This is a genomic window from Saccharibacillus sp. CPCC 101409 (assembly GCF_030518235.1).
Taxonomy (GTDB): Bacteria; Bacillota; Bacilli; order Paenibacillales; family Paenibacillaceae; genus Saccharibacillus.
In genome coordinates this window covers 1-57,671 of sequence record NZ_JAULSA010000013.1, presented here as the reverse complement: position 1 = coordinate 57,671, position 57,671 = coordinate 1, and the positions used below count along the sequence as shown (strand labels likewise).

The following is a 57,671-nucleotide window of genomic DNA, read 5'->3' as shown; positions in this document are numbered from 1 at the left end:
CGTACATGCCCATAAATACGATAAACAGCAGCAGCACGTTGACGACCAGGTCGGAAGCCGAGCTCAGACGGCGCACGTTGCGGATCGTAAAGCGGCGCGCGGTCAGCAGGAACATGCCGATCAGCGTCATGGCCCCGAACACGCCCCCGATGTAGACGGCGCCGATATGGTAGATGTGCTCGCTGACGCCCATCGCGGTCATCCACGATTTCGGAATCAGCAGTCCGGCGACGTGGCCGCCCGCGACTGGGATGATCCCGAGGTGGAACAGCAGGCTGCCGAACATCAGCTGCTTTTTCTCGATAAATTCACTCGATTTCGCCGTCCAGTTGAACTGGTCGGTGCGATAGCGGAAGATATGCCCGACGACAAAAACCATCATGCAGGCGTACGGGAAGATTACCCATAGAAATTGATCGAACATAGTCATGGATTCACGGTCTCCTGTTCTATGCAGGCTCTGAGAGTCCGGCGCAGTCCCTGCACCAGATAACGGTAAGGACTGTTCATCTTCTCGAGCGCCGCAAGCAAATGATACGTGCCGTCTTCGAAAACGCCGAAGAGCAGGCGGAAATTCTCCGGGGCTTTGCGTTCCTTCATCCATTCGGCGGCATAAAGGAATTCGCACATCAGCGGCAGATAATCCGGCAGCTCGCCTTCCGGCATTTCCAGACCGAACATCTCATACAGGATTTTCAGCCGCAGCAGCATCTGGCCGCGTTCTTTGGCGTCTTCGAATTTGAAGTACGTCATGTAGAGCGCGCAATCTTTTTGAAAATCGAACGTCTCGGTGTACATCTCCCGAATCTCGTCCAGGCTTCGCTCGTGCATGTCCGCCCAGTAAGCCCGAACGTCGCTCAGCGCCGGATGATCTTCGGTAAACGATTCTTCCAGGAACAGCGGATGAAAATTCAGCTTGTCCGGGTACAGCAGCTGATTGGCGAAGAACCCGAAAGAATTCTTGTAATCGTAGAGCTTCGCAATATCAATCACGCCAGATCCCTCCGTAGAAGTTTTCTTCGTAAGCTTCTTTCCCGGTCTTGGCCGGCATCTCCGCGCCCATCATGGTCGCCGGTCCGCAGCCGTCGCAGCCGCCGTCGGTTCCCATATTGCCCAGAATGTCGCCGAAGCCCGCGGAACCCTGGGCCCGGTACGGATTCACATAACCTTCGCGGTGCGAGGTCGGAATCACGAAGCGGTCTTCGTACTTGGCGATCGCAAGCAGACGGTACATGCTTTCCGTCTGGCGCGGCGTCAGGCCGACGCGCTCCAGGCGGCTGTTGTCGAATTCTTTACCCGTCGTTTTGGCTCTCATGTATGAACGCATCATCGCCATGCGCTGAAGCGCTTCTTTGACGGTTACGGTATCGCCGGCCGTGAGCATGTTCGCCAGGTACTGGATCGGCGTGCGCATTTCTTCGATCGCCGGGAAGATCATATCCGGGTTCTCGATCGAGTCGCGGCCTTCGAAATAGTTCATGATCGGGCTGAGCGGCGGCACGTACCAGACCATCGGCAGCGTCCGGTATTCCGGATGCAGCGGGAACGCCAGCTTGTGCTCGATCGCCAGTTTGTACACCGGCGAGTTCTGCGCGCCTTCGATCCAGTCTTCGGAAATGCCGTCTTTGCGGGCCTGCGCGATCACCGCCGGATCGTTCGGGTCCAGAAACAGATCGCACTGCGCTTTATACAGGTCTTTCTCGTCCGGCGTGGAAGCCGCTTCGTATACGCGGTCCGCGTCGTAGAGCAGCACGCCGAGATAACGGATACGGCCCGTGCACGTTTCGGAGCAGACGGTCGGAAGACCGGCTTCGATCCGTGGGAAACAGAACGTGCATTTCTCGGCTTTGTTGGTCTGCCAGTTGAAGTACACTTTCTTGTACGGGCAGCCGGTCATGCAGTAGCGCCAGCCGCGGCAGGCTTCCTGGTCGACCAGCACGATGCCGTCTTCTTCGCGCTTGTACATCGCGCCCGACGGGCACGACGCGACGCAGCTCGGATTGAGACAGTGCTCGCACAGCCGCGGCAGATAGATCATAAACGCTTGTTCGAAGTTGAATTTGATCTCTTCCTCGATCTTCTGGATATTCGGGTCGAGCGGGCCGGTAACGTGCGCGCCGGCCAGATCGTCCTCCCAGTTCGGACCCCATTCGAGATCCATTTTTTCGCCGGTGACCGCGGAATGAGCGCGGGCGACCGGGGAATGCTCCTGATCTTTGGCGTTGGTCAAGTTCTCGTAGTTGTACGTCCACGGCTCGTAGTAATCTTTCATTTCCGGCATGTCCGGGTTGTAGAAAATCTTGCCGAGCGCGATCTTGGACAGCTTGTTGCCGGATTTCAGCTCCAGCTTGCCTTTGCGCAGCTGCCAGCCGCCTTTATACAGTTCCTGGTCTTCCCAGCGCTTCGGATATCCGATGCCCGGCTTCGTCTCGACGTTGTTGAACCACATGTACTCCGCGCCTTTGCGGTTGGTCCAGGTGGTCTTGCACGTTACGCTGCACGTATGACAGCCGATACATTTGTCGAGGTTCATGACCATTGCGATTTGCGCTTTAATTTTCAAGCCAGTTAACCTCCTTCATCTTGCGGACCGCCACGTAAACGTCGCGTTGGTTCCCGATCGGCCCGTAGTAGTTGAAGCCGTAGCTGAGCTGTGCATAGCCGCCGACCATCTGCGTCGGCTTCAGGTGAATCCGCGTCGGCGCGTTGTGGCTGCCGCCGCGCGTATCGGTAATCTCGGAGCCCGGCACTTGAATATGCTTGTCCTGGGCGTGGTACATAAACATCGTGCCCCGCGGCATCCGGTGGCTGACAACAGCCCGAGCCGTCACGACGCCGTTGCGGTTGTACACTTCGAGCCAGTCGTTGTCGTTGATATCGTGCGCCAGCGCGTCTTCGTTGTTGATCCATACCGTGGGACCGCCGCGGAACAGCGTCAGCATGTGCTGATTATCCTGGTAAGTCGAGTGAATATTCCATTTGCCGTGCGGCGTCAGGTAGCGCAGCACCAGCGTATCCATGCCGCCTTTCACTTCGCGGTCGCGCGGTCCGAACACCATCGGCGGCAGCGTCGGCTTGTACACCGGCAGCGCTTCGCCGTACTGCATAAAGATCTCGTGGTCGAGATAGAAATGCTGGCGTCCCGTCAGCGTCCGGAACGGAACGAGACGTTCGATATTCGTCGTAAACGGCGAGTAGCGGCGGCCTTTCTTGTTCGAGCCGCTGAATACCGGCGTCGGGATGACTTCGCGCGGCTGCGACGTGATGCTCTGGAACGTGATGCGTTCCGCGGCGCGGTCGGCCGAGATGTCTTTCAGTTCGACGCCGTGATCGTGTTCGGCGGATTCGTAGGCTTTCTGCGAGACGCGGCCGTTGGTCGCCGACGACAGATGCAGGATCGCGTCCGCCGCGTGGCGGGCGGAATCGAGCTTCGGCAGTCCGTCCTTGATCGATTCGTCGTAGTACACGCCGTTGAGCTGCTTGAGTTCTTCATATTCTTCGGCGACGGAGAAGCTTACGCCGTGCGCGCCGGTCTTGCCGATCGCAAGATTAGGGCCGAGCGACGTGTATTTGTCGAAAATCTTGGTATAATCGCGCTCCACGATGCTGAAGTTCGGCATCGTCTTGCCCGGAACCGCTTCGACCTCGCCTTTGGACCAGTCTTTGACCAGTCCCATCGGCTGGGAGATTTCGCCCACGGAATCGTGGCCGAGCGGCGCGGTTACCAGGTCCTTGTATACGCCCGGCAGATAATCTTTCGCCATGTCGGAGAACACTTCCGACAAACGGCGGTAGATATCCCAGTCCGAACGCGATTCCCACAGCGGGTTGACCGCAGGGTTGAACGGATGCACGAACGGGTGCATATCGGTCGAAGACAGGTCGGTCTTCTCGTACCAGGTCGCGGCGGGCAGTACGATATCCGCGAACAGCGGAGTCGTCGTCATCCGGAAATCGAGCGCGACCATCAAGTCGAGCTTGCCTTCGACGTCTTCGCGCCATACGATCTCTTCCGGCTTCTGTTCTTCGTTCGGCTTGGCGAGCAGCGCGTCGGACGCGCCGAGCAGATGCTTCATGAAGTATTCCTGGCCTTTGGCCGAACTGGAGATCAGGTTCGAACGCCAGATAAACAGTGAACGCGGGAAGTTCTCGGGAGCGCCCGGATCTTCGACGGCGAAGCGGGTTTCGCCGCTGCGCACTTCGTCGACCGCGCGCTTGACGATCTCTTCGTTCGTTTTCTTGCCTTCGCGGCCCGCTTCTTCGGCGAACAGCAGACTGTTCTTGTTGAACTGCGGATACGACGGCAGCCAGCCCAGACGGGCGGCCAGTACGTTGTAGTCCGCCGGATGGCGGTAAGTCACGTCGCCGCCGGTCGGCGATTTCAGCGAATCGGTGCCGCTTTCTTCATAGCGCCATTGTTCGGTCGCGAAGTAGAAGAACGACGTCGCGTTTTGCAGCCGCGCCGGTCCCTGCCAGTCTTTGGCGAACGCGAGTGTCGACCAGCCTTCGATCGGACGGCATTTCTCCTGGCCGACATAGTGCGCCCAGCCGCCGCCGTTGACGCCCTGCGACGCCGTCAGCACGACGAGGTTCAGGATCGAACGGTAGATCGTGTCGCTGTTGAACCAGTGGTTGATGCCGGCGCCCATGATAATCATGGAGCGGCCGCCGGTGTCGAGCGAGTTCTGCGCGAATTCGCGCGCGATCTGCGTGACGACCGAAGCTTTGACGCTGGTGACTTTCTCCTGCCAGGCCGGCGTGTAAAACGATTCCGCGTCGTCGTAGCCTTTGGCGTTATACGGGCTGTCCGTGCGGACGACGCCGTACTGGCTCATCATCAAATCGTAAACGGTCGAGGCGTATCTTACGGTACCGTCGGCCAACTGGATCTTTTTGGCCGGAATAACGCGTTTGAACGTGCCGTTGCCGCCGTTGTCGAAGAACGGGAATGCGATCTCCAGCCATTCTTCGCCCTGGCCTTCCACGGACAAAGCCGGTTCGACTTTGGTGCCGTCTTCGCGTTCCAGGATCAGGTTCCATTTCTTGCCCTGTTCCCAGCGCTGGCCGAGCGTGCCGTTCGGCACGAGCATTTCGTTCGCCGCTTCGTCGTAGATGACCGGTTTCCAGTCGGAATGCTCGTCGGCGGCGCCGAGATCGCTCGAACGCAGGAAGCGTCCGCCTTTCCATACGTCTTCGTGCGGATCGAGCAGGATCATAAACGGCATATCCGTATACTGCTTGGCATAATCGAGGAACATCGGTTCCCGGCGCTGCTGATAGAACTCGTCCAGGATGACGTGCGTCATCGCCTGCGCAACCGCGGCGTCGGTGCCTGGATGCGGCGCGAGCCAGTTGTCGGCGAACTTGACGTTCTCGGCAAGGTCAGGCGCGACGGATACGACTTTGGTGCCTTTGTAACGCACTTCGGTCATAAAGTGGGCGTCCGGCGTCCGCGTCAGCGGCACGTTGGAACCCCACATCATCAGGTAGCCGGCGTTGTACCAGTCGGAAGACTCCGGCACGTCCGTCTGCTCGCCCCAGATCTGCGGCGAAGCCGGCGGAAGATCGGCGTACCAGTCGTAGAAGCTCAGCATTTGTCCGCCCAGCAGCGAGATAAAGCGCGCGCCGGAAGCGTAGCTGACCATCGACATGGCCGGGATCGGCGTAAAGCCGGCGATGCGGTCCGGTCCGTATTTGCGGATGGTGTAAATGAGCTGGGCCGCGATCAAACGCAGCGCGTCGTCCCAGCCTACGCGGATATGGCCGCCTTTGCCGCGCGCTTTCTTGTACTGGTCGGCTTTGGCCGGATTCTCCACGATGCTCGCCCAGGCTTCGATTGGGTCGCCGTGCTCGTTCAGGGCCGCTTCCCACAACCGCCAGAGTTTGCCCCGCATATACGGATATTTCACGCGCAGAGGACTGTATTCGTACCAGGAGAACGTCGCGCCCCGCGGACAGCCGCGCGGTTCGAATTCCGGCATGTCGGCTCCGCAGGACGGATAGTCGATCTGCTGGTTCTCCCAGGTGATGATGCCGTTCTTGACGAAGACTTTCCAGCTGCAGGAGCCGGTGCAGTTTACGCCGTGCGTCGTGCGTACGACTTTATCGTGGGACCACCGTTGACGGTAGACGTTTTCCCACTCTCTATTTTTTTCTTCGAGGACCGACCAATTATCGGAATAGCTCTCGACGGGTTTGAAAAAGTTCAGGCTGAACTTGCGCTGCAGCGTGCTTTTTTTCATTGGATGATCCACACTCCTTTTCGATTACTTTTTATTATGAAAGATCGCGGAAGGGGTTCCCATTAGGGAATGTCCTAAAGGTTGTGGGGAAATCCCTGAAAGGGGAAAAGCCCTTCTGCAAAGAAGGGCTTGGGGTGTCGAGAAGTTCCTGTTCGTAGGGAAGCCTTAAAGGCTGCGGGAGAAATTCGTTTCGGTCGCGTGTTGAAATCGGGAAGAAGGATTAGACTTATATGGTGTCTTCCCGATTTCAAAGGCGAACGCTATCGCTCCTACACTGAATTTCTCCCTCCGCTAAACGGCTACTTTACTGACAGGACTTTCTCGACACAAAAAGCCCTTCGATATCGAAGGGCTGGGTGGAAGAGCGGTGGCAAGAAAGGCCGAGCCGCCTTTCTTAAATGTTAAATGCGTAATTCCCTTTTATAGCTGCTCCCTGTTGTAATCGAAATTGTTGACGTTAAGGCAGCATTTATCGAAAAAATCCGGAAAACGAGCTAAATTGTTGACTCTATGCGCACATTTTGGCGCGGAAATCGGCAAAAACAACGATTTGGCCGTCAAATTCGTTCCAAAAGTCAACATTCAGCCGTCAAGCTTCTTTTTTCGCCGAAAATGTTGACCAAATGCATACAATCAGCGGTTCGATTCGGCGTTGTAGAGCTTCGAGGCGAATTGCAAACGGTCTGCCTCGGTTACTTGGATTTCCGACTGTTCCATTTTTCTGAAGAATGCAATCTTGTCGTCGATCTTGTTCAAGGATTCCTGCAGCTCCTTCATCTGCTCCAGCACTTTTTCGCGGTAGTTCTCCATAAATTCGCGGCGCGCGGCGGCGCTGGAGCCTTTGCCGTCTTTGGGGATATTGAACTGTTTGATCTCGCGGACCGGGAGGCCGATCCGCCGGAAGTATTTGATGACATGGAACCAGACGACGTCGGACGCCGAATAGACGCGGTATCCGTTCTCGTCGCGCTGGATGCCGTCGATCAATCCTTCCTGTTCGTAATAACGCAGGGTGTGCACGCTGAGTCCGGTTTCTTCCGACACTTGTTTGCTCGAAAATTGATTGTCCATAACCGGATCATACCACGAAATATTTCCGCTTGCCATAGAGTGCGCTCTATAGTCTATTCTAGGGTTGTGAATCTCAATCAAACCGAAATTATCGGGCCTGGAGGAAACAATATGCGAGTATTCGTTACGGGAGCAACAGGATTTATCGGTTCGGCGGTTGTGCGCGAACTGCTGGAAGCGGGACATCGGGTGGTCGGTCTGGCCCGCTCGGACAGCGGCGCGCAGGCTTTGACGGACGCGGGCGCCGAGGTGCGCCGGGGATCGCTGGAAGACCTGGAAAGCCTGCGGCAGGGAGCCGAGGAAGCGGACGGCGTGATCCATCTGGCTTATATCCACGACTTCTCGGATATGCAGGCGGCCACCCGGGCCGACCGGCTGGCGACGGAGGCGATCGGAGCCGCGCTGGAAGGAACGAACAAACCGTTCGTGCTGACTTCCGGGCTGCTTATGCTTGCGACGGGACGTCTCGCTACGGAAGACGATCTGGCTGTCGGCTCGGGCCGTTACGCCGAGACGGCCGTGGACGAACTGGCCGGACGCGGTATTCGCGCGTCGGTCGTGCGGCTGTCGCCGACCGTGCACGGCGAGCACGACCACGGCTTTGTGCGCGCGCTGGTCGGCATCGCGCAAAACAAAGGCTTCGCCGCCTATGTGGGCGACGGTTCCAACCATTGGCCGGCCGTGCATCGGCTGGATGCGGCCGCGTTGTTCCGCCTGGCGCTGGAATCCGCGCCGGCCGGTTCGCGGCTGCACGGCGCCGCCGAGCAGGGCGTGCCTTTCCGCGAGATCGCCGAAGCGATCGGCCGCGGCCTGAATCTTCCGGTGCGCTCGATCGCGCCGGAAGATTCGCCGGCCCATTTCGGCTGGATGAACTTTGCCGCGCCGGTCGATACTCTGGCGTCGAACGACAAGACGCGGCAGCTGCTGAATTGGGAGCCGCAGCGGCAGGGGCTGCTTGAAGATCTCGCAGCGGGTTATTATTTCAGAGATTAAACTTCGTATTCTCTGATTTTCGGTACATCTTTCGGCACGCCGGCACGACAAAAAAAGCGGTCCGCAGCGGGAACTCCCGTTTGCGAACCGCTTTTTTGTGCAATTTACAGCCCCCGGCTGCGTTCGGCGCGCCATTCGTCCAGCTGCTTCTGCACTTCCGCCTTCACTTCGTCGATCCCCGCGCGCCTCAGTTCTTCGTTGAACTTGGGCAGCTCGGTCTCGACGTCCAGGCTGCCGGTCATCAGGCCGGGATAATACTTGTCCCATACCATCTCGATATTTTCCCGCTGGATCGGCATATGGGACAGGTCGGGCGTGAATCCGAGCAGACCCGACTTCACGGCCATGCTGTTCGATTCGCGGAACTGCTCCCATTTGTCCGGCGGGTCGGGCACGTCTCCGCCCATCGTTTTGAGAATGAACCAGTTGCCCTGCGTATACTGCACGCCCGCGTAATCCGGCGGCGCTCCGGCGCTCGCTTCCGAGTCCTCCGGCCGGATCGGAACGACCTGACCGCTCTCGTCCAGGTTGTAGTGCACGCCTTCGATCCCGTAATTGAACAGGTTGCGAATCTCGGGATCGGTGTTCAGCGCGTTGAGAAACTTCATGCACTCCACGGGATGCTGGGTATCCGCGCTGACGGCCATGATTCCGCCCCGGACCGATTCGGTCGTGACCAGCACCGGCGTAACGGGATGGGCGTCCACTTTGTACCCGCGGTCCTTGCTCCAGCTGCTTTCCGAGAGCGGCCCGCCTCCGGCGGCTTTCCAGAACACTTTTTCGCCGCGCTTCAATCCCTGGCTTTCCCGCAGGGCGGCGTCTTCGTTGATATAGCCGGCCTGATAGTAGCGTCTGAGCGTATTCAATACTTTTTTCGCTTCGCCCGTTTCGAAAATATTCACGACCGCAGCCTGCGAATCCTGGGACTGGGCCATCAGCGGAATCTTTTTGTCGACCACGTATTCGTATCCGTCCAGCGCGAAAAAGTTGTGCGAGTCTTTATCCAACTGCATCGGCTGATAAGACGGTTCTTTTTCCTTGATCGTTTTGAGCAGCGGCTCCAGCGACTCCAGCGTGTTGTACCGGGCAATCGGGATACCGTACTTGTTCACCAGTTCGTCCGGGTACATCCACTGCTCCCGCATCGCCAGTTCTTTGTTGGTCGGCACGCCGTAAATCCCTCCGTCGTTCATCGTCATGCCTTCCCAGAACACAGGGTCGATTCTCTCGGTCATTTCTTTACCCACGGTCGATAGATAATCGTTCAATCGCAGCAGGGCGCCCTGTTGAATATAGTGGGTATAGTCCGGCGTGTACGCGATATCGAAAGGCGTGCCCGCCGACACCATTGTATTCAATCGTCCTTCGTATTCCTGCCAGCCGACTTTGATATACGTGACGGTCACGCCGATCTTTGCGGCCAGTATTTCGTTGATTCTGTCGTTTACCAATTGCAGATCTTTGTCCGGCTCTCCGATTGTGTAGTAGATCAGGTTGACCGGCTTGTTGTCGGAAGCGCCCGTCTTCTCGCCGCCGCCCCACAGCGAACATCCCGTCAGCGACGCGGCTGCGGCAAGCAGGGACATGAAGCAAAAAAGAAGCCGGATCCGATTGCGGGTACGCGGCTGCCGCGGCATAATACGCTCCTTTCCGCTGGGACCAAGCACAGCTGTTATTTTCTCAAATCCGATGGCGACCTGCCGAAGAAACTGTGGAAATGCGTATAAAAATAGCTCAGGTTGGAATAGCCCACCGACGTGGCGATACTGGCGATTTTCTCGTCCGTGGACAAAATGCGCTCGCGCGCGCGAAGCATCCGGTACGCCATGACATATTCCGAGAACTTCATCTGCGTTTCTTTGAGAAAAATCTGTCCCAGATAAGTGCCGTTCATGCGAAACTGCTCGGCGACCATTTTCAGTGTAATATTCTGGGCGTATTCCGTCTTCACCATCAGCAGGATGTGGTTGATCAGCTTGGACAGGCTGTCGTAACGAACGCCCAGCACGGGATCGAGATTGACGTCGCTCGTCCCTTCCAGCGTCCCGTGCAGATCTTCGACAACGATCTTCTCGACCACTTCCTGCAGCCGGGATCGGTTGAGCGGTTTGAGCAGATAATCTTTCACCCCGCACCGGATCGCTTCCCTGGCATATTCGAACTCGCTGTAGCCGCTCATGATAATGTATTTGGTCGGAAGTCCCAGCATATTGAGCCGGGTAATCGCGTCGTAGCCCCGATCGGGACCGATACACACATCGAAGATCGCGACATCGGGATAAATAGCGGCGGCTTTGGACATGGCGTCCTCCACCGTCTCGCTCGTTTCGATACAGCCGAATCCGTATTTCTCCCAGTCGAGCATCCGTTTCATGCCCTCCAGAATTTGCGGTTCGTCATCCACAATCAGAAGCTTGTACATGCGACCGGGCCTCCTTCGGAATAATTGCGGAAATCTTTACGCCGGCTTCTTCGTTGTTTTCGATGCGCAGGACAAACCCTTCGCCGTAGAAAAAGTGCAGCCGGGTATTCACGTTGTGCAGACCGATACTCTGGACCGGAGCGTCGTCCCCGCGGCGCAGCGCTTCGCGGATCGTCGCGAGCTTCCCTTCGGCGATCCACTGCCCGTTGTCCACCACTTCGAGAATAAAATGTTCCTCCGACTCCCACCCGTTCACCACCAGCAGATTGAACTCGTTGCCGGGATTGAAGCCGTGCACGAAAAAGTTTTCGGCGAGCGGCTGCATCCAGAATTTTACCGTGGGCAGCGACAGCAGTTCTTCGTCCACGTTGAACTGGTAATAAAAGCGGTCCGGATATTTGAATTCCATAATTTTCAGATAGTCCTGGAGCAGGTCCAATTCTTTGCCAATCGTAATCACGTTCTCGTGCTTCACCATATTGCGGTACAGCGCCCCCAGCGTCGCAATCGCATCCGACGTATCGACGTCTTGATTGACCAGGGCTCTTGAACGGATCGCTTCGAGCGTATTGTACAGAAAATGGGGATTGATCTGGTTCTGGAGCGCCTTCATCTCGGTCTCCTGCTGCTTGAGCTTCAGCAAATATTCGGTCCGGATATATTTGTCCAGCTGGCGGATCATATCTTCCAGTTCGGTCGCGATGATGCCGTATTCGTTGCGCCGGTAGCGCGCGGGAGTCTCGACGGTGAAATTCGCCGTTTTGACCCGTCCGATCGAATCCATAATATGATGCAGGAAGTGGGCGTCGTCCCTCAAGTTGTAAACGATCAGCATCAGTACGCTTATGATAGCCGACAATACGACCAGAAACACGGTCAGCAGCACGCCCCAGCGGTCGCGGATCAGCGAGCCCAGGTCGACCAGGCCGACATACCGGTAATCGAGCTTGGTGGAAGAAAAAGAGATAAAGAAAACACCGTTCAGCCCGCCTGTGGACAGGTATCCTTGAGCTTTGCCGTTTGCCAGCGCCTGGCGCGCCAGCTCTTGAAGGCGGACGTCCGGCGCGCCGACTTTGTACGCGTCTCCGGAAGAACTGACGATTACCGCCTGCTTCACCCCATCCCCGCCGGCGTTTTTGAATAAACGGTCGCTGCCGACGAGAAAACGAAATTCGCCCAGCTGGCGCGAAATTTGTTTGGGATCGGACAGCTTTTTGCGATAAACGAATCCCCGCTCGATCGATTCCCGGAACGCTTCGTCCCCGTTGGACAGCAGGAACTTGAAATTCGCGTTGCCGTTGTCGTCGAAGCGGATCATATTCCCTCTCTGCTCCGTATGCAGGCTGACCTGGACGATGTCCCCCTGCCCGCCGCTGTACAGAAAAGACTCCATATCGTCGGGAAAAGACACAAGCGGCTGATCGTAACGGCTTCCTTCGAGCCTGGCGGCAAAGTACCCTTCGGCGCTGCTGCCCAGAAAACAGCGAACGTCGGTCATCAGCCCGCTGTTGGAGTAAATGCGCTGCATATAAGCTTCGATGCGGTCGGCATTGTATTGAAGCGTGTTCTCCAGCCGGACGAAGTCGCCGGACGCTTCCGTCCGAGCGTTGTCCACCCACTGGTACAACAGTATGGCGCAGGTAAGCAGGCCGATCGCCAGCCCGATAAACACGACGAATATCGTGTATGCAATAAATTTGCCGCGATAAATCTTCATCTGCAAAAAGGACAAGGTTCGACGCCTCCTTCGCCATATTCCCTATTGTAGCACCAGCGGGCGCCGTCTCATACGGCTGTATCGCGGACAAAGGGCCGCAACGCAGAAAAACTCGAACGGAAACTGAATTCCGTTCGAGTCCCGCAAGCTCGGCCGCTTATTTGAAATAAGCTTCGATTTGCTCCTGGGCGGCCTGCATGATCTTGTCCATGCCGGCGGCTTTCATTTCCGATTCCACTTTCGGCACGATCACTGCCGGGTCGGATGCGCCCGTGATCAATTCGGCTTTGTATTTTTCCCAAACGGCTTTGGTGTTGGCGACTTCGGTCGTCAGGCTGCTGATATCCAGCGCGAAGCCCAGCGTAGCCGAAGGCGTTGCTTCTTCGTTCAGCTTGCGGACCTGCTCCCATTGGTCTTCCGGAGCGCCTTTGGTTACGGCCAGATTGAAGAATGTGCCCTGCGTATAAGCGGCCAGCGGCCAGGTGTCGGATGTACGTTCGATCACTTTCTCGCCGTCCACGCTTTGATAGTCCACGCCCAGTTCGCCGAAAGCCAGCATGTTGCGCAGTTTGGCGTCCGTGTTGACGAGCTCCAGATATTTCAAAGCTTCGTTCTTATACTTGGAGTTCGCGGAAATCGCGTTCAGCGAGCCCTGGATCATGCTTGTCGTGTAGAGCGGGCCGAAGTTCTGCACCATATCGTACTTCTCTACGCCTTCGTTGATCTGGTAGCTGGTTTCGGCGCCCGGGAAAGCTTGCGCGCTGAAGAACGGACGGGCTTTCTCGGTTTCGCCCCGGGTCGGAGCGTCCGGGTTGATGATGCCGTCCTGGTACCATTTGTGCAGCTGATTCAGGTTATCCATGATATCCGGCTGGCTCAGCGTAAACACGACCTTGCGGGACGAGTCGTCGATCTTGACGCCGATCGGGGACAGACCCAGCGTCAGGTCGTCGTAGCCGTTGAACAGACCCGGGAATCCGTCGCCCTGGTTCAGGGATACCGGATAGAAGCTTTTGCCTTCGCCGGCTTTCATGTCGTGGAAAGGCTTGTCGAGATCCTGCAGCGTCTTCGCTTTGTCCAGATCGATGTTGTATTTCTGTACGTATTCGTCGTTGAATACCCAGTACTGGGTGAGCGACGAGTCTTTGTATGTCGGTACGGAGTAGATTTTGCCGCCGATCTTGGCGCCGTCCCAGACCGTTTCTGGGATGAATTTGTACAGATCCGGCGTTTCGCTTTGCACCAGGTCGGTCAGATCGGCAAATGCGCCCATCGATACCTGCTGGTTGTATTTGCCGCTGTTGGTGAACATCATGTCGAACGCTTCGCCGGTATTGACGATCGTGTTCATCTTGGTGTCCCAATCGGCCCAGTTTGCCACTCGGAGATCGATTTTTACGCCGATTTTCTCGGCTGTGTACTCGTTCATGGCCGCAATCGCTTTATCGAAGTTGTTCGGGAGCTGCCCGCCGATCGTCCACCAGACGAGAGTCGGAACTTCGCCCGAAGCTTTGGAACCGTCCGTGCCGGCGGTCGAAGAATCGCCCGATCCTTCCGATTTGGAGCCTCCGCTGCAGGCGGCCAGAGCCGACATCAGCAGCAGGGCCGTACAGAGCACGGACAAGAGCTTCCACGTTTTTTTCATACATCTTACCCCCAGTTCATATTTTTCAATGCCCCGGCGCACGGCGTCCGAGGACGATGCGCCGATCTATGCTTCGATGACCGAAACCGGCCGGACATCCGGCCGGTTCGGGATCACCCTTTGATCGAACCCACTGTCAGACCGGCGATAAAGTACCGCTGGAAGAAGGGGTAAGCGAACGCCACGGGCAGGACGATCAGGATGGCGACGGCCATGCGCGCGGTTTCTTTCGGCATCGTCGCCACCAGCGAAGCATAGCTGATACCCATGGTGGATGCGTTTCTCGCCAGCGCGTCGACATTGCTCATCAGATTGTTGAGCAGCGCCTGGAGCGAGTACAGATCCTGATTGTTGATGTACAGCATGGACTGGAACCAGTCGTTCCAGTAGCCGAAGCAGAGGAACAACCCGATCGTCGCCAGAACCGGCAGCGAGATGGGCATAATGATCGAGAAGAAAATGCGCAGCTGGCTGGCTCCGTCGATTTCCGCCGATTCGACGATCCCGTCCGGAATCGTGCTTCGGAAAAACGTTTTGCAGATAATGACGTTGAACGAAGATACGGCCAGCGGCAGGATCAGCGCCCAGATGGTGTCTTTCAGCCCGAGCAGATTCGAGTTGATATAGTAGCTGGATACCAGGCCGCCGTTGAATACCATCGGGATAAATACGACCCAGGTCAGGAATCCTTTGAGCTTGTAATTCTGCTGCGACAGCACGTAGCCCATGGAAGCCGTCAGCAGAACGCCGATGACGGTTCCGAGCACGGTAACCAGGACCGAGACGCCGAACGCCCGCAGAATCACGCCTCCCTGTTTGATAATAAAGCCGTAAGATTCGGTCGAGAACATCGTCGGCAGCATGTGGTAGCCCGTCTGCCGGATCGAGTCCTCGCTCGAAAACGAAATCGATAAAATAACCAGGATCGGAACGATACAGACCAGCGCCAGCAGGATAAACACCAGGTGGAACAGCACATTCATACCTTTGCTGATCCGGTTATGCCGGTCGAGGCCCGTCGTTCCTTCGATTCTCGATGCCATAGACTCGCCCCCTTACATCATCGCGCTGTCCGGATCGATTCGTCGAACGATCCAGTTGGCGAGCAGAATAGTGGCGCAGCCCAGGAAAGACTGCACAAAAGCGGCGGCGGAAGCCATGCCTACGGTAGCGGTCTTGAGCTGCTTGTACACCAGGACATCCAGCGTCGTCGTGACGTTGAATAGAGAGTTGGAGTCCCTCGGCACCTGGTAGAATAGACCGAAGTCCGTGTAGAAGATCCGACCGACGGCCAGTATGAACATCATGACGATAACCAGCTTCATCATCGGCAGGGTGATAAAACGCGTCTGCTGCCAGATGGAAGCTCCGTCGATCACGGCCGCTTCGTAGTACGTGCTGTCGATCCCGGTGATAGTCGCCAGGTAAACGACCATGCCGTAACCGATCCCTTTCCACACATTCATGAAGATCAGGAAATACGGCCAGTACTTGGGCTCCATATACCAGTTCACGGGATCGGTTCCCAGCTGGCCCAGCATTTGATTCGCAATCCCTTTGTCGTAGCTCAGGAAAGCCCAGATTACGGCGGATACGACGACCCAGCTCAGGAAGTACGGCAGGAACATCATTGTTTGATACACTTTCCCCGCTCTGGTATTGTGCAGACGGCCGATCATCAGCGCCAGCACCACCGGAATCACGATGCCGAGCACAATGAAAACGATGTTGTAACCCAGCGTGTTGCGGATCGTAACCCAGGCATCATTCGATTTGAACAAAAATTCAAAATTCTTGAATCCGGACCATGAGCTGTTGAACACGTTGCTCAAAAAACCGCCCGATATTTTGAAATCCTTGAACGCGATAATGATGCCGAACATCGGCAGAAAACAAAACAGGATATACCAGATCGTGGTCGGCAGCGCCAGAAGCGACAGCTCGGTGTCCTGCTTGCGCCAGCGCGCGCGCCGGCGTCCTTGTTCAGCCTTTTTCATATTCACCCCGTCCCCCATCTAATCGTTTTAATTTTTGATAGCTCAATCGTACAAGAAACCGCTTACAGTTTTCTAGATAAGAAACGTTAGACTACAGGTTAAAAACATTAGATTTTTGAGGGGGAAAGAAACGTCCCGGGGGAAATCGGGCCGTTTTGGGGTGTGGATTGAAATTCCTATTCGCGGGGGAAGCTTGGAAGGCTGCGGAAGAAATTCGTTCCGGTCGCGTGTTGAAATCGGGAAATTGAATGAGGGTTAAGTGGGGATTTCCCGATTTCAAAGGCGAACGCTACAGCCTATGCTTACGAAGCGACTTTCTCCGAAAGTCTGTAGCTCCTTCACTGAATTTCTCCCTCCGCCGCTCGCTTCGCCTTGAAGCTGAATTTCAATACACACACTAAAAAACGGCCCGATGAACACGGGCCGTTTCGGTGTGAAGGCGGAGAAATGGAAAAGCGGAGCCGGTATTGCCGGCTATTAAAAGGACGATTTGAATAAGGAAGCAGCGCTTCAATGCGGATGAACGAGCTTATGCGCGCTGTAACGGATCGTACGGACGCCTGGCGTCTTGAATGTACATGTTAAAAATGCTAACGGATCGATTCGACGCTTAGCTGTCGGAACGCGCGGATTACAGGCTCAAAAAGCTTTTTTCTCCAGGCTAAGCGTATTCTGAATCCGTTAGAAATTCTTGAGACGGCAAAAGGCCTTTTAAAGGAATGACGATCCGTTACCATAATCGATTCTCTTATTACCTAAGGCGAGACTCGGTATGGCACGTTCAGGAAGATCGTCTTCCGGTCAGGAGAAGGAGGACGAAAGAGATGGCGACGATAGCGACGGTCCAGGCCCAGGCCTGGGACAGGTGACCGGAATCGACGGCGACGTAGATCGCGGTCGGGACGGTCTGGGTTCGGCCCGGGATATTGCCGGCAATCATCAGGGTGGCGCCGAATTCGCCCAGGCTGCGGGCGAAGCCGAGCACGTAAGCTGTCTTCAATGAAGGGAAGATCAGCGGCAGGGTGATATGGCGGAATACCTGCCATTCGTTCGCTCCGATAGAGCGGCCGGCGTCTTCCAGGTCGCGGTCCACGGCTTCGAAGCCGGTTACCGTCGTCCGGTAGATCAGCGGAAAAGCGACGACCACCGCCGCGATCACGGCGGCCCACCAGGTGAAGATGACCGGCGAATCGAAGATCCGCTCGATCGTCCGTCCCAGCCAGCTGCGGCGGCCCAGCAGCATCAGCAGCAGGAAGCCGACCACGGTCGGCGGCAGGACGAGCGGGAGCATGAATACGGTCTCCAGCACCGTCTTGCCGCGAAACTGCAGGCGCCTGGACATGCACCAGGCGACGAGCGTGCCGAGCACGATCGCAATTACGCTCGCCAGCAGGGCAACCTGGAGCGACAAACGGATCGGCGACCAGTATTCGCTCCAGGTGATGTCCGCGGGTATCATTTCGCTACGGAGAACCCGTAACCGGACAATACGTCCAGCGCTTCCTTCGTTTGCAGGTAGTCGTAGAAGGCCTGCGCCTCGGCTTCATGCCCGGTCGATTTCACGATGCCGATCGGGTAGTTGATCGGCGAGTAGGTGCTTGCGTCGACATCGAACGCCACTTTGACTTTGTCGGAAGTCATCGCGTCCGTTTTGTATACGAAGCCCGCATCCGCGTTGCCGGTTTCGGTATACTGCAGCACTTGTCTAACGTCTTTGCCCTGTACCAGCTTATCCTGCAGCGAATCCCACAGTTTCGAATTCGTCAGCGCTTCCTGCGCGTACTTGCCGGCCGGAACGCTGTCCGGAATCCCGATCGCCACATGCTTCACATCGGCGGCGGACAGATCTTCGATCTTCGTCACGTTTGCTCCGCCTTCGGCCGGAACGACAACGACCAGCGTGTTGGTCAGCCAGTTTTTTTCTTTGTCCGTTCCGATCAGGCCGCCGTCCAACAGCGCCTGCATGTTCTTGGTGGACGCCGACAGGAAGAGGTCGGCCGGAGCGCCCTGTTCGATCTGCTGCTGGAGCGCGCCCGACGCGCCGAAGTTGAACTCCAGCTTCACGTTCGAGTTGGCTTCTTCGTAGGTCTTCTGGATGTCCGTCAGCGCGTCGGTCAGGCTCGCGGCCGCGGAAATCGTCAGCGTAACCTTCTCGGCCGCCGGCTTCGTTTCGGCCGCTTCCGTGCCGTTATTCGATCCGGCCGCCTGATTGGCAGCCGTCTGGTCGGCCGGTTTGGCTCCGCAGGCTGCGAGGACCAGCAGCAGGGCGAGCAGCGGAAGCAGCAGGAAATTGATTTTCCGTCCTGTTGTCCGTCCTTTTTTGTTTGTTCCGTTACCGCTTGTTTGCTTGGCAAGATTGCTCATGCTTCGACTCCTTTTCGTCTTCCGGCGCTTCGCAAAGCGCCGAAGATCCCATGATAGATAGTATAATAACCAAACTTCCTTTATCAGTCTACGCCCGGCATCCCGTGCAACCTATTGGGGAATTCCCTGTTCAAGAGGCGGAAATGCGCTCGACATCGGCAGCGGCGTTTTCCCCGGCTTCGAGCGGCGGAAGCTGCTTGAGCAAATTCTTCGCGGCATCCCTGCCTCCGGCGATGCAGTCGGGAATCCCGACGCCGCCGTAACCGGCGCCGCACAGCAGCACGCCGGGCAGCTTCTCTTCCAGTTCGCTCCGCGCTTCGCGCAGCATATCGAGCTGGCCGACCGGATACTGCGGCATGGACGACATACAGCGGCTGACTTCCGCCCACTGCGGCTCGGCGTCCAGGCCGGTCAGCTCGCGCAGATCGCGCTTCGCCGCTTCGATCAGTTCGGCGTCGGACATGCTTGTCCACTCCTGGGCGCCGGCGCGGCCGATATACGTCCGCAGCAGCGTCCGCCCCTGCGGCGCGACATGCTTCCATTTGGTCGACGACCAGGTGCAGGCGGTAATCATCTTGCCTTCTTTGCGCGGGACCAGAAAGCCCGAACGCTCGAACGAAATATTAAGGTCGGACGTGCGGTACGCCAGCGCGATATTGGCGACCGATACGTATTCGATTTCTTGGAGCCGCCGCGCCGTCTCGGCCTGCTTCAGCAGCCGCGCCGCTTCAAACGCCGGCACGGCGCAGATCACGCCGTCGGCGTTCAAACGCTCGCCGCTATCCAGCACGATATCGGTCCGCCCGTCCGGGCGGCCGGTCAGCGAATCGGCGCCGGCGCCGGTTACGATGCGCACGCCTTCCCGCCGCAGCCGCTCTTCCAGCCGTTCGATCAGCGCGGACAGTCCTCCGCGGTACGAGAGAAACATACTTTTGCCGACAGCGCCGCCGGCTTTGCCCGTTCCGCCTGCGGCGGAAGGCGCCGATCTTTTTGCGGCCGCGGACGCCGGCGCGGATTTGGGCCGGCCGCCGCCTCGCGCCATGCCTTTGATCAGGCTGCCGCTGCGTTCTTCCATTGCTTTGAACTGCGGAAATGTCGCCAGCATGCTGAGGCGGCGCGTATCGCCGGCGTAGATGCCGGCCAGCAGCGGCTCGGTGATCCGCTCCAGCACCTCGCGCCCCAACCGCCGCTCGATAAAGTCGCCGAGCGCTTCGTCTTCTCCGCCGCGCCGCGCGGGCAGGAAGAAATCGAGCGCCGCGCGCAGCTTGCCGAGCGGCGAGATCAGTCCCGTGCGCATAAACGGCGTCAGCTTGGTCGGAATGCCGAGAATAAAGCCCATCGGCATCGGGTGCATGCGGCCTTTGTGCAGGATGTAACTGGTTTTGGCATCCGGATTGGTCGGCACAAGCTCGCTCTCCAATCCGAGTTCCTTCGTCAGTTCCATAATCGCGGGCTTGCGCGCCAGGAAGGAATCCGGGCCTTTTTCGATCAAAAAGTCTCCGCGGCGTTCGGTCCGCAGCTTGCCGCCGAGCCGTTCGCTCCGCTCGACCAGCGTGATCTCGACGGGAACGCCCTGCTCTTTGGCCTGCTTGTTCAGGTAGTAAGCCGCGCTCAATCCGCTGATGCCTCCGCCCAATACGACGACGCGGCGCGGCGCGCCGCTGCCGGAGTACTTTTGGGAAAAGCCGTTTTTCGGCGGTTCCGAAGGAAAAGAAACAGAATGCTGTAGGTTTGGGTTCATGAAAGTTCTCCTTTCCAGGCGGGCGGAATATAGGCGCAGGACGGGTCGCTTTCCAGCAGGTCGCCTGTCACCGCGTACGCCCGGGCTCTCGATCCGCCGCAAAGATTTTTGAATTCGCAGACGCCGCATTTGCCTTTGAGAAGCGACTTGTCGCGCAGGCTGCGCATAATCGGCGAGTCCCGGTAAATGCTTTCCAGCGCTTCTTCCCGGACGTTTCCGCATTTGACCGGCAGGAATCCGCTCGGGTATACGTCGCCGGTATGGCCGATAAACACAAATCCGTCGCCGTCGTTCACGCCTTTGGGCGCGCGGCCGAGCACATCGGCGCGCTTGATGCCCGTTCTGGGCTGCGAGACGGACCCGGAGGCCGCGGATTTCGCGCGCTCGCCGGCAAGCTGCACCGCCACTCTGCGATAATGCGGGGCTTCCGTCGCTTTGACGCCGTACGGCATCCGCTGCCCCGTTTCAAACAGCCAGCGCATCACTTCTTCGTGTTCTTCGGGGGTAATCATGTCTTTGCGGTCGGCGCGCCCGGTCGGGATCAGGAAAAACAGGCTCCACAGCACCGCGCCCATTTCTTTGACCGTTTCGGCGATCCGCTCCAGGTCGTGCAGATTGTAGCGCGATACCGTCGTATTGACCTGGATCGGAATCCCCAGCTCTTTCAGATACCCGATGCCGCGCATCGTCGTATCGAACGAACCGGCCGTGCCGCGGAAATGATCGTGAATTTCGGCACAAGAACCGTCGAGACTGAACGCCCAGCGGGAAAGACCGACTTCTTTGGCCTTTTCGACGGCGGCTCGGGTAACTCTCGGGGTAGCGCTGGGCGTCATGGACACCGACAGCCCTTTTTCCTCGATCGCGTAGCGCGCCAGTTCGAACAGGTCGGGACGCATCAGCGGATCGCCGCCGGTAAACACAAGCAGAGGATTGTTCAGGTTCGCGATGCGGTCGATCAGGGCGATTCCTTCCTCGTGCGACAGCTGGTCGGGATCGGCCCGGTACTGCGCCTCGGCGCGGCAGTGCAGGCATTTGAGCGCACAGGCTCGTGTGACCTCCCAGATCACGATAAACGGGTCGACGGCATAGTCGCGTTGGACCGCGGCCGGCATAGTCATGGAAACAGGACTCCTTTTCTTCGTTGCGTATAGAGACGGTTACAGGTACGCGAGCACCACGGACACATACAGCATGAGCGCGAATCCGACTTCGGCCATGCCCGTTTGCTTCACTTTCAGATTCCGCTTCGGCAGCACGGCGGCCCGCAGCAGCAGGATCGCGAACGGAACGAGCAGCGGCACGGACAACCAGGCGGCGAAAGGCAGCAGCAGCGTATGATAAGCCAGCGACAAACGATAATAACGCGGATTCTTTTTCTCGCGGATGATCGTTTTGACGTACAGGGCGGTGCCTACGAAATACAAGCCCAGCAGAATAAACAGCAGCGTGGTGCGCCCCCAGTCGGCTTCGCTGCCCGCGCTGACGTAAACGACGGGATAGATAAACGAGCAGAACAAGACGATCGCGGCGATATCGTTGAGCAGCGCGCGTTCGTTTTTCATTTTGGCATAGTAAACGGGAATCGCGAACAGGATCAGCAGCAGCGCGCCGTAGCCGATCAAACGCGGTTCGGCGGCGATCACGACGGCCGCAAGCGGCACAAGCAGCGCTCCGTACAGGGCGGCGGGCTTGAAATAGCGCTCCTTTTTCCCCGTCTTGATCCATTGCAGCAGCGGAAAACTGAACAGATACATCAACAGCCAGCACAGAAAAAGCGGGATATGGTCAATGCTGCCTCCGGCGGCGGACAATCCCGTCAGAAACGGCAGCAGCAGCATGGCCCAGGCTCCGTGCTGGTTGGGCAGATAACGGTTGATGGTCATTCCTCCTTCGGCGCACTCGGGATCGGGCGGACGCCTCCGCGCCGCCGTCCCTTACGGGTTTCATTCTATAAAACGAAGCGGCGAACAACCAATCAGGGATTTCCCTGTTTCGTTCCGGGAAAGACCTTACCCCGCCGCGCGATCTTCTCCCCCGTGCTATACTGAAACCCGTTGAAACGTCTTATCGATCCGAAATATTCACGCAAATAAATTCCAAATAGATGAACAGAAAGGTGGAAGAATCATGGGAGGACCGTCTTTGCGTCAACTGCATGCCCATCACGCGATTCACGAAGGAGGGCTCAGCGGCGCCGTCGATAAAACGGAAGAAGTATTCGAACTGCTGCGGGCCGGCGAGTTCGAAGTCGCCCGCCAGGCGGCGGACCATCTGGTCGACTACTGGGTAACGCGGGTACTGAGCCACGCGGACGCGGAAGAAGAAGGCTTTTACGAAGAAATGGCCGGCGACGATCCCGAGCTGAAGATAGCCGTCGTCAAACTGACCCGCGACCACGACATCCTGCGCATGATTATTGCCGATATCAAAACCATGCTGGCCGAAGAAGGATTGACGCCCGAAGTGATGCAGCAGTTCCAGGCGCTGATGGTAGTTAATGCGATCCACAGCCGCGAGGAAGAGCGTCTGCTGCTTGGGGGCGGGCATTAATGAACCGCACAGCGCCGCATTCGCCGGCCGCCGCAATCGGCCGCAACGATCCCTGCCTTTGCGGCAGCGGACTCAAATACAAGAAATGCTGCGCGCGCAAACACGAAGAGCAGCGCCGGAGCGAAAGTGTCGGGCGTCAGCTTGAAGGCGTGCTGAAAGCTTTTTTCGAGAATCATCCGCGTCCTTCCGAGCAAAAATCGCTGTCGGCGTGGAAGCGGGAGCTGTCCGCTTTGTCCGCCGGCTACACGATGGAGAAACTGGATTCGATCGTCGGAGACACGTTCTTCTTCGGCAAAGAAGCGGGAATCTGGAACGAGTTCGTGCGCGAGCAGGCGCAGGACTCCGGGAATGCCGCGATCGCGGACGTTCTGACGGGCTGGGCCGATCCGCTGTTCCTGGCCGGCCGGATTCTTCCGGCGGGCGCTGCGAACGGAGCGGTTGACCCGGCGGAAACCATGCCGGAGAAAGCCTCGTCGCGCGGTGTGGCCGGAACGGACTTCGTCCGCGCGGCCGATCTGCTGACCGGCGAAACGTTCGAGCTGCAAACGGACGATTCGTTTCGTCCCGAAGCCGGCACGATCGCGCTGGGATTCTGGATTCCCGGCCCGGCTTCGGGCGAACCGATGACGGCGCTCAACAGCGTAGTGACCGCGGAAGAACCGGAAGACGAGCCGGTACTGCGGCTGGACAAGCTGTACCGCGCGGCGGGCGCCGCTTCGGTACAGGCGTTCTACCGGGCGAACTTTGCGGCCGTGTACGAGATGTTCGGCAATAGCGACGCTTCGGGCGCGCAAACGGCCGAGGCGGACGAGCTGCCGGAAGAGATCGCGGAAGCGCTGCGCCGGATCGAGACGTTCCTGATCCGGCACGACGTCAAGCACGACCTGCTGATGGACGTGACCTTCCGCTTTCTCAAGCGCAAGCGCGAGAAGCCGTCTTCGGGACCGGCCGCGGCGGCGGCCGTCCGCTTCGGCCTGCTGCAGGGCTGGCTGCCGGCGGGCTGGAACGCGGACCGCATCGCGGAGAAATTCGGGGCGGACCCTGCCGAAGCGGAAAGTCTGGCGCAGGAAATGCTGGCTTACGAACGCAGAACGTCGGTATACCGCGAGGAAGAAGAACGGATCGGCTTCCGGATCGGCACCGATCCGCAGCCGGAAGAATTCCGGCAGTGGCAGCTGTACATGCACCTGAAAGACCTCGATGTGCAGGGCGAAGCCGCGCTGCGCCGGCAGATGGACTATTATTCGCGCATTCCGTATGCGCCGGTCTCCCGCGAAGAAGAAGCGCAGCTGCGCGCTTACGAAGCTTACCTGGCGCTCAAAGACGACTTCCGCGCCGAGAAACTGACGGAAGCCCGCGGCCTCGATCCGGCCAACGCGGATATGCTGCTGCTGAGCGCCGAAGCGGAAATCGACGACGCGGTTCGGGGCGAACTGCTGGAGCGCGCCGAGCAGTCGGCGCTCCGGTCTTTCGATCCGGATATCCGGCCGGTCTGGCTGCATATTCCGAATCGTCCGTATCTGCGGACGCTGATGCGCCGCGGCGTGCACGAGCTGGCGCAGGGCCGGTTCGACGACGCGTTCGGCCGCTTCTACCGGCTGCTTCAGCTGAACCCGGCGGACCATCAGGGCGCGCGTTATCCGGCTTTGTCCGCGCTGATCGCGCGCGGCGATCTGGACGCGGCGTCCGATCTGCTCGGCCATTACGCCGAAGGCGCGGGCGACAATGCGTTCTACCGCTGGTTCGAATGGCTGATCGCGTACAACCGCGACCGTTTCGGCGCGGATGCCGAGCAAGCGTACCGCGCCGCGGTCGAAGCGAATCCTTACGCCGAAAAACATGTGCGCGGCCGCGGCGACGCCGAGCCTTATCCGCAGGATGCGATTCTCACGCCGCGCTCTCCCGAAGAAGCTCGCTTGATCTGGACGCTGCTGCGTCCGGGACTGCAATAGAGACATTCGCGGACGCTGCGATCCAATCAAATGCAGAAATCCATCTGTTTCCCGGAAAAAGGCCGGATAATGCTCGATCAAGTGCAAATATCCACTCCAATTTCGGAAAAAGCCTTTCTGGGAGCCGATTTGGACAAATAAGATGGATTCTCGCACTTCGTCCTAAGGCCGTCGGCTCCGCCGCATCAATAAAGTGGATTTTTGCATTTCATCCCAAAAAGACCGAAGCCCGCATTCCCGCCGGCTTCGGTCTTTTTTTGCATCGTCCTGGTTTAGTTCATTCTTTAAAGTCCGTATCTAACTTCATACTCGCAGCGCTCGTCGCCCGACACATTGCATTTGACCTCACGCACGCGCACTTTGCGGCCGGTCACCCGGTTCAGCGCGCCTTCGAGAATCGCCCCTTCCAGATCGCAAACCATCTTTCCTTCCAGCACCGGCAGCCCTTCGCAGAAACAGTCGTCCACCGCCACGCGCAGCCCTTTTTCGTCCTGGTGCACAATGCTCGGAATGCCGATCTTCAATTCTTCGAACATGCGCAGGATATCGTCCACGGACGAGACCGGCAGCGATTCGCCGATTTTGCGTCCGATCGTCGCCGTCGTGCTTTTGCCGTTCATCGGCAGCGCCTGGTACATCCCGATCAGCCGGATGGTGCGGAACAGTTCCAGCGGTACCTGTCCGCCCAGCTTTCCGCGCCCGATCGATTTCATATCTTCAAAGTCGAAACCATCTTTCATGAGTCAACCCGCCTTTTCTTCTCTATACATTCCGTATCGGGTTTGCGATGCCGTTCACAAACTCGAATCCGTAAGAAAAGTGTAGCCGACTTGCTTGGCGCGCAGGGTGATCGTCGTCACGCGGCTTCGGGAAAATTCAACGTCTGCCGCAATCCCTTTTTTTAATCAAAAGCCGAGCGCACCTGCCGTTCAAACTCATCAAGCGCCGCCGGCGTGGCCCGCATCTGAAAATTGGATTCGCCCGCATACGAGCCTTCTTCGTAGATCACCCGATCGCGGTCGTCCACGCGGAACAGTCCCTGATACACGCCGCTGATCGCATACTTTTCCGCAGCCGCCCCGGCCTCTCCCGGCTTCGCTTCATACGGCTGCAAAAACAAAACAAAGCGGTCTCCTCGATCCGCGGAACGAAAAGCGGTCGATTCGAGATCAAGCACGCCGATCGTCCGGCCGTTCAGCTCCTGCCCGCCTTTCCATACTTTCCGGACTTCCGCCGCGTCGAAACCGGAATTCAATCCTTCCTGCCGCCTGGCCTCTCCTTTACCGGTAAAAGCGACTTCCGCGATCAGCGGCGAGTCTGCGGCCATCTGCTTCATACTGGCGTAGTTGACGGCGGGGTCGACCATCGACCGGTCCGCCTGGACGATCTTTTCTCCCGCGGCTTCCGCGGCTTCCCGTCCGTTCGAGCAGCCTGCGCCCGCAAGCACGGCGCTCAACAGCAGAACGGTCAGAGCGGCGCTCAGTCCGCGCTTTCCGTATGTCTTTTTATATTCGCATGACGTTTTTTCACCGGCAACCATACTCATCCTCCTCCCGGCTGCTTTTTTTCTTTTGTTCAATCGCTGCAAGCCGACCTTTTTTTCTAACTACTAAACGCCCGTCAAACCGCAAAAGTTGCCGCCGGAGCGCGATCACGTTCCGATTCCAATCCGGGAGACCGGCTGTGCTATAATGAGCGAAGCGCCGCAAACGGCGGCATTGTCACGATCTTGAACGAAAAGCGGGGATGGTCCATGAACATAAACGTACATATTGTAGCGCCGTATTCTTCCATGGTTTCGATTATCGAGGAATCCATACCGCTGTTTCCGGAATTGAATATCGGGTACTCGGTCGGCGATCTGGACAACGGGGTGCAGCAGGCGGCGGACGCGGAGCGAAAAGGCGCGGACGTGATCGTCAGCCGGGGCGGCACCGCGCGTTCGATCCAGCAGGCCGTTACGATTCCGGTGATCGATATCCAGCTGTCCGGTTACGACATGATCCGTTCGCTGCTGCTGGCAAGCGGCTTACAGGAGAAAACGGCCATCGTCGGATTCGCCAATATCGCGTCCGGCGCCCAGGCGATTATCGATCTGCTCGACCTGCCGCTGAAAGCTTTTACCGTCACCTCGTCCAAAGAAGTGCCGGATTTAATCCTGGATCTGAAAAATCGCGGGTACAAGCAGATCGCCGGGGACGTGATTACGCTCGAAACGGCCAACGCTTACGGACTGAAAGGTTTCCTGATCCACTCCGGCAAAGAATCGATGATAAGAGCGCTGGACGATGCCCGGATGCTGGTCGGCTATCTGCACCGCGGCGAGCGTCTGGCGCGGGTGTTCGAGCTTTTTATCCATGAAACGCATCCCAATCTGATCGTCGTCGACGAGCGCGGCCGGGTCGTGTATCGAAAATTCGGCGACTTCGGCGATAACCCGCTGACCGAGGAGCGTCTGGTGCAACTGGGCGGCGAGCTGCGGACAGGCGGCGGCCGGATCGCGCGCACGTTCCCGTCCGGCGATCATACGCTCACCGTCGAAGGCACGCGCTATTCGGTTGGAGACGAGGTTTATGCGCTGTACCTGCTGCACAGAAACGAGCTTCCGCCCGCGGCGCAGGAAGGCGTTTCGCTGCTCCGGCCCGTCGACGGCGGTCCCCTGGCCGACAATTCGCCCGCGATTCGCCGCGTTTTGCGGCATGCGCGAACGCTGTACGGGAACGGCGAGCCGCTTTGTTTGCAGGGAGCCGAAGGAACGGGCAAACACTTTATCGCCGACGATCTGCACCGGGATATGGCGGCGGGCGGCCTGCTGCTGGAGATCGACTTGAAGCGCATCGGGATGCGGGAAGTCGAAGCGCTTGCGCTCAGCGCCGTCGCCACGGTCAGGCTGCTGCATACGCGGAGTGTAGACGACGAAGGCCGGCTGATCGCTTTTATCCGGGGGCTGCGAGAGCGGCGAATCCGTGTGCTGATGCTCGAAGAAGAAGCGCCGAACGAGCCGCTGCTGCGGGAAGCGGATATCGCCCTGCTGCTGCTGCCTCCGCTGAGCGAGCGCCGGGAAGACATCCCGCAGTTGGCCCATTTCTTCCTGTCCGACTGCAACCAGCGCCTGGGCACGACCGCCGTCAAGCTTCAGGCCGCGGCGCAGCCTTTTCTGTTGAGCGCGGATTATCCGCAGCATATCGACAGCCTGAAAAATCTCATCAAACAGGCCGCGCTGAACGAGTCCGATTACGTGATCCGTTTGGAGACGCTGCAAAAAGTAACGGCCGATCATTCCCTTCCCGCTCCCTGGCGGACGCCGCGCGGAACGCTGAAAGAAATCGAGAAAACGATTATCCGGGAAGTGCTGCAGGAAGAAAATCAAAACCAGTCGCGCACGGCCGAACGGCTGGGCATCAACCGGGCCACCCTATGGCGCAAGCTTAAAGAGTAAATCTTTGAGCTTCGCTTTTTTTACGGTTTTTATTGTTGCAAAATTAAACATAACTTCTAATTATCTAGATCAATTTTAAATAAAGTGTTGCTTTAATAAACATTCGGCGTTATATTATGAAAAGTAAACGCTTTAATCATCGTTTGAGAGGGGATCGACACAATGAAAATCAAAGCGACTTTAGATCGCATTCCCGGAGGCATGATGGTGGTTCCGCTGCTGCTGGCCGCGACCATCAACACATTCTTCCCGAGCGCTCTTCGAATCGGAGGATTTACGGAAGCGCTTTTCGTTAACAGCGCAAGCGCGCTCATCGCCTTGTTCCTGCTCGTGGCCGGTACGCAGATCAATCTGCGGACAGCCAAAGCATCGGTAGCCAAAGGCGTTACCCTGCTGGTCGTCAAATGGCTGCTCGGTTTCCTTGTCGGTTTGCTTGCTTTCTGGCTGGCCGATACCAACGGATTGTTCCTCGGCCTTGCGCCGATCGCAATCATCGGGGCCATGACCAATTCCAACGGCGGCATGTATATCGCGTTCGCCGGACAGTACGGCAAAGAAGAAGACAAAGCCGCTTATCCGTTTCTGGCGCTGAGCGACGGTCCGTTCCTGACCATGGTGGCGCTCTCGGTCTTCGGCGCGATGGGCTTCGCCAACGGATTGTTCTCGCCGATCACGTTCGTCGCGGTGCTGCTCCCGCTTGCGGTCGGCATCATCCTGGGCAACCTGGATAAAGAAATGGGCGATTTCCTGTACAAAGGCAGCGACAAGCTGGTTCCGTTCTTCGCTTTCGCCTTGGGCATGGGCATCGACTTCAGCGCGATTATCAAAGGCGGGCTCAGCGGCATCCTGCTCGGCGTGATGACCGTTCTGCTGACCGGCGGCGGCTTGTACCTGCTGTTCAAACTGCTGGGCTGGAACCCGATCGTCGGCGCGGCCGAAGGCTCGACGGCCGGCAACGCGGTCGGAACGCCGGCGGCGATCGCCGCGGCCAATATCGCGTTCGAACCGATCGCGCAGCTGGCGACCGTCCAGATCGCGGCGAGCGTCGTGACCACCTCCGTCCTGCTGCCGATCTTTATCGGCTTCCTGGCGAAGCGCCTGGAGAAAGAACCGGGCGGACTGGCCAAGTACAACAACAAGAACGCAGCGGACGCCGCGCAGCCCGAACCGGCGGCGGACCGATAATCTTCGCGGAAGCGCCTTCGCCGGAGATTAACGAATAGATCGAAATCGAAGATGGACAGAAGTTAGAGACAGAGACCGCAAATAAAAAGACAATAGACAGAGAAAGCCGGCAGGCAAAGCGGCACTATGCTTCTCGCCCGCCGGCTGCGGATTGGAAGGAGCAACCGGAATGAAACTTGCCATTATCGCGGACGACTTGACGGGAGCCAACGACAGCGGCGTGCAGTTGTCCCGCAACGGAATGAAGACCACCGTGCTGTTCGATATGGACGAATCCCGCATCGGGTCTTACGAGGCGGTGGCGTTCGATACGGACAGCCGCTCGGTGAAAGCGGACGAAGCTTACCGACGGGTCAATGCCGCCGCGCGTTTTTTGCTGGACGCGGGATTTCGCAATATTTTCAAAAAAGTCGATTCGACCATGCGCGGCAATATCGGGGCGGAAATCGACGCTCTGTACGACGCGCTGAAACCGGATTTCGTCATGTTCGCTCCGGGCTATCCCAAAAACAACCGTACCGTGCTCGACTCCATGCTGTATCTGGACGGTGTGCCGGTAGGAGAAACCGAAATCGCGAAAGACCCCAAAACGCCGGTCACCCTCTCCTACCTGCCCGACCTGCTGGGCAAGCAGACCAAGCGCTCGATCGGAACGCTGACCGCGGACGATCTGGTTCGGGGCCGGGCGCATATTTGGAGCAAGCTTGAGCAGTACCGCAGGGACGAAGTCACGTATCTTGTTATCGATTCGACCGAGGAACGGCAGTTGGAACAAATTCTTGCCGACGTCAAAAAAGCGCCGTACCGCCTGGCCTGGGCCGGTTCGGCCGGTCTGGCGAATTATCTGCCCGCCTACTACGAACTGCCGTCGAAGCCGCAGCGTCTTGAGATCGAAATCAACCGCGGGCCGGTGCTGACCGTGATCGGCAGCGTCAACCGCAATTCCCGGGCGCAGCTCCGGCATCTGCTGGACGGGGCCGATGTGCATGCGATACCGTTCGAATCGTGGAAAGCCGTCGCTTCCGGCGGCGAACAGGAGCGGGAAATCGGCCGCGTTTACCGGGAAGCGCTGGAAGCCGCCGAACGGGGCCGCGACGTGGTGATCTATTCGACCGGCAGCCCGGAGCATATCGAAGAAGCGTGGCGGGTCGGCGAAGCCGCCGGGCTCGACCGTACCGAGATCAGCAACGAGATCGTCAAAGCGCTCGGCGCCGTTTGCGCTCCCCTGCTGGAAGAAAATCGTTTCAAAGGCGTGTCCATGAGCGGCGGCGACACCGCCAAGCAGATCTGTCTGCGCTGGGGAATCAAAGGCTTCGAACTGCTGGACGAGCTGGAAATCGGGGTGCCGATCTCTACGTTTCTCGGCAAAGAAGACCTGTACGTGATTACGAAAGCCGGCGGATTCGGAACGGATCGGGTATTTATTCATGCGATGGAAAGATTGAAAGGAGAGAATTAACAATGAAACCGACTATCGGAATTACAATGGGCGACGCCGCGGGCATCGGTCCGGAAATTATCGCCAAAGCGCTGCAAACGAAGGATATTTATCAAACGTGCAGCCCGCTCGTCATCGGGGACGCGAAGATTCTGCGAAAAGCGCTGAAAATCGTAGGCTCGGAACTGGCCGTGAACCCGGTCCAATCGGTATCCGACGCGAAGTTCGAATACGGCACGATCGATATCTTCGATCTCGACCTGCTGCCGGAAGACCTGCCTTTCGGCAAAGTTTCGGCGGAAGCCGGCAATGCCGCTTACCAGTTCCTGGCGAAAAGTATCGAGCTGGCGAAAGAAGGATCGATCCAGTCGATCTGCACCGCCCCGCTGAATAAAGAAGCGCTGCACCTGGGCGGTCATATGTACCCGGGGCACACCGAGATCCTGGCGGCGCTGACCGATACCGAAGACTTCTCGATGATGCTGACCACGCCGAATCTGCGCGTCATCCACCTGACTACCCACATGGGCCTGATCGCCGCCATCGAAAGCATCACGCCGGAGCGGACCTACACCGTCGTCAAGCTGGCGCACGATACGCTGAGCAAAGCCGGTTTCGACAAACCGCGCATCGCCGTGTGCGGCATCAACCCGCACGCCGGCGAGAACGGATTGTTCGGCAACGGCGAAGAAGAAGAGAAGCTGGCTCCGGGCATCGCCCGCGCCGCGGCCGAAGGCATCGACGTTACCGGCCCTTATCCGGCGGATACCCTGTTCTTCCGCGCCGGCCGGGGCGACTTCGATATCGTCGTCGCCTGCTACCACGACCAGGGCCACGCCCCGATCAAAGTCATGGGCATCGAAGACGGCGTCAATATCACCGTGGGACTCAAAGGCGGCGTGATCCGCACCTCCGTCGACCACGGCACCGCTTTCGATATCGCCGGCAAGAACATCGCCGGCGAAGCCAGCATGCTCGCCGCGATCCGCTCCGCGATCGAACTGGCTCCGAAGCAGTAAAGAACGCAATTTTCCATCGGATTCAAACAAGCGAGCCTCGAACATTTCTGTTCGGGGCTCGCTTGTTTTGTATGTTGTATTGAACATGCCGGATTTCCAATCGCCGACTTTCCAATGTGCGCATTTCGTCAACATTTCCAGCGAAAAAAGAAGCTTGCCAGCAAAATTATGACTTTCCGTCAACATTTTCCGCCTAAATCGTCGATTCCCGCACTTTTCAAATCAGAATCTGTTCATAAAGTCAACATTTCCGCCGATTTCTCGGTTTTACTCATTAAATGTTGACCATACGTCAACTTATTCAACACGTTCCACCTAACCACAAGTAAAACCGACTTTCGAAGTTCCATCAAACACAGGCACCGTGCGGTCAACTTTGGCGGCGCGGCGCATAGCGCACCCGGGAATAATAAGCGGGCGAGGCTTCTTCGCCCGCGCCGGAAGCGTGCAGGCCGACGCAGACGCCGGTGAAGCCGCCGTTGACTTCCGGCGACAGCGCCGAGACCGGCGCGAAGAAATCGGCGGCGGTCCATTCCGCGCCGTCCGCGGAGCAGGCGCAGCCGTAACCGGTCTCGTCCGCGCGCAGCTTCAGATGCAGCAGCCCTTCCGGCGGCCGCGGCAGAATCACTGCGCGTTCAAGGCGCTCGCCGTCGCGCAGTTCGGCCAGCAGCACCCGGCGGCCGCCTTCCAGCGCGAGGCCGACGAAGAAATGCCCGCGGTTGTTCAGCCGCGCGGCGATTCCCGCCCGCTCGCCTTCTCGAACCGGCTCGTAATCCAGCGCGGCGGACAGCTCCATCCGCAGATGCCGCTGCCGCAGGCAGGCGAACGCGGCCGCCGCTTCGTCGTCCAGCGAATGGCGAGAGCCCCGGAGAGCCAGGCTGCCGGGCCGCTCGGACCAGTCATAGCGCGCTTCTTCGTAATCGCGCAGGAATGCCCATTGCGGACCGAATCCGCCGCGCAGCTCGACTTCTTCCCCGGAAGCTTCTTCCTTCGGCGCATTCGCAGCCGCTCTGCCCGCCGCGGCTGCTTGGCCGTCGCCGGAGCCGGCAGCGCCTCTGCTTTCCGCAAGCCGGCTTTTTTCACCCGCCGTCGGGTCCGCCGTTTCCCGCCGCTCCCCGCTCAGTACCGGAACGGCTTTCTCCCCCGCCGTTACCCGGCCTTCGTCGTTGTCGATCTCCGGCCAGCCGTCTTCGCTCCAGCGAACCGGCGCCAGGAACGTTTCCCGGCCGAGCGGCGAGTATCCGCCTTCGACCGGGCGCATGGCGAGGAACACCGCCCACCAATCGCCCCGCGCGTCTTCGACCAGGTCGGCATGCCCGAGGCACTGCACCGGATGGTCTTTAAGACCGCGGTGCGTCAGAAACGGCTCCGGCTTGTCTTCGAACGGTCCGTACGGATTGTCGCCCCTGGCGATAATCTCCCGGTGGTCGACAGACGTGCCGCCCGAGGCGGCCATCAGGTAATAGCGGCCGCGAATCTTGTACAGATGCGGCCCTTCCAGCCACGGACCTTCGTCGCCGCGCCAGATCGCGGCCGGCTCGGACAGCACTTCGCCTGTCGCCGGGTCGATCTCGTACTGGATAATATGCGATTCGTAACCGGCTCCATTCTGCGCCGTCACGTAAGCGCGGCCGTCGTCGTCGAAGAACAGCGACGGGTCGATATTGCCGTGCGGCAGCGGAATCGGATCGGACCACGGCCCTTCCGGCCGCTCGGCGGTCACATAGAAATTCCCGATTCCCCGCACATCGGTCGTGATCATATAGAATTGTCCGTCGTGATGGCGCAGCGTCGAGGCGTAGATGCCGCTGGAGCTTCGCCGGGTGCGCAGATCGATCTGTGAGCGGCGCGTCAGGATATGCCCCAGCTGTGTCCAGTTGAACAGATCTTTGCTGTGGAACAACGGCACGCCCGGAAAGTATTCGAACGAGCTGGTAACCAGGTAATAATCTTCTCCGACGCGGATCGCGCTGGGGTCGGGATAATAGCCGGGCAGAATCGGATTGGCGTAAACGAAGCCCGGACGATCCGGGAGCGAAGGCCGGTTTGTCATCGCAAACCTCCGGTATGCGCGGCATCGGGACGGATGGTCTCGATCGTTCCGTCTTCAAGATGGCGCAGCTCCGTGTATTTGACGCACCGTTTATGATCGACGCCGCCCGACAGGGAGCTGTCGTGATAGAACAAATACCATTTCCCGCCGAACTCGACGACGGAATGATGCGTAGTCCATCCGACGACCGGCGTCAGCATCACGCCTCTGTAAACGAACGGCCCATGCGGGCAGGGGCTGGTCGCGTAGACGATCCGATGCGTCGTGCCCGTGGAATACGACAAGTAATACAGGCCGCCGTATTTATGAACCCAGGGTCCTTCGAAATAACGGCGATCCTCGTCGCCGGCCAAAATCGGGTTCCCGTTCTCGTCGACGATAGAAATTTCGCGCGGCTCCGCGGCCAGCGACAGCAGATCTTCGCTCAACGCGGCCATGCGCGGACCCAGCGCGGGCTCGTGGGGCGCAGGCCCTTCCGTCCGCTCCTTCTCGTACACGCCGCTCTGCCACTGTTCGAGCTGCCCGCCCCACAGTCCGCCGAAATACAGGTAGGCTTCGCCGTCGTCGTCCACCAGCACGGCGGGATCGATGCTGAAGCTGCCCGGAATGTAATCGGCTTCCGCTTTGAACGGCCCGCCCGGCGAGTCCGAGATCGCCGCACCGATCCGAAACAGGCCGTCACGGTCCCGCGCGGGAAAAAACAAAATATACTTGCCGTTCTTGTACGCGGCGTCCGGCGCCCACATCTGGGACGAAGCCCACGGCACGTCGCGCACATGCAGGACTTCGCCGTGATCGGTCGCTTCCGCCCCGATGCCGTCCAGGGACAGCACATGATAATCTTCCATCTTGTACTGATCGCCGTTGTCGTTGCTCGGGCCGTCGTGGTCGAGATCGTGGGAAGGATAAATATACAACTTGCCTTCGAATACGTGCGCGGAAGGATCGGCCGTATAGAGATGGGTCACGATCGGCTGGTTAAACGTTGTGCTCATCGATGCGCTCCTTTGCGTGATCAATTGGAATATACGGCAGGCGGCGCGGCGCGCGTACACATGCCGTTTCTTGTTAACTATACCCTTATTCTCCTTTTGCAAGGGCGGCATTTTTGTGTCCGCGGCGCTTATTCTTTCACACTGCCGAGCTGCAAACCGTGCACGAAATACTTTTGCAGAAAAGGATAGACGACCAGGATCGGCAGCGAAGCCACAATCGTGATGGCGGCCCGGATCGATACCGGCGTTACCATGTTTTGCACGGCGGCCCCCGGGTTGGCTCCGCTGGAAGCGGCTGTGCTGCTGTTCAAATTCATGGAAGAAGACAGCAGCTTCATCAGCTCGAATTGGAGCGTGCTTAGATTTTGTTTCGACGACGCGTACAGAAAAGTATCGAACCAGGAGTTCCATTGGCCCACGGCCACGAACAGCGCCACCGTCGCAAGCACCGGCTGGCAGAGCGGCAGGATGATCGAGATAAAGGTGCGAAAATCGCCCGCTCCGTCGATCTTGGCTGATTCGATCAGCCCTTCCGGCAGCGTCTGGATATACGTCCGGATCACGATCATATTGAAAGCGCTGACCAGGCCCGGCACGACGTAAACCAGAAAGTTGTTGAGCAGGTGCAGGTCTTTCATCAGGAAATAAGTCGGAATCAGGCCGGCGCTGAAATACATGGTCAGCACGACCAGAATCGTAATCGGCTTGCGCAGCACGTAGTCTTTGCGGCTGAGCGTATAAGCCAGCATCGAAGTCAGGAACAAACTGAGCACCGTCGCGACGACGGTCCGCGCCACCGAGATCCAGAAAGCGTTCAGGATATGACCGTTCGCGAACACGGCCCGGTAATTCTGACCGGTCCATACGCGCGGCCACAGGTAGATTCCGCCCCGGATCGTATCGTTGCCGGCATTCAGCGAGACCGCAAAAGTATTCAGGAACGGATACAGCGTAATAACCGCGATAGCGACCATCAGCAGACCGTTCAGCGTATGGAACACAAACGGCTCCGGCCGTATTTTTTTCGTATTCATCGTTTGGCATCCTCCCCGGGTGCTGCTGCGTTTAAGCGGGACGGCCTATCAAATCAGCCTGTCTTCGCCCAACCGCCTGGCGATCGTATTGGCGGCAAAGATCAGCGTAATGCTGACGATCGTTTTGAAAATTCCGGCCGCGGTCGCGAGCGAATAGTTGCCGATCTGCAGGCCGTATTTCAGCACGAAAATATCGATGGTCTGCGACCAGTCCACGACGATGCCGTTGCCAAGCAGATATTGGACTTCGAAGCCGGCTTCCAGCATCCAGCCCATATTCATAATCAGCAGGATGACGACGATCGATTTGATGCCCGGCAGCGTGATGAAAAGCATCTTCTGATACCGGTTCGCGCCGTCGATCTCGGCCGCTTCGTACTGCGACGGGTCGATCGAAGTGATCGCCGCCAGATAAATGATGGCGTTCCAGCCGAGTTCTTTCCACACATGCGAAGCGCCGACGATGCCCCAGAAGTATTCCGGCACACTGAGCCACATAATCGGTTCGCCGATCAGCCCCAGCTTCATCAGCACCGTATTCACGACGCCTCCGTCCACCGACAATGAACCGGCTACGATCCCCGTAACGATGATCCAGGACAGAAAGTGCGGCAGGTAAGACACGGTCTGAATCGTTCGTTTGAAAAATCGGCCTTTGATCTCGTTCAGCAGCAGCGCAAACAAAATCGCGGTGACGAAACCGAGGATCATATTGATCAAGCTCATCGCGACCGTGTTGCGCAGCACGCGAAGAAACGCTTCGTCGGTAAACAGAAACGCAAAATGTTTAAATCCGACCCATTTCTGTTCCGAAAGCGCTTTGGCCGGACTGTAATCCTGAAAAGCCATCGTCCAGCCCCAGATCGGGTAGTACGAAAAGACGAGGATATAAACGACGATCGGAAGCGACATGAACATAAGCTGCTTTTGGGCGCGCAGCTTTTTTATCCATGAAGATTTGGGCAAATCCGCGGACGCGGACCTGCGCGAGACGGCTTTGGCCATGGTGCTCTCCCCCTAATCGGCCCTGCGGCCCGTATCGGCGCCGGAAGCCGGAGAAACGGCAGTCCGTTTCTCCGCGCTCCGCGGCATGCTTTACTTGTCCGTGGACCAGTTCTCGATTCTCCATTGAATCTGTTCGTTGATGCGGTCTTCGTAAGCTTTCACATTGATCTTGCCGAATTCCTTGACGTACTGCTCCCAGACCGAATCGAATTTGCCGCCCGCCGCCATGACCGCCTGCGGCAGATATTTAAGCGAAGCGTCGGTCATCTGTTTGTTGGCGACCGAAGCGTCCGAACCTTCGATCAGATCGATCTGCCAGGCCGGATAATAGACCGGATTCTCCGGCGCCGGCGAGAAGAAATCGCTCCAGGTCTTGAATCCGTAAGCATCGAGCAGTTCTTTGTCCTCGCTTCGCAGGCCGGCGTAGAATTCTTCCGGCTGGTTTCCGGGGCCCGACGCGTTGCCGTCGTCGAACGTTCCTTCCAATTTCGGCGCGGCCGCGTAGAATCCGTCTGCCCGGTTGGCCAGCTTCCACGCCGGATCTTCCTGCTGCTTGCGCTGCTCCGGCGTCCGGTAGAAACGGCCTTTGTCGTCGACCTGATAATCCACGCCTTCTTCGCCCCAGCTCAGCAGCTTCTGGTACTTCTCGTCCATCAGCGAGTCGAGGAATTTGATGATGCGTTCCGGATCTTCGGCATCCTTGCTGATGCCGAAACCGTTGTTCAGATTGATGACCGGGCGATCGAGATAATGATCCTGAATACTTGAATCGTATACAAGCGGGAAGCCAACATACGTCTGTCCGACTTTGTCCTGGGAGATCAGCGTATCTTCCGCCGCCTGGAAGTTCCAATGCTGGTCGAACATGCCGAGCACGCGTCCCGACGATAATTTGGCAAGATACTGGTCGTAGTTCTGCACAAACGCTTCTTTGTCGAGCAGTCCCTCGTTGTACAGCCCGTTCAATTCTTTGTAGTACTGCTTGGAGATGTCTTTGTCCGCAAACACGGAAGCCACGCCGTTATCGACCACCACGCCCCCGTCGTTGGGATGCCCCGTCAGATGTTCGGGCGGATTGAGCAGCGGGAAGGTGCGCCAATCGGAGGCAAGCGTCGTGAAGCCGATCGTCGGCTGACCGTCGATCGCGGGATTTTTGGCGGCGTAATCGCGGATCAGCTTCAAGTAATCGTCCATCGTTTTGGGCGTCGGGTAACCGGCGTCTTTCAGGATCGATTTTTGAATCCAAAAAGCCGGACCGGAATAATAATTGCTCTGGAATTCGCCCGTATAAGCGCCGTAATTCGGCAGCCAGTAGATATGCCCGTCGCTGGAATCTTTCATCCGGTTCCAATCTTTTTCGTAATGCTTTTTCAAATTCGGACCGTATTTCTCGATCAGGTCTTCAAGCGGAATGACCGCTCCCGCGGCGACCAGCTTCGTATCCGCCGTAATCAGGTCCGGGTAATCGCCGCCCGCGATCATGACGCCCAGTTTCTGCTGCAGATCGCCCACCAGGAATTCCATGTTCAGCTTGACGCCCAGCTCGTCCTGGATCTTTTGGTAAATCCGGTTATTCTCTGCCGGAGCCTGATTCGGCGTGCTGATAAACGCGGAAATGGTCAGCGTGCCGGAACCGTCGTCCGCCGCGTTCGAATCGCCGCCTCCGCAGCCCGACAACGTCAGCGCCGCCGCCAGCGCCAGTGAAGTTCCGCCCCACAACTTTTTCATTCGATATCCCCCCATGGATAGACCTCCTCAAAGATTTGATCGTCCTTGCTCTTTTTATTATGAACTTATGTAGGCGCTTACATCATAACCGGATTTAAGCTTCTTCCCCCCAGGATTTTACTTGTCAGTGCTTTCCAAAAATAAAAAAAGGGCGCTCAGCCGAAGGCCTGCGCTCTGTATTCCGCCGGTTTCTTTCCTGTTTTTTTCTCGAACTGCTTCAGAAAATGCCGATAGGCTTTATACCCCAGCTTTTCGGCGATCGCGCAGGAAGAACGGTCGCTTTCGCGCAGCAGCCTGCAGGCTTCTTCGATACGCAGTTCGTGCACAAATTCCGAGATTCCGACGCCGTATTTGCGAGCGAACGATTGGCCCAGATAGACCGGATTGACGTAAAACATTTCCGCAAGTTCGCGAATCGCGAACGTTTCGGTATAGCGGTTTCGAAGAAAATCGGCAACCTTCGCCTGCACGCCTCCGCTGCTTCGCTCTCTTAACCGCGCGGCTTCCCGGCGAAAGTCCAGACAGAACTTTTCCAGCCGGCTCTTCGTTTCCCGCAAATCCCGAAAGCCCGAAAAATGTTCGAAAGACGGCAAACTTCGAATCGTTTGTTCGGGTTCGCCTCCCAGTTCCCCGCAGATGCGGGCGCAGCGGACCGCGACTCTGGCGGCGAAAGTTTGAATAAGCTCGGGCAGGAGCCGCTCCGCTTCGAAGCGCTCGAAGACTTCGGCGATCTCGGCCGAGATCTCTTCTTCGCTGCCGGTTTCCGTCATCGCGGCGATGCGATCGGCAAGCAGAAGAGCCGACGGATCGCAGGACAGCGGCCGGTCCGCAGTATCCGCAAAAACAACCGTCTGCCCGCTGTCGAAGAATAGAAATCCTGCCGCCTCCTGCGCGCTCTCGAACGATTCTCTCAGCTCCCCGGGCTTCGCCGCGCTCCGGCCGACGGCCAGCCGCACGCACCTTTGCGATTCCGGAGGCAGCGACGACGCCAGTTCTTGCGCGAATCGCCGCGCTTCTTCGGACGCGCGCCCGTCCGCCGCGCCGATTACAACGCCCGGCGTAAGATCCCCGGCTTCAAGCAGATAGCGGCGGCAGCCGGTTTCTTCGGCCGCCAAGGCAGCATTCCGGACGTCCGGCATCCGCCCGGCTTCCGCTTTTACGTGTATGTAGATCCAGCTTTGCGCCGCTTCGCTCAACCGTTCCAGTTCGGGCAGCGCACGGCGGCGTTCTTCTTCGCCGCCGAACAACGCCGCAGCCAGCGCCCGTCTTTCCTTTTCCGCCTGCCGCTCCCGCCCGATTGCCCGGCTTGTTCTGCGCCGTTCGAGTTCTTCGCTCAAGCTTCGCAGCATATCTTCGGCCTCGTCGTCCATGACCGGCTTGGTCAGATAATTCGATACGCCGAGACGCATCGCACGAAGCGCGTAATCGAAATCGTCGTACCCGCTCGTTACGACGAACATCGGGGAAGGATCGGCCGTGCGCCGGGCTTCTTCGATCAATTGCAGCCCGTCCATAACGGGCATGCGGATATCGGTCACGACGAGATCGGGGGAATCGCTGCGGATACGCCGAATCGCTTCTTGCCCGTTCTCGCACGTTCCGCCGATGCGAAACCCGTACTTTTCCCATTCGACCATCAGCTTCAGACCTTCGATTGCCAGCGGTTCGTCGTCGACCAGCAGCACATTATACATGTTCGCGCCTCCCCCATGAATCCGATTCCGCTTGTTCGCCGTTCAGCCAAACCGCAGGAATCAAAAAGCCCGCTTCCGTCCCTTCTCCTTCGCGGCTGCGGATAATCAGCCGCGCTTCGCTGCGGTAGAACAGCTCAAGCCGGCGATGAACGTTGCGCAGCCCGACGCTGCTTTCGCCCGAGGGCGCTTCCGAACGCATTCGCAGCTTCACCTGCCGCAAGCGCTCCGCGTTCATGCCGACTCCGTTGTCGCGCACAAGCAGCTGCAGGCCCTCGCCGCCGAGCCGTGCCGAGATCGTAATCAGGCGGCCGTTTTTTCGGCCCTGCAGGCCGTGTTTGCACGCGTTTTCGACAAGAGGCTGAAGGCTCATCCGGGGAATACGGGCCTGCCCGGCTTCCGGATCGATCTCGAATACATAATCGAACCTGTCGCCGAACCGGAATTTTTCGATTTCCAGATACATGCGGATAAACTGCAGTTCTTCTTCCAGCGGCACCCTGTCGTCCGGCCGGTTGAGCAGCTGCCGCATCAGCAGCGACAGATTTTTGACGATTGTCGTGATTTCGCGATATCCGTTTTTGGTGCAGACGACCAGCACGGCGTTCAGCGTGTTGAACAGAAAATGCGGATTCACCTGGCTTTGAAGCATGGCAAGCTCGGTCCTCACGCGGTCCAGTTCCAGGTTTTTTTGCCGGATCTCCAGCTTGTACACGTCGTCGATCAGCGAACGAATACGGCCGGTCATCAGGTTGAACGCCCGGATCAGCCCGCCGATCTCGTCTTTGCCTTCGGGAATGTCGATCGGTTCGAAACGCTCGCTGCGCACCTGCTCCATATGCCGGGAAAGCTGTTTGGTCCGCGCGTGATAAGAACGGAAAATAAAAAAAATCAGCAAAGAAGGGAGAATCGTGCTGACGATGCCCAGCGCCAGAATGGATTGCAGCGATTCCCGCATCAAAGCGTCGATGTAACGGGTATCCGCGATGCCGGTCAGCTTCCAGCCTTTGACGTAGTTCGGGCCGCCCAGTGGGCGCTCCAGAAACAAACCCGACTTTTGCTCCTGCGGGGTGAACGGGGGGTTGGCATAAAACCCGCCTTCTCCGTCGCGCCCTCCGAGCCCGTCGGCCACGACGCGGTCCCGATCGTCCACCAGCCTGAACTTCACGCTTCCTTTTTCCCGGTTCAAGATGGCGGATATCCGGCCGAGATCCAGATCGACGCGCGAATATTTGGCGTACGCCGAATAAGAGGAGTAGACGTCCATTTTCCCCGCGATGCTGATTCGGCGTCCCGGCTTATAAGATTCTTCGTCCCGATAAGCCGTCAAAGCGATCGGCGACGCCGAGGCTTTCAGCGCATTCAACCAGGCCGGTTCGGCGCTTCCCGGCCCGATTACGCGGTAATTCGAACCGTTTTGCAGACTCTGATTGTCGGTATAGACGCTTACATCCACGATATTGGCGGACATATAGCGGGTCAGCTTGTCCCTCAGCGAATCGTCGTAAACGGAATAATAATCGGAAGGCGAGCGATAGGTCCGGTCCATCGCCGCATACAGCGAATCGTCCGCCGCAATCGATCGGCTGAGCGCGATGCTTTCGTCGACCATGCCCAGCAGCTCCCCGCCCGCCCTTTCGACCGAACGGCGCAAATTCTCCCGTTCGCGGATCTGGATGTCGGCGGAGGTTCGATAGTAGAAGAACAGGTTGATCGACATGATCGGCAGCAGCACGCACAGCGCATAAACGAGCAGGAATTTGCGCTTGAGCGGCATGTCGTCGAGGCGCGGCCGGAAGAACTTTTTGCGCGTCATCGCTCTGCCGCCCGTTCTCTGGCCCGATACGACGAAGGCAGCTCCCCGGTGGACGCTTTGAATTTGACCGTAAAATATTCCGTGTCGTGATAGCCGAGCAGACGGCCGATCTCGCTCATCTTCATATCGGTTCGGCGCAGCAGCCTCCGCGCTTCTTCGGCGCGAAGAAGATGCACGTAATCGTTGAACCCGTATCCGGTCTCGCGCTTGAAGCGCTGCCCGAAATAGACCGGATTCAAATGAAACCGGCCGGCCAATTCGCGCAGCCGAAGCTTGTCCCTGTAATGCAGCCGTACATAATCCGCCGCTTCCCGCATCGGCGCGTTCTCCGCGTCGAGACGGCTTTGCCGGATACGCTCCGCTTCTTCGCCGCACCGCCGCCGCAGCTCCGCTTCCGTAGCGGGCGCGCGAAAATGTTCGTCCGCGTCCGGCTTATCGACGGCCGGTTTCGCGCTTCCGGCCTCCGCTTCGGCTTTGCGGCGCAGCAGTTCGCCGGCGATATGACGATTGATCGTCTCGATCCAACCGGCGGATGCCGACCGGCGCTCGAACGACCGGAAGAGTTCCGATACCGCCTGCGCGGCGCTTTCCGGTTCTCCGGCTTCCACCCGGGCGATCGCTTGTTCCGCCCATGCGATCGATTCCGCGAAGCCTTCGTCTTCAAACGCTTCAAACTCGGCATGCCGGTACAGCCCCGCCCGGCCGAACGGAAGCGCGCGCTCCCGAACGGCCAGCGCCCGGCGGTACAGCTTCGGCAAAGACACGTATCCCGCTTCCCCTCCGCCGGTGTATACGGAAAGTCCGGGAAAAGATTCCAGCAGCGCCTTCAGCCGGCGTTCCAGGAATCCCGGTTCGCAGGCGGCGATCAAACCCGCTCGCCCCGGGCAATCTTCAAAGATCCAGACCGGGGTATTCGACGCCCGGAGCCCGTCCGCGGCAAGCCGCGCCCCGGCGCGGGCGCTTTTCCGTCCGCTTTCGTCCGCCGCCGAAGCGGAGCGGAGTTCGACCAGCGCCACGCATAACACGGAGCGCGCGGACAGCCCCAGCAGGTCGCGGGCGCTCGCATCCGTACAGCCTTCCCGGAGCAGTTGAAGCGCCTGCGCTTCGGCTTTCGCGGCGCGAAACTCTTCGGCCGAAAACCGCTCCCCGAGCCCGAGGTCCAACAAAGCGGACAGCTCATGCAGCACATCATGGATTTCTTCCGTCACGATCGGCTTCAGTACATAGCGGTCTACGCCGAAGCGAAGCGCCTGCTGCGCGTAAGCGAATTCCGCGTATCCGCTGACGACGATGCTTCGGGCATGAGAATCTTTGCGGCCTCGAATCGCGCGAATCAGCTCCAGGCCGTCCAATCCGGGCATGCGGATATCCGTGACGACCAGATCGGGCTTGACCGTACCGAACATTTCCAGCGCTTCTTCGCCGTCGGACGCGAGTCCGCACAGTTCATAGCCGCAGCCCGCCCAGTCGATCATCGTTCTCCAGCCTTCCAGCATCAGCGGCTCGTCGTCCGCCACGATCACTTTGTACATACTCGTCCCTCCCGCTCTCTGCGCTGACTCCAGTATGGCACCGGCGCTGCAAGCGGACAATGTACGCATCTACGTTTTGTTGGACGATTCTACGATCATTTGTAAGCGCATTCTTCAATGCGGGTTCCGGCCCGCCCGATAAGCGGCCGGACTGACACCGATTGCCGACTTGAAACAGCGGCTGAAATAAGCCGCGTCCGCATACCCGACCCGGCGCGCGATCTGATGCACTTTCAACGCCGTGTCCTGCAGCAGCCCGCATGCGCGGTCCATGCGAATCCGCGTGAGGTGCCAGGTAAACGTATGCCCCGTCTCCGCCGTAAACAACGCGCTCATATAATTCGGCGTCAGGCCCAGCTTCGCGGCCAGCGTGCCGAGCGACAGGCCGGAATCGTCGTACTCCGACTCCAGAGCGAGCAGCGCCAGCCGGACCGTCCGGTTCACGAAGTCGAAGTTAGGCGGCGGCCCGTAAGACTCCTGGAGCCCCAGCCGGCTCAAGCTTTGCCGGTACAGCCGTTTCAGTTCGCTCGGCGAAGCGGCGACCCCGCCCATGCCCAGACGCACCGGTTCGTTCAGCTTGCGTTCCAGCAGCCGCCGGCAGCCGGCCGCATACTCTTCCAGCGGCGGAACGCTGTGACCGTCCGTGAACAGCACGGCCGTCAGCAGCTGCTCGCCCGCCGCAACGGCGGAAATGCCGAAGCCCGACAGCGCGTCGTCGAGCAGCATTTTGGCCAGAAAGCGGTCCGGCTTGCCCCAGAATTCGCGATCCGGCACCATCACAGAGAACAGTCCGACCCACTGGAACGGCGGAAACAGCGACCGGTCGCTGAGCCGCTCCCCGGCGCCGGGATCGAGCAGAAAGTCTTCGATTTTCTTCTCCAGCGCATAGCGTTCGCGCAGCAGCCGCGCCGCTTCCGGCTGGCCGCGCGGCGGCGGAATCGCGCTGCCGCCCGAACCGGCGCGGTCCAGCGAATGCCGGCACAGTTCCAGCAGAATCCTCAGCAGCGAGGCCCGGACTTCAAGCTTCTCCGGAACGCTGTCCGCTTCGCCGCCGCAAAGACGGGACAGCCGTTCCAGTTCGGGCTTGAGTGCGGCGTTCAATTCCGAATCGGCGCCGAAGATCGCGCTGCCGAGCGAAGCGACGCAGCCGTACAGCGCATCGTCGTCGATATCGAAATGCAGGCAAAAATAAGTCATCGAAGGCGATCTGCCGATGCGGCTTCCGTGCCGGCAGCCGGGAGCCAGCAGCATCAGGTCGCCCGCTCCCTGGAGATGATTCTTGCCCTCGACCGACATGAGCTGCTCGCCTTCCATGACGTAATTCAATTCGAACAGGGCATGATCGTGCTTTGGATACGACCAGCCGGTCGTAACCTGCCGCCAGTGCGTGCCGCACATCTGGAACGAGAATCGCAAATCCGGCAGTGCATACTGGCCGATATTGAATTCCCGTCCGCCTTCCGCTTCCGAAGTCCAGGACATGGTCCCCTCCTTTTCCGCCGCTATTCCTATCGAAACAGGCCCGTCTTCGAGTGGAAGACGGGCCTGTCCCGGCCAAGCAAAGCGCGGTAGTTCGTTTATCCCAGATCCGGCCGGTCCGTCAGCTCGACGAGCGGAGCGGCATCCCCGCCGAACCCGTGCAGTTCGAATACGACGATCTCGTTTTCTCCCTCGCGCAGCAGCGGAGCCGGCACGTACAGCGTCCGCGTCGGCCCGGCCTGCCAGTAGCGGCCGAGCATAAACCCGTTGATCCAGGCTACGCCTTTGCGCCAGCCGTCCGTGCGCAGGAAAGTGTCCGCCGGCTCGCCGTCCACCGCAAACGTCCCGCGGTGGAACGCGGGACGCGAACCCGCGTCTTCGCCGCTTTGCGCCGGCAGCCCAGCCGCTCGCGCTTCCGCCGCGCCGTCTTCCGCGGACGGCACGATCGCCGCTTCGCCGCTGCCCGGCGCCGCAAGCGCCGGTCCTTCGACTGTAGCGCCGCCTTCGCCTTCCCAGCCGCCGACCTGCTCCGCCAGCGGCAGACCGGCCTCGCCCGCTTCCGCCGCGCTGTCTTGCGCGGACGTCACGATCGCCGCTTCGCCGCTGCCCGGCGCCGCAAGCGCCGGTCCTTCGGCTGTAGCGCCGCCTTCGCCTTCCCAGCCGCCGACCTGCTCGATCAAAGGTTCGGCCGCCGTTTCGAGCGGCGCGCCGCTTCCGCCGTGTCTGTCCGCTTCGCCCGGCGCAAACTTCAGCGGCGACAGATCGTCCAGCGGCAGCGGGACGATCTCCCAGCCGTGCAGGAACTGGTTGCCGATGCGCACGCCTTCGGTAATGCCTTTGCGGTCGCGCATCAGCGGCCCGTAGTTGATCCGGCCCATATTCTCGACCAGGATATCGAGCCGGATGCCGCCTTCCGGGATGCTCAGCCGCAGCCCGCGCTGCGGCTCCCAGCGGCCGACCAGCCCGATCTGCTCGCCGTTCGCGAACACAAGCGCCCGGTCGCGAACCTCCTGGATAAACAGCTCGCCGCCGTCGTGCTCCGCGCCCACTCTCGTCGTATACAAGATGAATCCGTACGACTGCCCGACGCGCTCCATCGGCTCCGGACAGATCGTGCCGATCGGCGCGCCGGCAAGCCGGTCGAGCTGGTCAAACAGCACCGCGCTTTCGCTCAGCTCGACGCGGCCGTAAGCCTGCTTGGGCAGCGGCGCCGGCGGCTCGGGCGGCGTCAAGCCGAGGCGGTTCTTGAGCAGCTCGCGCACCGCGAAGTACGCCTCGGACGGCTCGCCGTTTTCCGTCAGCAGCGCGCTGTAATCGTAACTGCTGACCGTCGGCTCGTAATTTTTGACATGGTTGGCGCCGTTCATCAAGCCGAAGTTCGTGCCGCCGTGGAACATATAGAAGTTGAACGACGCGTCCAAATCCAGAATCTGCTCCAGCTCCGCCGCGATCTCGGACGCCGGGCGCGTATGATGAGGCCCCATCCATTGGTCGAACCAGCCGTCCCAGAACTCCATGACCATCATCGGCCCTTCCGGCTGATGCCGGCGCAGCTTCTCGAACGCGCCCGGCGTGCCGGAACCGAAGTTGACCGTCGCAAGCGTCCCTTCCACGGAACCCGCGCGCAGCAGGGAAATCTCCGGTCCGTCGGACGTAAACAGCAGCACGTCCATGCCGCGCCGGATCATGCCGTCCCGCAAATACTCCAGGTAAGACGTATCCGAACCGTAGCTGCCATATTCGTTCTCGACCTGCATCGCGATCACCGGACCGCCGTTGGTGCAGAGCAGCGGACGCAATCTCGGCAGCAGTTCGTCGAAATAGGCGTCCACTTTTTCCAGATAAGCCGGATCGGAGCAGCGCAGACGCATATCCCCGTTCTCCAGCAGCCAGGCCGGCAGGCCGCCGAATTCCCATTCCGCGCAGATATACGGACTCGGGCGCACGATCACGTGCAGGCCGAGCGAACCGGCCAGCCGCACAAACGCTTCCACGTCGGCGATCCCGTCGAACACAAATCTTCCTTCCTCCGGCTCGTGCACGTTCCAGGCTACGTAGGTCTCGACCGTGTTGAAGCCGCAGGCGATCAGCCGGCGCAGCCGGTCTTCCCAGTACTCCGGCACCACCCGGAAATAGTGAATCGCGCCCGAGCGCAGCTGAATGTTCTCGTCGTTGTAAATAAAGCGGTTTCCTTTTGCTTCGAATGTCGGCATGGTATCCTCCCAGTCGTCGCTCCCGCCTCCCGGCGGTGCTTCTTTTCCTGTGAACAGGACTTCTGAACAACAACTTCGCGCCGCCTGCTCCGTGTTCCTGCCCGCCGCCGCAAAAAAGACCCGCTTTTTCCGCATATTTACGGATAAACGACGGGGCTTTTGTTCAAAACGCTAAAATGTCCGGCTTCCGCCTACTTGCCCGCCTGTTCGCCGGCCGATTCCCGAAACGCCGGATAATTCGCCACGTGCTCCAGAAACTTCCGCAGCGCGGGCGAAGCGTGTTCGCCGCTTTTGAGGCAGATGCCGAGCCGGCGGTAGGCGGGGATGCTCAGTTCTTTTTGCACGACGCGATACGGAGTCCGGTTCAGCACGAGCTCCGGCAGAATGCTGATTCCGAGCCCGCTTTCGACCATCGAGATGATGGCGTAATCGTCGCGCGCGGTGAAGCGGACTTTGGGATGGATGCCGTGCAGCTCGAAGATTTCCGTAATCTCGTTGACCGTCCCTTCCTCCAGCAGCAGAAAAGATTCCTCGGCGAGCGCTTCGACCGGAAACCGGTCTTCCCCGGCCAGCGGATGGTTTTCCGGCAGGATGACCAGCAGCCGGTCCTGCGTCAGGAAGCGGCTTTCGAAGCCGGCTTTGACGGGCAGCCGCTGGAAGCCGCAGTCGGCCTGCCCCGTGTCCAACCAGTTCTCGATATCGGTGTAATGACCGTGCAGCAGTTCGAAATCGACGCCCGGATACTCCCGCTGGAACGTCTGGATTAGCCCGGGCAGCCAGTTGACCGCGGCGCTGGTGAACGTGGCGAGCCGGATCAGCCCGGAGCGCAGCCCCTGCAGGTTCGCCGTCTCGTCGATCAGCTCGCGATGCGCCTGCACCACATTTCGGATATACGGCAGCAGCCGCTGTCCGTCGGAGGTGAGCCGGATGCCGGAGCGGTCGCGGATCAGCAGCGTCAGCCGCCATTCTTTTTCCAGCGCATTCAGCATATGGCTGATACTCGACTGCGTATAACCGAGGGCCGCCGCGGCTTTGGTCAGGCTTCCGGTTTCGAGCGTTTTGAGGAAAGCCTCGTATTTATGGGTGGACATTCCGCGCCTCTTTCCATCATTAAAATTGTTCATGGACAGCATGAAAAACATTCGCTTTGCTCATGCTTTTCTTCAACTTATACTGGGTGAGGCGAAAAAGCAACGGACAAAGCAAAAAGTTTCTGAAAACCGCTGCGCATCCGTGCTGTATACATAATAGGAAGCCCAATAAACGATCCGGCTGCGGACGAAGGATGGAGAAAGAATGAGAAGGCTGAGCATGACGAAGAAAACGGCGGATTGGACGATTGCCCTGGTCTCGGCGGCATGGGGATCGTCTTATTTGCTGATGAAAATGGGACTGGGCGGCATGGAGCCGTTTACGCTGATCGCCTGGCGGTTTCTACTGGCGTTCGGCCTGACGGCTCCTTTATTCTGGGGACGCCTCCGGCTGTCCGACCTCAAAACGATCGGGCGGAGCGCCGTGCTCGGCTTCGTCATGTTCGTGATGCTGGGCCTGCTGATTACGGGGCTGGAAACGACGACCGCCTCGTCGGCCGGTTTCCTCACCAGCGCCATGGTCGTGTTCGTCCCGATGCTCCAGATCGCGATCACGCGGCGCAAGCCGACCTTTGCGATGACGTCGGGCATCCTGCTGACGATGGGCGGCATCGCGCTGCTCACGCTGCGCGGCTCGCTGACCTTCGAAGGCGGTTCGGCGCTGTGCCTACTCGGCGCTTTCGTCTACGCGGTGCATATCATCCTGACCAACCGCTTCACCCGGCAGTCGGACGGACTCTCGCTCGGAGTGCTGCAAATCGGGTTTATCGGACTGTTCGGACTGCTGTTCGGCTTTGCGTTCGAAACGCCGACGCTGCCGCAGGGGACTTCCGAATGGACGTCCGTGATCGGCCTCGCCGTTATTTGCAGCGCGTTCGGTTATATCGCCCAGACCGTCGCGCAAAAGTATACGACGCCCGAGCGGATCGGGGTGCTGTTCTCGCTCGAACCGGTCTTCGCCGCGCTGTTCGGCTTTGTGTTCCTGGGCGAAATGCTCGGCCTCCAGGGGTATCTGGGCGCTCTGCTGATCCTCGGCGGCGTGCTGGTATCGGGGATGAAAAAAGCCCCGCTCCGCTCGCTTCCCCGTCCGCCGGGCATTCCCGGACGTTCGCGCCGCTCGGCCAGCCGCGTCCGCGCGAAGGAGACGGAGCTCGGCAGCGGAACCGGGGCTTGATTGCCGGCGCTGCGCGGGTTTAGCGGGCTTATTAGATGAAAGGAAATTAGGCCGTGTACGAAAATCCAGCTAAATCTGCGTCCTTTCGAGTTTGCGTACACGCCGTAGAAAAAAAGCCGATTCCCGGGTGACGGGGATCGGCTTTTTGCATGGTGATTTGCAGGTTTTCACGGGCAAAATTTATTCGGAGCACGTTCCGCCTACCGGAATGCAAATATCCACTTATTTACCGCAAATCGCTCCGCGGCCTGTTGATGCAATGCAAATATCCACTTTAATTGGAGCCAATGTTCCGGATCGATCGGTTTTTGGCGAATAAGACGGATTTTTGCGCTTTATTCGCCTACCTGCCGCCTTTTAGAGAAATAAGATGGATTTTCGCAGCTTGGCGTGTCGTTCGATCCTGCTGACCCTTATTTATCCGTGCCGCCCGACCAGAACCGCCAGCTCCGCCGCCAGACGTTCCGCCGGGTAGGTCATGTTTTCCGCGATCCACCATTCCAGCACGCCGACGACGGCCGAAGACAGGAAGCGGGTCAGCACTTCTTTATCGAGCTTCAGGTTCTCGTCCCGAATCGGCAGCCGTTCGTCCAGTCCCCGCTTCATCGCTTCCAGCATCCGTTCCCGGAAAGCGGGCACGCCTTCGTTGGCGAGCAGCGCGGAGAACGCGGCCGACTGCCGCTCCAGATCGCGCAGCGACAGCAGCAGCCGATCTTCCAGCGCGCCCGGCATACCGCCGCTTTGCGGCAGGCAGCTTTGGAATACCCGCTCCAGTCCTTCCTGCACGCAGCGCTCCAGCAGATCGTACTTGTCCGCGTAATGCAGATACACCGTCGCCCGGTTCACATTGGCGCGCTCCGCGATCTCGTTGACGGTGATTTGCTTGAAATTCTTTTCGCTCAGCAGGGCGATAAACGCGCCGTGTATCGCTTCCCGCGTTTTGGGAATTCGTCTGTCCACTTGTTCGCTTCCTTCCTTTTCGGCGATTTAATCGACAATTCGCCGCCGGCTGTCGAGTACTCGACGGATCGGCTTTTTTTACCGATTGAGCGCGAGTTCGCCCGGTGTTAGATTCTCCATACACCCATTATAAGAAAAGCTCCGGCGCAATCCAACGGCCGAAGTCTTTCAATCCAACCGGGGCAGGGAGCGAGAAAACCAATGAAGCAGATCGAAATGTACGAATACGGCAAGCTGCGGGAACAGTCGGGCGCAATCCCGGACATCTCCGACACGCAGATTCTGGTCGAAGTGTATGTCAACGCGGTCAACTCCGGCGACCGCATGATCGTATCCGGCGCGATGAAGACGGCGGCGCCGCTGCGTCTGCCGCATGTGCCCGGTCTTGAACTCGCCGGAATCGTCCGGCGGACCGGCAGGTTGGTCACGTCGCTGCGCGAAGGCGATCGGGTGGTCGGTCTCAGCCCGGCGGGCGGCGGCTATGCCGATTACGCCGTGCTGGAAGAATCCTGCGCCGCCGCGGTTCCGGCGGGGCTGGCGTTGACCGGCGCGGTGTCGCTCGCGGCGGCGGGTCTCAGCGCCCGGCAGGCGCTGTTTGTCTTCGGCGGGCTGCGGCCCGGGCAGCGCGTGCTGATCGAAGGCGCGGCCGGCGCCGTCGGGCATCTGGCGGTGCAGCTCGCCAAGCAGAGCGGCGCTTACGTCATCGCGGTCGCAAGGCCGGCGCAGCACGAATTTCTGCGCGGGCTCGGCGCCGACCGGATCATCCGATACGACGAGGAAACGCCGGACGGCAGTTTCGAACCGGCCGATCTGGCGCTCGGCATGATCCGCGAAGCCGCGTCTTCTCCGCCGCAGCCGGCGGACGGCCCAAACGCAGCACTTTCCTCCGCCCAGCCCGGACCCGAACTGCAGCCCCAGGCCTACCGCCTGCTAAAAGACGGCGGCACTTTCGTATCCCTGATCTCCCCGTCGATCGCCAACGTCCCGTCCCCTCGCGGCATCCGCGCCCTTTTCGCCCGCGTGCTGCCGAACCAAAGCGATTGGACCGCCCTTCTATCCGACGCCTCCGAAGGCCGCCTTCGCCTCCATACCGAAGCCGTGTTCCCTTTTACAGCAGACGGCATCCAGGAAGCTTACCGCAACAGCGAACACGGCAAACGCGGCCAATTCCTGATCGTGCGCAAAAACGAAGAGTAAAAAACACAGTCCTGCCTTCAACAACTCAAACCCAAAAGAAGACCGGCCCTATTCGGCCGGTCGGATTGTCGAGAAACGATTGGATGTAAATAGAATCAGGCAGGTTCGATTGGAATGAAAGGCCGGGGAAAGAGATGGAGAACTAAAGCGAGCGGCAAGGCGAATCTAAAATAGCTGCGTATAACCCCTTATTCCGGCTTAATCTTACGTTTTCGAGAAAATAACGGCGCTGATACATCTATTTCGAGTTTTTTCGCCTCTATCCGGCCTTTGGCTCCCGAATAATTGCACCTACATCGCCCACCGCACAATCGCCAATAACACCACTCCCACAATCACCGAAGCCGACAAACTTTTCGTTTTCGCCGCCACCAGCAAGGTTGGAGCCGCTACCAGCACATACGGCCAGTTGACCGCGATCCTTCTTCCGTTTTCCGGCTGGATCAGCAGCCCCTGCACGATCAGCGCCGTCAGGATGCACACCGGAATAAACGACAGCCAGCGCAGCAAGGCGGCCGGCAGTTTGACGCTGCGCACCAGCAGAAACGGCAGCACCCTAGGCACAATCGTTACGGCGCAGCAGCCGGCAATCAGCCCGAGCATCCAGGACGTCGTCGTCATCGGATCGTCACCGTCCCTACCGTGGCCGCAATTACCGTGGACAGCAGCACCGCCGTATGGGCGGGCATAAACGACGAGAAAATCACCATCAGCGCGGCGGTCAGCAGAATCAGCAACAGATAGCCGCGCAGCTTGCCCGCCGGAATATGCCGGAGCTGGAGCACCAGCAGCGCGATAAACATCGCGACCAGCGCAAAGTCCAGCCCGAGGATTTCCGGCTCCGCGATCCAGCGTCCGAACAGCGCGCCGGCCATGCAGGACAATCCCCAGCTGATATAGGCCGTCAGGTTCAGCCCGTTCATCCAGCGGTCGCCGAGCCGGCCTTCCTTCGATGCTTTGACCGCGGCGATTCCGAACGATTCGTCCGTCAGCAGCGCGCCGATCCCGATATTTTTGCCGACCGAGTATCGGGTAAAGTACGGCGCAAGCGTCAGGCTAAGCAGCAGATGCCGCAGATTGACGATAAACGTCGTAAGAATAATCGACAGCAGCGGCGTTCCGGCCACAAGCAGCGCGCAAATAATAAACTGCGCCGAGCCGGCGTACACCAGCCACGACAGCAGCGTCACTTCGAGAAAGCTCAGCCCCGATGCCGCGGCGACCACGCCGAACGCAAGCCCGATGCTGATATACCCGAGCAGCGTGGGCGCGCAGTCTTTAAATCCCTGCGCAATCGTATTGGGTGCGGGCGTATGGCGTTCTTCCCCGGCAGGATGATTGTTCAACAAAGCCGCCCCCTTCTTTTTGGGCAAGCCGTCCTTACAGGCTCCCTTTTCGCATCTTATCGTAGTCCGACCGCAGCATGCCGTACACCTTCGCGTCGATATATTCGCCGTTGTAAGCAAAGTCTTCGCGTTTGATTCCTTCGAGCACAAAGCCGCTTTTGACGTACACCCGCTCCGCTCTCGGATTGAAACTGAATACTTCCAGACCGATCCGGTGCAGACCGAGTTCCTCGAAGCCGTACCGCAGAAACAGCTCGATCGCTTCCGTTCCCAGTCCTTTGCCCCGGCCCGCCGGACCGATCAGGATGCGGAAGTTGACGCTGCGCACATTCTCGTCGTACTCGTTGTACACGGCTTCGCCGACCATCTCTCCGCTTTCCCGGTCCGCAATCGCCAGATCCAACCGGTCGCCCCGCCCGCTGCGGCTGCCGTACCAGGCAAGCGTCCGCTCCCGTTCTTCTTCCGACATCGGCGCCTGCGCATCGCTGTCGTTTTCCGCCGATCCGGTCAAACGCCGCACCTCCGGATCGGCCAGGATATTCAGCATCTGCTGCGCATCTTCGATTTCGAACGGCCTCAGAATAACTTTTTGTCCGATGAGCACCGGTTTTTGCGCGAAATTTGCTGTTTTCATATTTATCGCTCCTTCGGAATTCATTCTGGTACCTTATCAACACTAAAGGTAAGGTTACGCTCACCTAAACGCACCTAAAGCGTGTGCACTTCAGGAGAATGTAATCCACTGATTAAGAGTTGATAAGGTACTAATTTCACATATAATGAGTATAATAATGAAGTTGGTCGATTGCCAGGCTATTCAACGATTCGTTTTAAAAGGAGAGAATCCGCAATGTCCGCTACCGCTTCCCCCCTGCCTCCGGGCGAACCCCATTCTTCGCGCAAACGCGTGGACGAATGGGGGCTGCTGCGCGGGTTGTCTTTTCTTGCGATCGTGCTTCAGCACAGCGTGGGCGAATACATATATCGCAGCGATATTTTATATCCGGACGCCGTAACGCTCGGGCTGCTGTATCATTTAATCCGCTACGGTACGCTGACGTTCGTGTTTCTGGCCGGAGCGATCCTGTTCTATCAGTACGGGCGTTCGGCTAAAAAGTACGGACCCGTGCTGCTCAAGCGCATCGGCGATATTTACGTGCCGTTTGCGTCCTGGACGCTGCTGTATTGGATCGCGGTGCAGCGGTTGTCGGGAAATCCGCTGTTTCGCGCCGGCGATCTGCCCGTATTTCTCCAGCAGTTTATCGCCCCTACGTACGGGTATCATCTATGGTTCGTGGTGATGATCTTCCAGTTCTATCTGGTGTTTCCGCTGTTTCGATGGGCGGCCGACCGGATCGGACGCCGGACCGGCGCGGGCCGTTCCGACACCTCTCGTTTTCGGCGCATCGCGCTGCTGACAGCGCTGCTTGCGATCGGCTACGGCTGGCTGATGTTCCTGTCCTATTACCGGATGCCGGTCTGGCAGACAAGCGGCGTATGGAACACCCTGCTGGCTTACCGGACGTACGAGTTCCCTTACTATCTGTTCTACTTTGTGCTCGGCGGCGTTTGCGGCGCGCATCTCGACCGGTTTCGTGCCTTCGCGCTGAAAATACTGCCGTGGAGCACGCTTGCTTTCATCGGCATGTATCTGTGGATGAACCGCGATCTGCTCCAGGGTTCCGGCGAACACATTAACCTGAATTATTCCACTTACCTGAAGCCGACCAGCTTTCTGGCCGTGACGGCGCAGATCCTGATGCTGTACGGCTGGGCGCTGCTGCTTCAACAACACGAAGGCCGGTTGAAAAAGTGGCTGCTGCTTTGCGGCAAGTATTCGTTCGGCGCTTATTTGAGCCATGCGATGATCTTGATGGTGATTGCGCTGTTCACACGGAATTGGGACTTGACCGGCTGGCATGTAGCGGCTTCGGTGCTGACCGCGCTGGTCGTCGCCCTGCTTTCGCAGTTGATCTGCGCGGGCCTGACGCGTGTGCCCGGCGGACGCTGGCTGACCGGCGGCGCGGGCAAGAAAGCACGGGACGCGAAGCTTCTCAAGCGAACCAAATCCGCGGTTTAACCGCATTGGGCCGGATGGGGCGGGAGGAAAAGAATCATGCAAAAAAGCGGCGAGCCCTTGTATGGGATTCGCCGCTCTTTTTATTGCTCCCGTCTACAGCGCCAGCGCATCGCCGGGGAAGCACCCGGCACGCAGCAGCTGTCCGCGCAGTTCTTCGCCGATCTCCACCATCGGCAGACGCAGCGTGCCGTGCGCGATCCGCCCCTGCTCCGCCAGCAGCCATTTGACCGGCGCCGGGTTCGGTTCTTCGAACAGCAGACGCATCAGCGGCAGCAGCTCTTCGAAATCCGACTGTGCCTGCGCCGCCCGCCCCGCGCGGAAGCTGTGGTACACGCCAAGAAAGTCGTTTGTACGCACATGCGCCGACGCCAGCATCCCGCCCGCCGCGCCCGCTTCGAGGAAGTCGAGCAGCCGGGCGTCGTCGCCGCACAGCACCGGCTTCACGGAGCCGAAGCTTTGCAGTTCCCGCAGCAGATCGGTGCCCCCCGAGCAGTCTTTGAGGCCGACAACCCCGTCCATGTCCAGAATGGCGCGTACGGTATCGGTCTCCATCCGCACGCCGGTGCGGCCCGGAATCTCGTATACGATGACCGGCACGCCGACTTCGGCGATCTTGCGGAAATGCTCGATAATCCCGCGCTGCGAAGGCTTGTTATAGTAAGGAACAACCGCCAGCACGGCATCCGCGCCCAGCTTGCCGGCGAGTTCGGTCTTCTTGACCGAAGCGCGCGTATCGTTCGTTCCGCTGCCGAGCACAAGCGGGATCTCCGCGGCTCCGATTGCGGACCTGGCGGCGGCGGACAGCAGGCTCAGCTCTTCGGCGCTGACCGTCGGCGATTCGCCGGTCGTGCCGTTGACGACCAGACCGTGGATCCCTTCGGCGACCAGCGAAGAAGACAGCTTGTGGAACGATTCCAGATCGAGCTCGCCGCTCGGCAGAAACGGCGTGACGACGGGCAGATAAATACCGTGCAGCTGTTGTTCGGTTAACATTGGGTTTCCTCCCGGAATACTTTTGTTGACTCTACTTTAGCATGGAAAATCGCATCGGCGTTAGCTATAATAAATGATACATTGCATCAATCATTTTGATGTTAGATTGCGAATCCTGCCGCTGCCGCTTCTTTTTATCATAAATCGAATAACGATACCCGGAAAAGGAGCCGATAACGTGGAACTGACTTACCTCCGCACTTTCCGCGAAGTGGCGCGCCGCCAGAGTTTTACCAAAGCGGCCGAAGAACTGGGCTACGCCCAATCCAGCGTCACTATGCAGATGCAGAAGCTGGAACGCGAATACAATGTATCCCTGTTCGAGCGATACGGGCGCCAGCTCCGGCTGACGCCGCCGGGCGAAGTGCTGCTCAAGCTGGCGGTACAGATGCTCGATCTGTACGACGAGTCCAAAGAGCTGGTCGGCAAACAGCTCGACGGCTCGGTCACGATCGGCACGATCGATTCGCTGGCCGCTTATTACCTGCCTCCTTATCTCCAGCAGCTTCGCCGCAAACATCCGGGCATCGGCATCCAGATGCTGCCCGACAGCGAAAGCAATCTGGTGCACAAGCTCAAGGAAGGCGAATACGATCTGGCGCTGCTGCTCGACCGCGGCGCGTCCGATCCTTCGCTGCGCCGCATCACGATTCGCGAAGAACCGCTGGTTCTGGTCGCGCCGCCCGGCCATCCGCTGACGGAAGACGCGCCGCCCGGCGGCGTGCCGCTGAACGATCTGAACGGCTGCGAGCTGATCGTATCCGAAGGCAGCTGCCTGTACCGGAGCACGTTCGAGAAAGTGCTGCGCGAGCACGAAGTTTCTTACCGGATCGGCTTCGAACTGGGCAGCCTGGAGGCGATCAAACACTGCGTCATGAACGGACTGGGCATCGCGCTGCTGCCGCAGATCGCGGTGCAGGAAGAATTGAAACGCGGCGCGCTGGCGAGCATCCCGTTTGTGCATCCCGATCTGCGATTTTATTTGCAGCTGCTGCTACACCCGAAGAAGTGGGCGTCGCAGATGCTGCTGACGCTGATCGGACTCATGACCGGCGAAGACGCGGAGCGTGTGCAGCGGCGGCTTGACGAAGCGGACGGTTTGGGTTTGCGGGTTTGAATTTTGAAGAAAGTGCTATTCGTAGAAAACGCTTTGGAGGCTGCGGGAGAAATTTGCTCTGAAAGTCTGAAAGTCTCAGGATGTCGAGAAAGCCGGATAGGGTCCCAAACGGAAAATAGCGGCACAGGTACACTTATTTGGAGCGAAACGCTTCGGTTTCTTCAAATAGCGACGCAGGTGCAACTATTCGGGAGCCAAAGGCCGAATCGAAGCGAAAAAACTCGAAATAGTTGTATCAGCGCCGCTATTTTCTCGAAAACGCAGGATTAAGCCGGAATAAGTGCCTATACGGTTACTACTTAGGTCCTCTCTATCGTCATTCTATAAAAAAAAGGATTTTTCAACCCGAATCTTGAATCTATTCTTCATACCGCTTCATGAGAAAGGAG

General features: G+C 58.8%; 45 protein-coding genes (1 of these 45 running past the window's edge). 11 read left to right on the top strand and 34 right to left on the bottom strand.

Annotation, left to right across the window (positions count from 1 at the left end; all coding sequences use genetic code 11):
* The 5 genes from narI to QWJ34_RS21445 form a co-directional block, all read right to left on the bottom strand.
* A protein-coding gene (gene narI, locus QWJ34_RS21465) for a respiratory nitrate reductase subunit gamma (protein WP_302731028.1) crosses the window boundary here: on the bottom strand, positions 1–430 show its 5' portion. It extends 257 nt beyond the left edge of the window; 430 of the gene's 687 nt are visible here — the first part of the coding sequence; the start codon lies at positions 428–430; its stop codon lies off the left edge, out of view.
* Complete coding sequence (gene narJ, locus QWJ34_RS21460) at positions 427–993, bottom strand: nitrate reductase molybdenum cofactor assembly chaperone (protein ID WP_302731027.1); 567 nt, start codon at positions 991–993, stop codon at positions 427–429. Before narJ ends, narI begins: the two co-directional genes overlap by 4 nt.
* Complete coding sequence (gene narH, locus QWJ34_RS21455; RefSeq protein ID WP_302731026.1) at positions 986–2,563, bottom strand: nitrate reductase subunit beta; 1,578 nt, start codon at positions 2,561–2,563, stop codon at positions 986–988. Before narH ends, narJ begins: the two co-directional genes overlap by 8 nt.
* Positions 2,553–6,227 carry a nitrate reductase subunit alpha gene (locus QWJ34_RS21450; RefSeq protein ID WP_302731162.1) on the bottom strand — a complete coding sequence of 1,225 codons (3,675 nt, stop codon included), beginning with the start codon at positions 6,225–6,227 and terminating at the stop codon, positions 2,553–2,555. Before QWJ34_RS21450 ends, narH begins: the two co-directional genes overlap by 11 nt.
* Positions 6,228–6,875: 648 nt before the next feature.
* On the bottom strand, positions 6,876–7,349 hold the full coding sequence (locus QWJ34_RS21445; RefSeq protein ID WP_302731024.1) for a MerR family transcriptional regulator: 474 nt from the start codon (positions 7,347–7,349) through the stop codon (positions 6,876–6,878).
* Positions 7,350–7,424: 75 nt separating this feature from the next.
* On the opposite strand from QWJ34_RS21445, the gene QWJ34_RS21440 reads away from it, so the two are divergent.
* On the top strand, positions 7,425–8,306 hold the full coding sequence (locus QWJ34_RS21440) for an SDR family oxidoreductase (protein ID WP_302731022.1): 882 nt from the start codon (positions 7,425–7,427) through the stop codon (positions 8,304–8,306).
* A 104-nt stretch (positions 8,307–8,410) separates the two neighbouring features.
* On the opposite strand, the gene QWJ34_RS21435 is transcribed toward QWJ34_RS21440, so the two are convergent.
* The 11 genes from QWJ34_RS21435 to QWJ34_RS21385 form a co-directional block, all read right to left on the bottom strand.
* A complete protein-coding gene (locus QWJ34_RS21435) occupies positions 8,411–9,943 on the bottom strand; it encodes an ABC transporter substrate-binding protein (RefSeq protein ID WP_302731020.1) in 1,533 nt (510 codons plus the stop codon).
* Positions 9,944–9,978: 35 nt separating this feature from the next.
* Entirely contained in the window at positions 9,979–10,728 is a 750-nt protein-coding gene (locus tag QWJ34_RS21430; RefSeq protein WP_302731019.1) for a response regulator transcription factor, read from the bottom strand.
* Positions 10,703–12,460, bottom strand: coding sequence for a sensor histidine kinase (locus QWJ34_RS21425; RefSeq protein WP_302731018.1), 1,758 nt, complete (start codon positions 12,458–12,460; stop codon positions 10,703–10,705). The genes QWJ34_RS21430 and QWJ34_RS21425 overlap by 26 nt, the downstream gene beginning before the upstream one ends.
* A 142-nt stretch (positions 12,461–12,602) precedes the next feature.
* The gene (locus tag QWJ34_RS21420) at positions 12,603–14,090 is read right to left on the bottom strand and encodes an ABC transporter substrate-binding protein (RefSeq protein ID WP_302731016.1); all 1,488 of its coding nucleotides are present in this window, start codon (positions 14,088–14,090) and stop codon (positions 12,603–12,605) included.
* A 113-nt stretch (positions 14,091–14,203) separates the two neighbouring features.
* A complete protein-coding gene (locus QWJ34_RS21415; RefSeq protein WP_302731015.1) occupies positions 14,204–15,133 on the bottom strand; it encodes a carbohydrate ABC transporter permease in 930 nt (309 codons plus the stop codon).
* 12 nt (positions 15,134–15,145) lie between these two features.
* The gene (locus tag QWJ34_RS21410) at positions 15,146–16,087 is read right to left on the bottom strand and encodes an ABC transporter permease (RefSeq protein ID WP_302731014.1); all 942 of its coding nucleotides are present in this window, start codon (positions 16,085–16,087) and stop codon (positions 15,146–15,148) included.
* Positions 16,088–16,868: 781 nt separating this feature from the next.
* The gene (gene modB, locus QWJ34_RS21405; RefSeq protein ID WP_302731013.1) at positions 16,869–17,546 is read right to left on the bottom strand and encodes a molybdate ABC transporter permease subunit; all 678 of its coding nucleotides are present in this window, start codon (positions 17,544–17,546) and stop codon (positions 16,869–16,871) included.
* Positions 17,543–18,451, bottom strand: a complete 909-nt coding sequence (gene modA / locus QWJ34_RS21400) for a molybdate ABC transporter substrate-binding protein (RefSeq protein ID WP_302731012.1) — start codon at positions 18,449–18,451, stop codon at positions 17,543–17,545. The genes modB and modA overlap by 4 nt, the downstream gene beginning before the upstream one ends.
* Positions 18,452–18,581: 130 nt before the next feature.
* The gene (gene hemG, locus QWJ34_RS21395; protein WP_302731011.1) at positions 18,582–20,192 is read right to left on the bottom strand and encodes a protoporphyrinogen oxidase; all 1,611 of its coding nucleotides are present in this window, start codon (positions 20,190–20,192) and stop codon (positions 18,582–18,584) included.
* Positions 20,189–21,307 carry a TIGR04053 family radical SAM/SPASM domain-containing protein gene (locus QWJ34_RS21390; RefSeq protein ID WP_302731160.1) on the bottom strand — a complete coding sequence of 373 codons (1,119 nt, stop codon included), beginning with the start codon at positions 21,305–21,307 and terminating at the stop codon, positions 20,189–20,191. Before QWJ34_RS21390 ends, hemG begins: the two co-directional genes overlap by 4 nt.
* A gap of 45 nt (positions 21,308–21,352) precedes the next feature.
* Positions 21,353–22,078, bottom strand: a complete 726-nt coding sequence (locus QWJ34_RS21385; RefSeq protein WP_302731010.1) for a YwiC-like family protein — start codon at positions 22,076–22,078, stop codon at positions 21,353–21,355.
* Between the two features lie 244 nt (positions 22,079–22,322).
* On the opposite strand from QWJ34_RS21385, the gene QWJ34_RS21380 reads away from it, so the two are divergent.
* Positions 22,323–22,745 carry a hemerythrin domain-containing protein gene (locus QWJ34_RS21380; protein WP_302731009.1) on the top strand — a complete coding sequence of 141 codons (423 nt, stop codon included), beginning with the start codon at positions 22,323–22,325 and terminating at the stop codon, positions 22,743–22,745.
* Positions 22,745–24,697, top strand: coding sequence for an SEC-C metal-binding domain-containing protein (locus QWJ34_RS21375; protein WP_302731007.1), 1,953 nt, complete (start codon positions 22,745–22,747; stop codon positions 24,695–24,697). The genes QWJ34_RS21380 and QWJ34_RS21375 overlap by 1 nt, the downstream gene beginning before the upstream one ends.
* A gap of 284 nt (positions 24,698–24,981) precedes the next feature.
* Here the strand turns inward: QWJ34_RS21375 and QWJ34_RS21370 are convergent, their stop codons facing one another.
* Both QWJ34_RS21370 and QWJ34_RS21365 read right to left on the bottom strand, forming a co-directional pair.
* A complete protein-coding gene (locus QWJ34_RS21370) occupies positions 24,982–25,437 on the bottom strand; it encodes a V4R domain-containing protein (RefSeq protein ID WP_302731005.1) in 456 nt (151 codons plus the stop codon).
* Between the two features lie 161 nt (positions 25,438–25,598).
* Positions 25,599–26,237 (bottom strand): hypothetical protein, encoded by a 639-nt coding sequence (locus QWJ34_RS21365; RefSeq protein WP_302731003.1) that lies wholly within the window; start codon positions 26,235–26,237, stop codon positions 25,599–25,601.
* 213 nt (positions 26,238–26,450) lie between these two features.
* Here QWJ34_RS21365 and QWJ34_RS21360 point away from each other — a divergent pair, with 213 nt between their 5' ends.
* The 4 genes from QWJ34_RS21360 (at position 26,451) to pdxA (ending at position 31,778) form a co-directional block, all read left to right on the top strand.
* The gene (locus QWJ34_RS21360; protein ID WP_302731002.1) at positions 26,451–28,136 is read left to right on the top strand and encodes a sigma-54-dependent Fis family transcriptional regulator; all 1,686 of its coding nucleotides are present in this window, start codon (positions 26,451–26,453) and stop codon (positions 28,134–28,136) included.
* Between the two features lie 162 nt (positions 28,137–28,298).
* Positions 28,299–29,321, top strand: a complete 1,023-nt coding sequence (locus tag QWJ34_RS21355) for a 2-keto-3-deoxygluconate permease (RefSeq protein WP_302731000.1) — start codon at positions 28,299–28,301, stop codon at positions 29,319–29,321.
* Between the two features lie 169 nt (positions 29,322–29,490).
* Positions 29,491–30,780 carry a four-carbon acid sugar kinase family protein gene (locus QWJ34_RS21350; protein WP_302730999.1) on the top strand — a complete coding sequence of 430 codons (1,290 nt, stop codon included), beginning with the start codon at positions 29,491–29,493 and terminating at the stop codon, positions 30,778–30,780.
* Positions 30,781–30,782: 2 nt separating this feature from the next.
* Positions 30,783–31,778 carry a 4-hydroxythreonine-4-phosphate dehydrogenase PdxA gene (pdxA, locus tag QWJ34_RS21345; RefSeq protein WP_302730998.1) on the top strand — a complete coding sequence of 332 codons (996 nt, stop codon included), beginning with the start codon at positions 30,783–30,785 and terminating at the stop codon, positions 31,776–31,778.
* 370 nt (positions 31,779–32,148) lie between these two features.
* Here the strand turns inward: pdxA and QWJ34_RS21340 are convergent, their stop codons facing one another.
* The 11 genes from QWJ34_RS21340 to QWJ34_RS21290 all read right to left on the bottom strand — a co-directional run bounded on the left by QWJ34_RS21340 (position 32,149) and on the right by QWJ34_RS21290 (position 48,415).
* Positions 32,149–33,831 carry a glycoside hydrolase family 43 protein gene (locus tag QWJ34_RS21340; protein ID WP_302730997.1) on the bottom strand — a complete coding sequence of 561 codons (1,683 nt, stop codon included), beginning with the start codon at positions 33,829–33,831 and terminating at the stop codon, positions 32,149–32,151.
* Positions 33,828–34,826: a glycoside hydrolase family 43 protein gene (locus QWJ34_RS21335; protein ID WP_302730995.1), complete on the bottom strand. Its 999-nt coding sequence runs from the start codon at positions 34,824–34,826 to the stop codon at positions 33,828–33,830. Before QWJ34_RS21335 ends, QWJ34_RS21340 begins: the two co-directional genes overlap by 4 nt.
* Before the next feature lie 128 nt (positions 34,827–34,954).
* Positions 34,955–35,860 carry a carbohydrate ABC transporter permease gene (locus QWJ34_RS21330; RefSeq protein ID WP_302730994.1) on the bottom strand — a complete coding sequence of 302 codons (906 nt, stop codon included), beginning with the start codon at positions 35,858–35,860 and terminating at the stop codon, positions 34,955–34,957.
* A gap of 48 nt (positions 35,861–35,908) precedes the next feature.
* The gene (locus QWJ34_RS21325; RefSeq protein ID WP_302730993.1) at positions 35,909–36,865 is read right to left on the bottom strand and encodes an ABC transporter permease; all 957 of its coding nucleotides are present in this window, start codon (positions 36,863–36,865) and stop codon (positions 35,909–35,911) included.
* Between the two features lie 90 nt (positions 36,866–36,955).
* Positions 36,956–38,608 (bottom strand): ABC transporter substrate-binding protein, encoded by a 1,653-nt coding sequence (locus QWJ34_RS21320; protein WP_302730991.1) that lies wholly within the window; start codon positions 38,606–38,608, stop codon positions 36,956–36,958.
* Between the two features lie 140 nt (positions 38,609–38,748).
* Complete coding sequence (locus QWJ34_RS21315; protein WP_302730990.1) at positions 38,749–40,287, bottom strand: response regulator transcription factor; 1,539 nt, start codon at positions 40,285–40,287, stop codon at positions 38,749–38,751.
* Complete coding sequence (locus tag QWJ34_RS21310) at positions 40,280–42,100, bottom strand: sensor histidine kinase (protein WP_302730989.1); 1,821 nt, start codon at positions 42,098–42,100, stop codon at positions 40,280–40,282. Before QWJ34_RS21310 ends, QWJ34_RS21315 begins: the two co-directional genes overlap by 8 nt.
* Positions 42,097–43,632, bottom strand: coding sequence for a response regulator transcription factor (locus QWJ34_RS21305; RefSeq protein ID WP_302730988.1), 1,536 nt, complete (start codon positions 43,630–43,632; stop codon positions 42,097–42,099). The genes QWJ34_RS21310 and QWJ34_RS21305 overlap by 4 nt, the downstream gene beginning before the upstream one ends.
* Before the next feature lie 114 nt (positions 43,633–43,746).
* Entirely contained in the window at positions 43,747–45,114 is a 1,368-nt protein-coding gene (locus tag QWJ34_RS21300) for an AraC family transcriptional regulator (RefSeq protein WP_302730987.1), read from the bottom strand.
* 95 nt (positions 45,115–45,209) lie between these two features.
* On the bottom strand, positions 45,210–47,324 hold the full coding sequence (locus QWJ34_RS21295; protein WP_302730985.1) for a beta-galactosidase: 2,115 nt from the start codon (positions 47,322–47,324) through the stop codon (positions 45,210–45,212).
* 191 nt (positions 47,325–47,515) lie between these two features.
* On the bottom strand, positions 47,516–48,415 hold the full coding sequence (locus QWJ34_RS21290; protein ID WP_302730983.1) for a LysR family transcriptional regulator: 900 nt from the start codon (positions 48,413–48,415) through the stop codon (positions 47,516–47,518).
* A gap of 205 nt (positions 48,416–48,620) precedes the next feature.
* Between QWJ34_RS21290 and QWJ34_RS21285 the strand changes: the two genes are divergently transcribed.
* On the top strand, positions 48,621–49,589 hold the full coding sequence (locus QWJ34_RS21285; protein WP_302730982.1) for a DMT family transporter: 969 nt from the start codon (positions 48,621–48,623) through the stop codon (positions 49,587–49,589).
* Positions 49,590–50,006: 417 nt separating this feature from the next.
* On the opposite strand, the gene QWJ34_RS21280 is transcribed toward QWJ34_RS21285, so the two are convergent.
* On the bottom strand, positions 50,007–50,549 hold the full coding sequence (locus QWJ34_RS21280) for a TetR/AcrR family transcriptional regulator (protein ID WP_302730981.1): 543 nt from the start codon (positions 50,547–50,549) through the stop codon (positions 50,007–50,009).
* Between the two features lie 201 nt (positions 50,550–50,750).
* Between QWJ34_RS21280 and QWJ34_RS21275 the strand changes: the two genes are divergently transcribed.
* Positions 50,751–51,746 carry an NADP-dependent oxidoreductase gene (locus tag QWJ34_RS21275; protein ID WP_302730980.1) on the top strand — a complete coding sequence of 332 codons (996 nt, stop codon included), beginning with the start codon at positions 50,751–50,753 and terminating at the stop codon, positions 51,744–51,746.
* A gap of 291 nt (positions 51,747–52,037) precedes the next feature.
* Here QWJ34_RS21275 and QWJ34_RS21270 read toward each other — a convergent pair whose 3' ends face one another.
* From QWJ34_RS21270 to QWJ34_RS21260, 3 genes are read right to left on the bottom strand one after another with little or no spacing between them, the layout of a single operon-like run.
* Positions 52,038–52,367: an AzlD domain-containing protein gene (locus QWJ34_RS21270; RefSeq protein ID WP_302730979.1), complete on the bottom strand. Its 330-nt coding sequence runs from the start codon at positions 52,365–52,367 to the stop codon at positions 52,038–52,040.
* Positions 52,364–53,092, bottom strand: coding sequence for an AzlC family ABC transporter permease (locus QWJ34_RS21265; RefSeq protein WP_302730977.1), 729 nt, complete (start codon positions 53,090–53,092; stop codon positions 52,364–52,366). The genes QWJ34_RS21270 and QWJ34_RS21265 overlap by 4 nt, the downstream gene beginning before the upstream one ends.
* Positions 53,093–53,126: 34 nt before the next feature.
* A complete protein-coding gene (locus tag QWJ34_RS21260; protein WP_302730976.1) occupies positions 53,127–53,726 on the bottom strand; it encodes a GNAT family N-acetyltransferase in 600 nt (199 codons plus the stop codon).
* A 216-nt stretch (positions 53,727–53,942) separates the two neighbouring features.
* On the opposite strand from QWJ34_RS21260, the gene QWJ34_RS21255 reads away from it, so the two are divergent.
* Positions 53,943–55,172 carry an acyltransferase gene (locus QWJ34_RS21255; protein WP_302730974.1) on the top strand — a complete coding sequence of 410 codons (1,230 nt, stop codon included), beginning with the start codon at positions 53,943–53,945 and terminating at the stop codon, positions 55,170–55,172.
* A gap of 93 nt (positions 55,173–55,265) precedes the next feature.
* Here QWJ34_RS21255 and dapA read toward each other — a convergent pair whose 3' ends face one another.
* Positions 55,266–56,165 carry a 4-hydroxy-tetrahydrodipicolinate synthase gene (gene dapA, locus QWJ34_RS21250; RefSeq protein WP_302730972.1) on the bottom strand — a complete coding sequence of 300 codons (900 nt, stop codon included), beginning with the start codon at positions 56,163–56,165 and terminating at the stop codon, positions 55,266–55,268.
* Between the two features lie 178 nt (positions 56,166–56,343).
* Here dapA and QWJ34_RS21245 point away from each other — a divergent pair, with 178 nt between their 5' ends.
* Positions 56,344–57,282, top strand: coding sequence for a LysR family transcriptional regulator (locus QWJ34_RS21245; RefSeq protein ID WP_302730970.1), 939 nt, complete (start codon positions 56,344–56,346; stop codon positions 57,280–57,282).
* The last annotated feature ends 389 nt before the right edge of the window (positions 57,283–57,671 follow it).

What these genes read in the sequence shown, in the direction of transcription:
- QWJ34_RS21355 (WP_302731000.1), top strand. Translation starts at nt 28,299, where the DNA reads ATGAAAATCAAAGCGACTTTAGATCGCATTCCCGGAGGCATGATGGTG.
- pdxA (WP_302730998.1), top strand. Translation starts at nt 30,783, where the DNA reads ATGAAACCGACTATCGGAATTACAATGGGCGACGCCGCGGGCATCGGT.
- QWJ34_RS21365 (WP_302731003.1), bottom strand. Translation starts at nt 26,237, where the DNA reads ATGGTTGCCGGTGAAAAAACGTCATGCGAATATAAAAAGACATACGGA.
- QWJ34_RS21305 (WP_302730988.1), bottom strand. Translation starts at nt 43,632, where the DNA reads ATGTACAAAGTGATCGTGGCGGACGACGAGCCGCTGATGCTGGAAGGC.
- QWJ34_RS21430 (WP_302731019.1), bottom strand. Translation starts at nt 10,728, where the DNA reads ATGTACAAGCTTCTGATTGTGGATGACGAACCGCAAATTCTGGAGGGC.
- QWJ34_RS21375 (WP_302731007.1), top strand. Translation starts at nt 22,745, where the DNA reads ATGAACCGCACAGCGCCGCATTCGCCGGCCGCCGCAATCGGCCGCAAC.
- QWJ34_RS21300 (WP_302730987.1), bottom strand. Translation starts at nt 45,114, where the DNA reads ATGTCCTGGACTTCGGAAGCGGAAGGCGGACGGGAATTCAATATCGGC.
- QWJ34_RS21270 (WP_302730979.1), bottom strand. Translation starts at nt 52,367, where the DNA reads ATGACGACGACGTCCTGGATGCTCGGGCTGATTGCCGGCTGCTGCGCC.
- QWJ34_RS21435 (WP_302731020.1), bottom strand. Translation starts at nt 9,943, where the DNA reads ATGCCGCGGCAGCCGCGTACCCGCAATCGGATCCGGCTTCTTTTTTGC.
- QWJ34_RS21440 (WP_302731022.1), top strand. Translation starts at nt 7,425, where the DNA reads ATGCGAGTATTCGTTACGGGAGCAACAGGATTTATCGGTTCGGCGGTT.
- QWJ34_RS21415 (WP_302731015.1), bottom strand. Translation starts at nt 15,133, where the DNA reads ATGGCATCGAGAATCGAAGGAACGACGGGCCTCGACCGGCATAACCGG.
- QWJ34_RS21320 (WP_302730991.1), bottom strand. Translation starts at nt 38,608, where the DNA reads ATGGGGGGATATCGAATGAAAAAGTTGTGGGGCGGAACTTCACTGGCG.
- hemG (WP_302731011.1), bottom strand. Translation starts at nt 20,192, where the DNA reads ATGAACCCAAACCTACAGCATTCTGTTTCTTTTCCTTCGGAACCGCCG.
- QWJ34_RS21285 (WP_302730982.1), top strand. Translation starts at nt 48,621, where the DNA reads ATGAGAAGGCTGAGCATGACGAAGAAAACGGCGGATTGGACGATTGCC.
- modB (WP_302731013.1), bottom strand. Translation starts at nt 17,546, where the DNA reads ATGATACCCGCGGACATCACCTGGAGCGAATACTGGTCGCCGATCCGT.
- QWJ34_RS21350 (WP_302730999.1), top strand. Translation starts at nt 29,491, where the DNA reads ATGAAACTTGCCATTATCGCGGACGACTTGACGGGAGCCAACGACAGC.
- QWJ34_RS21360 (WP_302731002.1), top strand. Translation starts at nt 26,451, where the DNA reads ATGAACATAAACGTACATATTGTAGCGCCGTATTCTTCCATGGTTTCG.
- modA (WP_302731012.1), bottom strand. Translation starts at nt 18,451, where the DNA reads ATGAGCAATCTTGCCAAGCAAACAAGCGGTAACGGAACAAACAAAAAA.
- QWJ34_RS21370 (WP_302731005.1), bottom strand. Translation starts at nt 25,437, where the DNA reads ATGAAAGATGGTTTCGACTTTGAAGATATGAAATCGATCGGGCGCGGA.
- QWJ34_RS21385 (WP_302731010.1), bottom strand. Translation starts at nt 22,078, where the DNA reads ATGACCATCAACCGTTATCTGCCCAACCAGCACGGAGCCTGGGCCATG.
- QWJ34_RS21410 (WP_302731014.1), bottom strand. Translation starts at nt 16,087, where the DNA reads ATGAAAAAGGCTGAACAAGGACGCCGGCGCGCGCGCTGGCGCAAGCAG.
- QWJ34_RS21380 (WP_302731009.1), top strand. Translation starts at nt 22,323, where the DNA reads ATGGGAGGACCGTCTTTGCGTCAACTGCATGCCCATCACGCGATTCAC.
- QWJ34_RS21295 (WP_302730985.1), bottom strand. Translation starts at nt 47,324, where the DNA reads ATGCCGACATTCGAAGCAAAAGGAAACCGCTTTATTTACAACGACGAG.
- QWJ34_RS21325 (WP_302730993.1), bottom strand. Translation starts at nt 36,865, where the DNA reads ATGGCCAAAGCCGTCTCGCGCAGGTCCGCGTCCGCGGATTTGCCCAAA.
- QWJ34_RS21335 (WP_302730995.1), bottom strand. Translation starts at nt 34,826, where the DNA reads ATGAGCACAACGTTTAACCAGCCGATCGTGACCCATCTCTATACGGCC.
- QWJ34_RS21390 (WP_302731160.1), bottom strand. Translation starts at nt 21,307, where the DNA reads ATGCCGGCCGCGGTCCAACGCGACTATGCCGTCGACCCGTTTATCGTG.
- QWJ34_RS21290 (WP_302730983.1), bottom strand. Translation starts at nt 48,415, where the DNA reads ATGTCCACCCATAAATACGAGGCTTTCCTCAAAACGCTCGAAACCGGA.
- QWJ34_RS21260 (WP_302730976.1), bottom strand. Translation starts at nt 53,726, where the DNA reads ATGAAAACAGCAAATTTCGCGCAAAAACCGGTGCTCATCGGACAAAAA.
- QWJ34_RS21255 (WP_302730974.1), top strand. Translation starts at nt 53,943, where the DNA reads ATGTCCGCTACCGCTTCCCCCCTGCCTCCGGGCGAACCCCATTCTTCG.
- QWJ34_RS21330 (WP_302730994.1), bottom strand. Translation starts at nt 35,860, where the DNA reads ATGAATACGAAAAAAATACGGCCGGAGCCGTTTGTGTTCCATACGCTG.
- dapA (WP_302730972.1), bottom strand. Translation starts at nt 56,165, where the DNA reads ATGTTAACCGAACAACAGCTGCACGGTATTTATCTGCCCGTCGTCACG.
- QWJ34_RS21310 (WP_302730989.1), bottom strand. Translation starts at nt 42,100, where the DNA reads ATGACGCGCAAAAAGTTCTTCCGGCCGCGCCTCGACGACATGCCGCTC.
- QWJ34_RS21275 (WP_302730980.1), top strand. Translation starts at nt 50,751, where the DNA reads ATGAAGCAGATCGAAATGTACGAATACGGCAAGCTGCGGGAACAGTCG.
- QWJ34_RS21315 (WP_302730990.1), bottom strand. Translation starts at nt 40,287, where the DNA reads ATGTATAATGTGCTGCTGGTCGACGACGAACCGCTGGCAATCGAAGGT.
- QWJ34_RS21445 (WP_302731024.1), bottom strand. Translation starts at nt 7,349, where the DNA reads ATGGCAAGCGGAAATATTTCGTGGTATGATCCGGTTATGGACAATCAA.
- QWJ34_RS21340 (WP_302730997.1), bottom strand. Translation starts at nt 33,831, where the DNA reads ATGACAAACCGGCCTTCGCTCCCGGATCGTCCGGGCTTCGTTTACGCC.
- QWJ34_RS21420 (WP_302731016.1), bottom strand. Translation starts at nt 14,090, where the DNA reads ATGAAAAAAACGTGGAAGCTCTTGTCCGTGCTCTGTACGGCCCTGCTG.